Annotated in this window: 63 protein-coding genes, 1 tRNA gene and 2 pseudogenes (2 of these 66 cut by a window edge); 29 read left to right on the forward strand and 37 right to left on the reverse strand. The window is 68.3% G+C overall.

Features of this window, described 5'->3' with window-relative positions; genetic code table 11:
• The 11 genes from ACTWQA_RS33860 to ACTWQA_RS33910 all read right to left on the reverse strand — a co-directional run.
• Positions 1-258, reverse strand: partial view of a hypothetical protein gene (locus tag ACTWQA_RS33860; protein WP_443163062.1) — the 5' portion only. It extends 114 nt beyond the left edge of the window; only the first 258 of its 372 coding nucleotides appear in the window; it begins with the start codon at positions 256-258; the stop codon falls past the left edge of the window.
• A 107-nt stretch (positions 259-365) separates the two neighbouring features.
• Positions 366-767 (reverse strand): DUF5360 family protein, encoded by a 402-nt coding sequence (locus ACTWQA_RS33865; RefSeq protein WP_443163063.1) that lies wholly within the window; start codon positions 765-767, stop codon positions 366-368.
• Positions 751-1,302 carry a TetR/AcrR family transcriptional regulator gene (locus ACTWQA_RS33870; protein ID WP_443163064.1) on the reverse strand — a complete coding sequence of 184 codons (552 nt, stop codon included), beginning with the start codon at positions 1,300-1,302 and terminating at the stop codon, positions 751-753. Before ACTWQA_RS33870 ends, ACTWQA_RS33865 begins: the two co-directional genes overlap by 17 nt.
• Positions 1,303-1,403: 101 nt before the next feature.
• Positions 1,404-2,579, reverse strand: a complete 1,176-nt coding sequence (locus ACTWQA_RS33875; RefSeq protein ID WP_443163065.1) for an MFS transporter — start codon at positions 2,577-2,579, stop codon at positions 1,404-1,406.
• A gap of 247 nt (positions 2,580-2,826) precedes the next feature.
• Complete coding sequence (locus ACTWQA_RS33880; RefSeq protein WP_443163066.1) at positions 2,827-4,032, reverse strand: sensor histidine kinase; 1,206 nt, start codon at positions 4,030-4,032, stop codon at positions 2,827-2,829.
• Positions 4,033-4,102: 70 nt separating this feature from the next.
• The gene (locus ACTWQA_RS33885; protein WP_443163067.1) at positions 4,103-4,777 is read right to left on the reverse strand and encodes a response regulator; all 675 of its coding nucleotides are present in this window, start codon (positions 4,775-4,777) and stop codon (positions 4,103-4,105) included.
• A gap of 94 nt (positions 4,778-4,871) precedes the next feature.
• Positions 4,872-6,536, reverse strand: coding sequence for a carboxylesterase/lipase family protein (locus ACTWQA_RS33890; protein ID WP_443163068.1), 1,665 nt, complete (start codon positions 6,534-6,536; stop codon positions 4,872-4,874).
• Positions 6,537-6,820: 284 nt separating this feature from the next.
• On the reverse strand, positions 6,821-7,054 hold the full coding sequence (locus ACTWQA_RS33895; RefSeq protein ID WP_443163069.1) for a hypothetical protein: 234 nt from the start codon (positions 7,052-7,054) through the stop codon (positions 6,821-6,823).
• 169 nt (positions 7,055-7,223) lie between these two features.
• Positions 7,224-8,201, reverse strand: a complete 978-nt coding sequence (locus ACTWQA_RS33900) for a phosphotransferase family protein (protein WP_443163070.1) — start codon at positions 8,199-8,201, stop codon at positions 7,224-7,226.
• A gap of 123 nt (positions 8,202-8,324) precedes the next feature.
• Positions 8,325-9,224: a zinc-binding dehydrogenase gene (locus tag ACTWQA_RS33905; protein WP_443163071.1), complete on the reverse strand. Its 900-nt coding sequence runs from the start codon at positions 9,222-9,224 to the stop codon at positions 8,325-8,327.
• A gap of 69 nt (positions 9,225-9,293) precedes the next feature.
• Positions 9,294-12,389: a BTAD domain-containing putative transcriptional regulator gene (locus ACTWQA_RS33910; protein WP_443163072.1), complete on the reverse strand. Its 3,096-nt coding sequence runs from the start codon at positions 12,387-12,389 to the stop codon at positions 9,294-9,296.
• Positions 12,390-12,486: 97 nt separating this feature from the next.
• Between ACTWQA_RS33910 and ACTWQA_RS33915 the strand changes: the two genes are divergently transcribed.
• A complete protein-coding gene (locus tag ACTWQA_RS33915; protein ID WP_443163073.1) occupies positions 12,487-13,488 on the forward strand; it encodes an NADP-dependent oxidoreductase in 1,002 nt (333 codons plus the stop codon).
• 224 nt (positions 13,489-13,712) lie between these two features.
• On the opposite strand, the gene ACTWQA_RS33920 is transcribed toward ACTWQA_RS33915, so the two are convergent.
• Complete coding sequence (locus tag ACTWQA_RS33920) at positions 13,713-14,285, reverse strand: TetR/AcrR family transcriptional regulator (RefSeq protein ID WP_443163074.1); 573 nt, start codon at positions 14,283-14,285, stop codon at positions 13,713-13,715.
• A 72-nt stretch (positions 14,286-14,357) separates the two neighbouring features.
• Here ACTWQA_RS33920 and ACTWQA_RS33925 point away from each other — a divergent pair, with 72 nt between their 5' ends.
• The 4 genes from ACTWQA_RS33925 to ACTWQA_RS33940 all read left to right on the forward strand — a co-directional run bounded on the left by ACTWQA_RS33925 (position 14,358) and on the right by ACTWQA_RS33940 (position 16,946).
• The gene (locus ACTWQA_RS33925; RefSeq protein WP_443163075.1) at positions 14,358-14,930 is read left to right on the forward strand and encodes a dihydrofolate reductase family protein; all 573 of its coding nucleotides are present in this window, start codon (positions 14,358-14,360) and stop codon (positions 14,928-14,930) included.
• A gap of 16 nt (positions 14,931-14,946) precedes the next feature.
• On the forward strand, positions 14,947-15,105 hold the full coding sequence (locus tag ACTWQA_RS33930; protein ID WP_443163076.1) for a hypothetical protein: 159 nt from the start codon (positions 14,947-14,949) through the stop codon (positions 15,103-15,105).
• Between the two features lie 462 nt (positions 15,106-15,567).
• The gene (locus tag ACTWQA_RS33935) at positions 15,568-16,674 is read left to right on the forward strand and encodes a serine hydrolase domain-containing protein (RefSeq protein ID WP_443163077.1); all 1,107 of its coding nucleotides are present in this window, start codon (positions 15,568-15,570) and stop codon (positions 16,672-16,674) included.
• Positions 16,671-16,946, forward strand: coding sequence for a hypothetical protein (locus ACTWQA_RS33940; RefSeq protein ID WP_443163078.1), 276 nt, complete (start codon positions 16,671-16,673; stop codon positions 16,944-16,946). The genes ACTWQA_RS33935 and ACTWQA_RS33940 overlap by 4 nt, the downstream gene beginning before the upstream one ends.
• Positions 16,947-17,030: 84 nt before the next feature.
• Here ACTWQA_RS33940 and ACTWQA_RS33945 read toward each other — a convergent pair whose 3' ends face one another.
• The 9 genes from ACTWQA_RS33945 to ACTWQA_RS33985 form a co-directional block, all read right to left on the reverse strand.
• Complete coding sequence (locus ACTWQA_RS33945; protein WP_443163079.1) at positions 17,031-17,399, reverse strand: nuclear transport factor 2 family protein; 369 nt, start codon at positions 17,397-17,399, stop codon at positions 17,031-17,033.
• A gap of 276 nt (positions 17,400-17,675) precedes the next feature.
• Positions 17,676-18,305 carry a hypothetical protein gene (locus ACTWQA_RS33950; RefSeq protein ID WP_443163080.1) on the reverse strand — a complete coding sequence of 210 codons (630 nt, stop codon included), beginning with the start codon at positions 18,303-18,305 and terminating at the stop codon, positions 17,676-17,678.
• A gap of 51 nt (positions 18,306-18,356) precedes the next feature.
• On the reverse strand, positions 18,357-18,998 hold the full coding sequence (locus ACTWQA_RS33955) for a hypothetical protein (RefSeq protein ID WP_443163081.1): 642 nt from the start codon (positions 18,996-18,998) through the stop codon (positions 18,357-18,359).
• 182 nt (positions 18,999-19,180) lie between these two features.
• Positions 19,181-19,684, reverse strand: coding sequence for a hypothetical protein (locus ACTWQA_RS33960; RefSeq protein ID WP_443163082.1), 504 nt, complete (start codon positions 19,682-19,684; stop codon positions 19,181-19,183).
• A 59-nt stretch (positions 19,685-19,743) separates the two neighbouring features.
• Positions 19,744-20,253, reverse strand: coding sequence for a SigE family RNA polymerase sigma factor (locus tag ACTWQA_RS33965; protein WP_443163083.1), 510 nt, complete (start codon positions 20,251-20,253; stop codon positions 19,744-19,746).
• A 217-nt stretch (positions 20,254-20,470) separates the two neighbouring features.
• Positions 20,471-22,456 (reverse strand): AbfB domain-containing protein, encoded by a 1,986-nt coding sequence (locus ACTWQA_RS33970; protein ID WP_443163084.1) that lies wholly within the window; start codon positions 22,454-22,456, stop codon positions 20,471-20,473.
• A 680-nt stretch (positions 22,457-23,136) separates the two neighbouring features.
• Positions 23,137-23,652, reverse strand: coding sequence for a DinB family protein (locus tag ACTWQA_RS33975; protein ID WP_443163085.1), 516 nt, complete (start codon positions 23,650-23,652; stop codon positions 23,137-23,139).
• Between the two features lie 233 nt (positions 23,653-23,885).
• On the reverse strand, positions 23,886-24,752 hold the full coding sequence (locus ACTWQA_RS33980) for a hypothetical protein (protein ID WP_443163086.1): 867 nt from the start codon (positions 24,750-24,752) through the stop codon (positions 23,886-23,888).
• A gap of 1 nt (position 24,753) precedes the next feature.
• On the reverse strand, positions 24,754-25,254 hold the full coding sequence (locus ACTWQA_RS33985) for a SigE family RNA polymerase sigma factor (protein ID WP_443163087.1): 501 nt from the start codon (positions 25,252-25,254) through the stop codon (positions 24,754-24,756).
• A gap of 270 nt (positions 25,255-25,524) precedes the next feature.
• On the opposite strand from ACTWQA_RS33985, the pseudogene ACTWQA_RS33990 reads away from it, so the two are divergent.
• Positions 25,525-25,746, forward strand: a pseudogene (locus ACTWQA_RS33990) (IS30 family transposase); the annotation flags it as partial.
• An 83-nt stretch (positions 25,747-25,829) separates the two neighbouring features.
• Here ACTWQA_RS33990 and ACTWQA_RS33995 read toward each other — a convergent pair.
• The 3 genes from ACTWQA_RS33995 to ACTWQA_RS34005 form a co-directional block, all read right to left on the reverse strand.
• Entirely contained in the window at positions 25,830-26,729 is a 900-nt protein-coding gene (locus ACTWQA_RS33995; protein ID WP_443163088.1) for a hypothetical protein, read from the reverse strand.
• Complete coding sequence (locus ACTWQA_RS34000; protein WP_443163089.1) at positions 26,726-27,082, reverse strand: PadR family transcriptional regulator; 357 nt, start codon at positions 27,080-27,082, stop codon at positions 26,726-26,728. The genes ACTWQA_RS33995 and ACTWQA_RS34000 overlap by 4 nt, the downstream gene beginning before the upstream one ends.
• A 291-nt stretch (positions 27,083-27,373) precedes the next feature.
• Complete coding sequence (locus ACTWQA_RS34005; protein WP_443163090.1) at positions 27,374-27,763, reverse strand: hypothetical protein; 390 nt, start codon at positions 27,761-27,763, stop codon at positions 27,374-27,376.
• Positions 27,764-27,777: 14 nt separating this feature from the next.
• On the opposite strand from ACTWQA_RS34005, the gene ACTWQA_RS34010 reads away from it, so the two are divergent.
• From ACTWQA_RS34010 to ACTWQA_RS34035, 6 genes are all read left to right on the forward strand, one after another.
• Complete coding sequence (locus ACTWQA_RS34010; RefSeq protein WP_443163091.1) at positions 27,778-28,575, forward strand: thymidylate synthase; 798 nt, start codon at positions 27,778-27,780, stop codon at positions 28,573-28,575.
• On the forward strand, positions 28,572-29,075 hold the full coding sequence (locus ACTWQA_RS34015; protein ID WP_443163092.1) for a dihydrofolate reductase: 504 nt from the start codon (positions 28,572-28,574) through the stop codon (positions 29,073-29,075). The genes ACTWQA_RS34010 and ACTWQA_RS34015 overlap by 4 nt, the downstream gene beginning before the upstream one ends.
• A 508-nt stretch (positions 29,076-29,583) precedes the next feature.
• Positions 29,584-32,184, forward strand: coding sequence for a rifamycin-inactivating phosphotransferase (gene rph / locus ACTWQA_RS34020; RefSeq protein ID WP_443163093.1), 2,601 nt, complete (start codon positions 29,584-29,586; stop codon positions 32,182-32,184).
• Positions 32,185-32,325: 141 nt separating this feature from the next.
• A complete protein-coding gene (locus ACTWQA_RS34025) occupies positions 32,326-32,601 on the forward strand; it encodes a hypothetical protein (protein ID WP_443163094.1) in 276 nt (91 codons plus the stop codon).
• Positions 32,602-32,643: 42 nt separating this feature from the next.
• Complete coding sequence (locus tag ACTWQA_RS34030; protein WP_443163095.1) at positions 32,644-32,973, forward strand: MarR family winged helix-turn-helix transcriptional regulator; 330 nt, start codon at positions 32,644-32,646, stop codon at positions 32,971-32,973.
• Positions 32,970-33,314 carry an ester cyclase gene (locus ACTWQA_RS34035; protein WP_443163096.1) on the forward strand — a complete coding sequence of 115 codons (345 nt, stop codon included), beginning with the start codon at positions 32,970-32,972 and terminating at the stop codon, positions 33,312-33,314. The genes ACTWQA_RS34030 and ACTWQA_RS34035 overlap by 4 nt, the downstream gene beginning before the upstream one ends.
• Positions 33,315-33,372: 58 nt before the next feature.
• On the opposite strand, the gene ACTWQA_RS34040 is transcribed toward ACTWQA_RS34035, so the two are convergent.
• Entirely contained in the window at positions 33,373-33,651 is a 279-nt protein-coding gene (locus ACTWQA_RS34040; protein WP_443163097.1) for a hypothetical protein, read from the reverse strand.
• Positions 33,652-33,818: 167 nt separating this feature from the next.
• On the opposite strand from ACTWQA_RS34040, the gene ACTWQA_RS34045 reads away from it, so the two are divergent.
• Positions 33,819-34,346: a GNAT family N-acetyltransferase gene (locus tag ACTWQA_RS34045; RefSeq protein WP_443163098.1), complete on the forward strand. Its 528-nt coding sequence runs from the start codon at positions 33,819-33,821 to the stop codon at positions 34,344-34,346.
• Between the two features lie 378 nt (positions 34,347-34,724).
• Here ACTWQA_RS34045 and ACTWQA_RS34050 read toward each other — a convergent pair whose 3' ends face one another.
• Together ACTWQA_RS34050 and ACTWQA_RS34055 are read right to left on the reverse strand one after the other, a co-directional pair.
• Positions 34,725-36,065 (reverse strand): MATE family efflux transporter, encoded by a 1,341-nt coding sequence (locus tag ACTWQA_RS34050; protein ID WP_443163099.1) that lies wholly within the window; start codon positions 36,063-36,065, stop codon positions 34,725-34,727.
• Between the two features lie 87 nt (positions 36,066-36,152).
• On the reverse strand, positions 36,153-36,551 hold the full coding sequence (locus tag ACTWQA_RS34055) for a hypothetical protein (protein WP_443163100.1): 399 nt from the start codon (positions 36,549-36,551) through the stop codon (positions 36,153-36,155).
• 642 nt (positions 36,552-37,193) lie between these two features.
• Between ACTWQA_RS34055 and ACTWQA_RS34060 the strand changes: the two genes are divergently transcribed.
• From ACTWQA_RS34060 to ACTWQA_RS34070, 3 genes are read left to right on the forward strand one after another with little or no spacing between them, the layout of a single operon-like run.
• Positions 37,194-37,832, forward strand: a complete 639-nt coding sequence (locus ACTWQA_RS34060) for a TetR/AcrR family transcriptional regulator (protein ID WP_443163101.1) — start codon at positions 37,194-37,196, stop codon at positions 37,830-37,832.
• Between the two features lie 4 nt (positions 37,833-37,836).
• Entirely contained in the window at positions 37,837-38,133 is a 297-nt protein-coding gene (locus ACTWQA_RS34065; protein ID WP_443163102.1) for a DUF6204 family protein, read from the forward strand.
• Positions 38,130-38,324, forward strand: coding sequence for a hypothetical protein (locus ACTWQA_RS34070; RefSeq protein WP_443163103.1), 195 nt, complete (start codon positions 38,130-38,132; stop codon positions 38,322-38,324). The genes ACTWQA_RS34065 and ACTWQA_RS34070 overlap by 4 nt, the downstream gene beginning before the upstream one ends.
• A gap of 354 nt (positions 38,325-38,678) precedes the next feature.
• Here ACTWQA_RS34070 and ACTWQA_RS34075 read toward each other — a convergent pair whose 3' ends face one another.
• Entirely contained in the window at positions 38,679-39,632 is a 954-nt protein-coding gene (locus ACTWQA_RS34075; protein ID WP_443163104.1) for a LysR family transcriptional regulator, read from the reverse strand.
• Between the two features lie 88 nt (positions 39,633-39,720).
• On the opposite strand from ACTWQA_RS34075, the gene ACTWQA_RS34080 reads away from it, so the two are divergent.
• The 9 genes and pseudogenes from ACTWQA_RS34080 to ACTWQA_RS34120 all read left to right on the forward strand — a co-directional run bounded on the left by ACTWQA_RS34080 (position 39,721) and on the right by ACTWQA_RS34120 (position 46,274).
• The gene (locus ACTWQA_RS34080; RefSeq protein ID WP_443163105.1) at positions 39,721-40,644 is read left to right on the forward strand and encodes a zinc-binding dehydrogenase; all 924 of its coding nucleotides are present in this window, start codon (positions 39,721-39,723) and stop codon (positions 40,642-40,644) included.
• Positions 40,641-41,621: an alpha/beta hydrolase family protein gene (locus ACTWQA_RS34085; RefSeq protein WP_443163106.1), complete on the forward strand. Its 981-nt coding sequence runs from the start codon at positions 40,641-40,643 to the stop codon at positions 41,619-41,621. The genes ACTWQA_RS34080 and ACTWQA_RS34085 overlap by 4 nt, the downstream gene beginning before the upstream one ends.
• Positions 41,621-42,364, forward strand: a pseudogene (locus ACTWQA_RS34090) (SDR family NAD(P)-dependent oxidoreductase). Before ACTWQA_RS34085 ends, ACTWQA_RS34090 begins: the two are co-directional and overlap by 1 nt.
• A gap of 395 nt (positions 42,365-42,759) precedes the next feature.
• On the forward strand, positions 42,760-43,080 hold the full coding sequence (locus ACTWQA_RS34095) for an antibiotic biosynthesis monooxygenase family protein (RefSeq protein WP_206060813.1): 321 nt from the start codon (positions 42,760-42,762) through the stop codon (positions 43,078-43,080).
• Positions 43,081-43,245: 165 nt separating this feature from the next.
• The gene (locus ACTWQA_RS34100) at positions 43,246-43,635 is read left to right on the forward strand and encodes an SDR family NAD(P)-dependent oxidoreductase (protein ID WP_443163107.1); all 390 of its coding nucleotides are present in this window, start codon (positions 43,246-43,248) and stop codon (positions 43,633-43,635) included.
• Positions 43,632-43,796, forward strand: coding sequence for a hypothetical protein (locus ACTWQA_RS34105; RefSeq protein WP_443163108.1), 165 nt, complete (start codon positions 43,632-43,634; stop codon positions 43,794-43,796). The genes ACTWQA_RS34100 and ACTWQA_RS34105 overlap by 4 nt, the downstream gene beginning before the upstream one ends.
• A 338-nt stretch (positions 43,797-44,134) precedes the next feature.
• Positions 44,135-45,025 carry a phosphotransferase family protein gene (locus ACTWQA_RS34110; protein ID WP_443163109.1) on the forward strand — a complete coding sequence of 297 codons (891 nt, stop codon included), beginning with the start codon at positions 44,135-44,137 and terminating at the stop codon, positions 45,023-45,025.
• A gap of 163 nt (positions 45,026-45,188) precedes the next feature.
• Positions 45,189-45,596, forward strand: a complete 408-nt coding sequence (locus tag ACTWQA_RS34115; RefSeq protein ID WP_443163110.1) for an HIT family protein — start codon at positions 45,189-45,191, stop codon at positions 45,594-45,596.
• Positions 45,597-45,782: 186 nt separating this feature from the next.
• Positions 45,783-46,274: a hypothetical protein gene (locus ACTWQA_RS34120; RefSeq protein WP_443163111.1), complete on the forward strand. Its 492-nt coding sequence runs from the start codon at positions 45,783-45,785 to the stop codon at positions 46,272-46,274.
• Between the two features lie 250 nt (positions 46,275-46,524).
• Here the strand turns inward: ACTWQA_RS34120 and ACTWQA_RS34125 are convergent, their stop codons facing one another.
• Positions 46,525-46,839: a helix-turn-helix domain-containing protein gene (locus ACTWQA_RS34125; protein ID WP_443163112.1), complete on the reverse strand. Its 315-nt coding sequence runs from the start codon at positions 46,837-46,839 to the stop codon at positions 46,525-46,527.
• A gap of 72 nt (positions 46,840-46,911) precedes the next feature.
• On the opposite strand from ACTWQA_RS34125, the gene ACTWQA_RS34130 reads away from it, so the two are divergent.
• Together ACTWQA_RS34130 and ACTWQA_RS34135 are read left to right on the forward strand one after the other, a co-directional pair.
• Positions 46,912-47,835 (forward strand): hypothetical protein, encoded by a 924-nt coding sequence (locus tag ACTWQA_RS34130; protein WP_443163113.1) that lies wholly within the window; start codon positions 46,912-46,914, stop codon positions 47,833-47,835.
• On the forward strand, positions 47,832-49,367 hold the full coding sequence (locus ACTWQA_RS34135; protein WP_443163114.1) for a hypothetical protein: 1,536 nt from the start codon (positions 47,832-47,834) through the stop codon (positions 49,365-49,367). The genes ACTWQA_RS34130 and ACTWQA_RS34135 overlap by 4 nt, the downstream gene beginning before the upstream one ends.
• Here ACTWQA_RS34135 and ACTWQA_RS34140 read toward each other — a convergent pair.
• The 8 genes from ACTWQA_RS34140 to galU form a co-directional block, all read right to left on the reverse strand.
• Positions 49,307-49,831, reverse strand: coding sequence for a hypothetical protein (locus tag ACTWQA_RS34140; RefSeq protein ID WP_443163115.1), 525 nt, complete (start codon positions 49,829-49,831; stop codon positions 49,307-49,309). The genes ACTWQA_RS34135 and ACTWQA_RS34140 overlap by 61 nt on opposite strands.
• Positions 49,832-49,866: 35 nt before the next feature.
• Positions 49,867-49,940, reverse strand: a tRNA-Ala gene (locus ACTWQA_RS34145).
• Between the two features lie 49 nt (positions 49,941-49,989).
• Entirely contained in the window at positions 49,990-50,592 is a 603-nt protein-coding gene (gene sepX, locus ACTWQA_RS34150; protein ID WP_443163116.1) for a divisome protein SepX/GlpR, read from the reverse strand.
• A 129-nt stretch (positions 50,593-50,721) separates the two neighbouring features.
• The gene (locus ACTWQA_RS34155; RefSeq protein ID WP_305921239.1) at positions 50,722-51,375 is read right to left on the reverse strand and encodes a GNAT family N-acetyltransferase; all 654 of its coding nucleotides are present in this window, start codon (positions 51,373-51,375) and stop codon (positions 50,722-50,724) included.
• A gap of 47 nt (positions 51,376-51,422) precedes the next feature.
• On the reverse strand, positions 51,423-51,902 hold the full coding sequence (locus ACTWQA_RS34160; protein WP_443163117.1) for a MogA/MoaB family molybdenum cofactor biosynthesis protein: 480 nt from the start codon (positions 51,900-51,902) through the stop codon (positions 51,423-51,425).
• Complete coding sequence (moaC, locus tag ACTWQA_RS34165) at positions 51,902-52,381, reverse strand: cyclic pyranopterin monophosphate synthase MoaC (protein ID WP_305921188.1); 480 nt, start codon at positions 52,379-52,381, stop codon at positions 51,902-51,904. Before moaC ends, ACTWQA_RS34160 begins: the two co-directional genes overlap by 1 nt.
• A gap of 52 nt (positions 52,382-52,433) precedes the next feature.
• Complete coding sequence (gene glp, locus ACTWQA_RS34170) at positions 52,434-53,621, reverse strand: molybdotransferase-like divisome protein Glp (protein WP_443163118.1); 1,188 nt, start codon at positions 53,619-53,621, stop codon at positions 52,434-52,436.
• Positions 53,608-54,510 carry a UTP--glucose-1-phosphate uridylyltransferase GalU gene (gene galU / locus ACTWQA_RS34175; RefSeq protein WP_443163119.1) on the reverse strand — a complete coding sequence of 301 codons (903 nt, stop codon included), beginning with the start codon at positions 54,508-54,510 and terminating at the stop codon, positions 53,608-53,610. The genes glp and galU overlap by 14 nt, the downstream gene beginning before the upstream one ends.
• A gap of 24 nt (positions 54,511-54,534) precedes the next feature.
• Between galU and ACTWQA_RS34180 the strand changes: the two genes are divergently transcribed.
• Positions 54,535-55,104, forward strand: a complete 570-nt coding sequence (locus ACTWQA_RS34180; RefSeq protein ID WP_443163120.1) for a 5-formyltetrahydrofolate cyclo-ligase — start codon at positions 54,535-54,537, stop codon at positions 55,102-55,104.
• A gap of 23 nt (positions 55,105-55,127) precedes the next feature.
• Positions 55,128-55,515 carry the start of a potassium/proton antiporter gene (locus ACTWQA_RS34185; RefSeq protein ID WP_443163121.1) on the forward strand. The gene runs 1,118 nt beyond the window's last position, so 388 of the gene's 1,506 nt are visible here — the first part of the coding sequence; its start codon is at positions 55,128-55,130; the stop codon falls past the right edge of the window.

A 55,515-nucleotide genomic window follows, 5' to 3' on the forward strand; every position in this document is an offset into this window, starting at 1 on the left:
CTCGGCGACGAGCGCGCCTCCCACTCGCCGGGCAGCGCCGCGCTGCGCGAACACGGGCGCTGGCTCCGCGTCTTCCCACTCGCAGTCGGGGTCGTCGGGATCACCGAGCGGATAGGTTTCCACGTATCTGTCAGTGCCAATCGGCAGTCGCTCAGGTCGTGCCCCTTGTCCCACATGCCACCGCAGCTCGGCAAGCTCGTCGTCAGTAACGTCAGCACGAATGTCCACCGACAGCACGAGTTCGTAGATGTCTGCCATCGGCACACCGTACCGTCGCGACGCCCTGAGAGATCATTCTGTTAGAGCCTGACGATCCCTGTCCCTGCGCTCGCCTGCCAAACCTTTCGTCAGCAGACTCTTGAAGATCATGCGCGACTCCCGACGGGTTGGCTCGTCAGACAGATGATCCCGGGAACGGGAAAGAGCATGAGGTAGAGGTTCGGTATCCACCAGGCGAGTGAGAAGTCTCCCCGCAACGTCCAGAACGCGATCGCCATGAGCCCTGAGGCCATGGTCAGCACCAGCGAGACCAGCATCAGTGACGGACCGCTCGCCCTGCCGCGGCGCAGGAGCCACAGGCTGGTCAGCCCGGTGACGCTGGCCAGCAGGTCGATCCAGAGGAACGACCAGTTCCAGTCGACCATCAGCGGGTTGGCGTAGTCAGCGAACGCCCATTCCAGCGGGATCAGCCCGAGCCCGGTGACGGCGAAATAGACCACGAAGCCGACATCCGTGACGAGCATCAGGCCCTTAGTCGCGCGCAGCACGGTCGATAGCCTCCATCAGGTAGCGGCGGGTCCCGTCATGCAGGTCAGGTCCAGGAGGGCCGAGCCCAAGCAGCCTGGCCGCCCACCATCCGTCCACGGCCAGCCGTACGGCTGTCGCCGCTGCGGGGTCGATGCCGTCGTCGGCGAGCCTGGCCTGCCAGGCGGCGAACCGCTCACGCAACGGCTCGAGCTCCGCCGGGTCGACGAGCATCACGGCAAGCAGCGCAGCGGTGACGCGGTCGGCAGGCACCGTGTCGGTGGTGTGCCGCTCGGGGATGGTCGCCTCGACATAGGCGCGCAAGAAGTCGCCCGGGTGGGTGCCCGCCTGAGCGAGCGCGTCCTCGAAGGCCTTGGTCAGCCGGTCGACCATGGCGCCGACCAGGGCATGTTTTGTGGGGAAGTGGTAGAACAGTCCGCCCTTGGAGACCCCGGCCCGCTTGGCGACGGCTTCGAGGGTGAGCGACTCACCTCCCTGCGACAGCAGCACGTCAGCGGCGGCGTCGAGGAGACGGTCCTTCGAGCTTGGTCGTGGCATACCCAAAACTATACCGGTCGGCCGGTACAGTTTCCGAGCAAAGCTCTCCCGCTCCGGCTTGGTTGTGGCTCCTGTCGGCTGCGGGGATGCAAGGCGCCGGCTCAGCGGGATTGGGTCAGTGACCATAGGGATACCGCCATGAGGAAAGCGGTCAGCCCGCCGCAGATCATCACGGTGGAGACCGAGAAGGCGTCGACGACGCGTCCGCCGAGGAACGCGCCGAGCGCGAAGGTCGCCTGGAAGGAGGAGGTGAAGACGACCGTGGCGGCTTCGGGCGTGTGAGGGGCGGCGGTCATGAACCATGCCTGCGAACAGACGGGCACGCCTCCGTAGGCCAGGCCCCAGACGAGGAGCAACACCACGGCGCCGGCGGTTGTGCCGCCGATCGAGGGCAGCAGCAGGGTGGTGGCCGCGATCAGGCAGCCGCAGGTTGCGAAAGCGGCTCGCAGGCGTGTGGCGGTGGCCTTGCCGGCCAGGAAGTTGCCGGCGATTCCGGCGACGCCGTACGCCAGCAGGACGGCGCCGACGGCTGCGGGATGCAGGCCGGTGACGTCCTGGAGGAAGGGCGTGACGTAGGTATAGGTGCCGAAATGGGCCAAGACGATGAGGGAGGTGGCCAGCAGGGCGGTTTTGGCCCCCCGGGTACGCAGCAGGTCGAGCAGGACGCGAGTGCTGGTGACCTGGTGGGCGGGCAGTGGCGGCAGCAGCGTCAGCAGGGCGGCCAGGACCAGGATGGCCAGCGCGGCCAGGACCAGGAAGGCGGTTCGCCAGCCGGCGAGGTTGCCGATGAAGGTGCCGGCCGGTACGCCGAGCACGGAGCCCAGCGGCACGGCAGAGAAGATCACAGCGGTGGCGGTGCCGACGGCGTGCGGCGGCATCAGGCGGGCGGCCAGCCCTGACCCGATGGACCAGAAGCCGCCGATGGTGAGGCCGACGAGCACCCTGGAGATCAGCATGACCCAGTAAGAAGTGGCCAGTGCGGCCAGCACGTCGGCGGAGGCAAGCACCGCCATGAGGACGCACAGCATCACGCGGCGGTCCAGGCGCGCGGTGGTCAGTGTGACGGTGGGTGCGGCGACCGCCGCGACGATGCCGGGCAGTGTCATGGTCAGCCCTGTGGCGCCGTCGGAGATGCCGAAGTCGGCGCCGATGGCGGTCAGCAGGCCGATGGGCAGGATTTCGCTGGTGACGATGGAGAAGATGCCCAGCATGAGCGAGGAGACCGCGAGCCAGCTGATGAAGGGCGAGCGGGGCCGGGCGAGCGTGGTGGTAGACATCGTTCCCGTTCAGGCAGGTGCGAGTGGACTGCGAACACAGCCAAGCAGTGGTGAAGCAGCGGGCACTGGCACGTTTCGGACGCAACCGTCGCCGTGACGACGTCCGGTAGGCCCGCGAGGCTGCGCTCCCGCATCATGAACGGACCCGGACCTGCGGCCGTGCCGGGCGCACATCGGCCTGCTCGTGGCAAGAAGACTGCCGAAGGGATCCTTGGATCCCCGTGGATAGTGCCGGTGAATGTCAGGGTCAGGGGGCGCTAGCGTTCCTTCTGGCGGAGGTGGGGATGCTTGCGGTGACCGTGAAGCCTCCTTCGTCGTCTCTCGCGCTGAAGGTCCCGCCGAGCAGGGTGACCCTGCGCTTGAGTCCGGTCAGGCCCATTCCGGAGCCGGCGCTGGTCAGCATGGGGTCGGCGGCGCGCCGGGGCGGTGCGTTGCGCACCTCCACGTCGGCCCGGTCGCCGGGGTAAGCGATGGTGACGGAGACCGGCGCGCCGGGGGCGTGCTTGCGGGCGTTGGTCAGCGACTCTTGAACTACGCGGTAGACGGCACGGGCCACGACCGCGGGCACCGTACCGGGATCGCCCTGGACGTTCAGGGCCGCATCGTCGGCGGCCGCCAGCGCGGCCAGGTCGCCGCCGGTGTCGTCGTCGGGACGCTCGGCGGCCGCCGGCCTGACCCCCGTCGTGACCACGCGCATGAGGTCGCGCAGTTCGGTGAGGGTACGCGTACCGGCCTGCCGGATCTGCTCGGCCGCAGCGCGAGTGTCGTCATCGCGCGTGGTGACGCGCAGCGCGTCGGCGTGCAGGACGATCTCGGTGACGTGGTGGGTGACGATGTCGTGCATCTCGGCCGCCAGGCGCTGCCGTTCAGCGGTCTCCGCCCGCTCGGCGAGCAGGCGGCGCTCGGAGTCGGCCAGCTCGGCCCGCCTGCGCAACGCCCGGACCAGCTCGATCCTGGCCTTCAGATAGAGGGCGACCAGCGCGGGCAGTGCGGTGGCCGACAGCGCGACGTACAGCCTCTCCCATGTGGGAGACCAGATCGGGATCGCCGGCAGTGCCAGGACCGCGGCGAAAGCGAACGCCTGCCGCCAGGGCAGCAGGTAGACCAGGAACGACACGACAATCGCGGCCGCCAGCGGCGTCACGGTCGGGTCGACCCGCGGCGTCACCACGCCCGGCGCGAGGCTGACACCGAGAGCGGAGATCGTCGTGACGACGACGGCCAGCCCTCCCACCGTCCGCGGGAAGCGGACCGCCAGCGGCAAGGACGCGTCGAGCAGGAGGTTCAGGGCCAGCTCGGGGAGGGAACCGCCATCGCGAGTGTGCTCGGTGCCGAGGTACAGGACGATCTGGGCGACGGCGCACAGCGCGGCCGCGCCGGTGGCGGCCATGAGGAGCGTCCTTCGGTCGCGGACGCTCAGCTCCGGCCTGGACAGACGTGCTGGTGTACGCACAGCGGGCACCTCAGAAGGCCGCCGCGAGCGTCGGGAAGACGCGGGTGGCGGCCGGTTGTCGTGGGTCGTGCTAACTGGACTCGTCAAGCAGTCCAGCCTGGTGGGCAAGGAGGGCGGCCTGCGTGCGGTGGGTGAGGTCGAGCTTGACCAGGAGCCGGGAGACGTAGCTTCTGACGGTCGTCTCCGACAGGAACAACCGCCCCGCGATCTCGGGGTTGGTGAGCCCCTCACCGAGACAGACCAGCACCTCGCGTTCGCGCTCAGCCAGCTTCGCCACCTGTGCCCGCGCGAGGTCGCGCCGCTCGTCGCCTCTGGATGACTGGGCGACCAGACTTCGCGCCGCGCTCGGCGACATCACCACATGGCCATCGGCCGCCACTTTGACCAGGTTGAGCAGGTCCTCCGCCGGGGTGGTCTTCACCAGGAAACCCCCTGCTCCGGCCTCCAGCGCGCGGAGCACGTGCTCGTCGGAGTCGAAGGTCGTGAGCGCGATGACCGTGGGCGGCGCGGCCAGCGCCGCGATCTCCCTCGTCGCGGTGATGCCGTCCACGCCCGGCATCCGCAGATCCATCAGCACCACGTCGGGCCGGTTTCGCAGGACCTCTTCGACCGCTTCTGCCCCGTCTCGCGCCTCGCCGACGACCTCGACGTCCGTACTGGAGCCGAGGATCGTCCTCAGATGCCGGCGGACCATCGGGTCGTCGTCGGCGAGCAGAACCCTGATCACGCCTTCATAGTCTGTCACAGCGCCCGTCCACCATAGTGCGGCAGTGACGCCTGGCCCGCGCCGGGGCCAGGCATCAGAGCCTGATCAGCATGGGGTCATCAGGATGGCGTGATCAGTCGACGAGTCCGCTCCAGAAGCCGCAGCGGTGCTCGCCGCGGTAGTCGGCCGGGCCGATGCCGCCCTGTCCCGCGGGCTTCAGGCTGAGGACGGTCTGGCCGGACGGGGTGAACGCGGGCCAGGCGGGTGCGCCCGCGGCCCGAGGCCGTCCGGTGTGGGCGAAGGAGGTCCAATAGCCGATCATCTGGTCCGCCAGCCGCCACTGGTCTGGCGTGAGGCCGTGCCACGGCCGGCCGCCCAGGTCGAACAGGTAGGGCAGCTCGCTGGCGTGCTGGGCGCCCAGGGGGAAGTCGGAGGAGATGTTGCTGATGTTGGGCGCCTTGTCGTCGGCGAACTCGTAGGCGTACACCGTGGTGCGGGCGGCCATTGCCGTCTCTCCCTCCAGGGTCGGGCAGGCCCAGGCGCGGTCGTTGGCCACCGTCGCCCAGGCCAGGCCCGGGGATGCGAAGTCCTTCAGCGGATATTCCCGCATCACCGTGTCGGCGTGCTCGCCGAACGCGCCCTGCATCAGCTGCGGGTAGTTCTCGGCGGTCACCGGGTACCCGGCCTGGGCGGCGCCGGAGATGAAGCCGTTGCCCTCGTCCTTGGTACCGCCGGACATCATCGGGACCCGCAGGAACCTGCCCTTGCGCAGGGCCTGCGGCGGGTCGAGTGGCAGCAGTGGCGTGCCGTACGCGAGATTGCTGGCGAAGCTGTCGTTGACCTTCATCAGCTCGGAGACCGGCTTGGCCCGCAGGCACTCCAGCTCCTTGCCCGCCGCGCAGCCGAGCTTCTCTGCGGCGGCCAGGCCGGTGCCCTGGCTGGCCTTCAGTGAGCTGTACGGCGTGAACGACGGCATGCCCGGGATCGGGACATAAGTGCCGCTCACCCAATCGAGCATGCACGACCCCGACTGGATGACGGCCTTGTCGATCAGGCTGCGCGTGGCCGGAGAGGTCAGCAGCGCGCAGCTGCTCATCCCGCCGGCGGACTGGCCGAACAGCGTCACGTTGCCCGGGTCGCCGCCGAAGGCCGCGGCATTGCGCTGGACCCACTTCAGGGCTTCGAGCTGGTCAGCCAGCCCGAACGTGCCCGAGCCGGCCAGTCCTGGCAGTGCGAGGTAGCCGAACGCCCCGAGCCGGTAGTTGGGCGTCACCACCACCACCTCGCCCTGGTCGACCAGCCGCCGGGAGTCGTAGGAGGAACCGGCGCCAGTGGTGTAACCGCCGCCGTACAGCCACACCATCACCGGCAGCCGCTTGCGCGACGGCTTGGCCGGAGCGGTGACGTCGAGGTATAGGCAGTCCTCCCCGCCGATCTGCTTGCCCGCCTCCATCTGCGTGCACTGCCGGCCGGGCTTGGTGGCGTCGGCCACGCCCTTCCACGGTGTGACCCGCACCGGATCCTTCCACCGCAGCGCGCCCACGGGCGGCTGCGCGAAGGGAATCCCGGAGTAGGTCCTGACCGTGCCGTCATCAAGACCGCGGATCCGGCCCGAGTCCAGCTTCACGATCGACGGCTGCGGCTTCGGCGCCACCTGCGCCTGCGCCTGTGCCTGCGCCTGTGCCTGCGCCTGTGCCTGTGCCTGGGGCTGGGCGGCGGACTGCGTGGCGCACGCGGCACTAGTGAGACAGCCGGCGGCGATCAGTGCGAGCAGCCGCCGAAACGACACCCTCGTCATGACTCCTTCCCCCCGCCAGAGCTTGACGTGGCAAAAAGCGATCTCTTACTGAGCATGTGACCAGCTTCGTGTCGGCTCCGCGCGCGCCGCGACGTGTGAACGTTGCAACCTTGCGACCTGTTGTTGCAAACAGCCGGTTCAGGTCTCGGACCGCGCTGATCACGTGGGTGGAGTCGGTACGCTGCTTGCCCCCCGCCCCGATCAGGCCTTTGCCGGCGAGCTTGGCCAGCAGCAGGTCCAGAGCCTTCTCCTCCAGGCCGTGGGCGACCACCCGAGTCCGGAACTCACTCAACAACACTCGCGTCGAAGCCGGGATCATCCAACGCCAGCCGGCCCGGTGACCAGTCCGGTTTACCCTCGACTGCGAACGCAGCCGCGAACTCCGCGTCGGCGAACAACTCGCCCAGCTCATCCCGGACCCGGACGGGTAGCGGCGGCTGCCGCTTGCCGCGATACATCGACCGGATCGCCGCGATCACCGGGTCCGGTTCCGGCCAGGACCGGGGCTGCATCGACACCGACCACCCCATCCACGACCGGGAGGAGGGGAAACCCCCGGCCGCGCACCGCATGATCTCGGACGTCAAAGACTCAGGTCACGAACCTACAGCCGCGTGTCGCGAGTTAACCAGCAGGATCCGGACTGGTTCCGTGCAGCTGTTCCGGCCTCTCCCCAGAGCCGAGCCGTCAGACGGCGGCCAGCGCCTTGGTGATGTTCCACTCGGCTAGTTTCAGCATCCATTGCCGATCGGGGAAGTCGGTGTCCGCGATCCGTAGCGGGCCCTCGATCAGCGACAGCACCTGCGCGTACCGGTAGAGCTCCAACCTGTGGGGGTCGAGATCGACTGGACGCAGCACTGGATATGCCTCGCCGAAGCGCATCTGCAGCCAGGCGTGTTCCCACTCGACGTCAAAGTAGGTCAGGCCCTCGAAATCAATCATGACGGGTTCGCCCGCCGGCGTGATGAGCACGTGATCCGGTCCGAGTTCGCCGTGTACCAGCCCATACGCCTCGCGTGCCGTGACCGCGCCACGAAGATGACGCACATGTCCGGCGATCCGGTCATGCGCCTCCTCCACCCGGGCGTCGCGGGCCGCCACGGCGTCGAGGTGGCCGAGCGCCCGGTCCATGATGATGTCCTCGGTGCGTCGGGTCTGGGACGCCTCGCCGCGGTTGATAGCGGCGAGCTTGCCGTACTCCGGGCCGAGCGTGGTGTGCATGCGGCGCAAGGCGTCACCGAGCGTGGACAGCGGCATGGCAGCCGCGGCCGGGTCATGGTCCATCAACGCCTCGAGCTTCACCGCACCGACGTCCTCGACCAGTGCGACGTCGGCATCGAGGTAGCGGCTGTCGCGGTCGAGCATCAGCAGCCGCGGGGTTCGCACACCCGCGGCGGCCAGGGCCGCGTGGTTGATGGCGAACAGTTCCGCTCCAGACGCGTCGGTGAACGGGTCATCAGGGACGGCCGGCGACGGCGGCCAGTAGTTCTCCCCGGCCGCCCACACGTAGAGGATCACGGTCGTCTCGTCGTCCAGACCGAGACGGTAGACGCCCTTCTTACTGCCGCCGGTCAGTCGGTCCAGCGCAGTCAGTCGCCGACCAGCGCCGAACTGTTCCGCCACAAGGTCGCGCACATCGTCCGACTGCAGGAACGCTCGAGTCATGATCGCCTTTCGTCACGTCGACCGACCATGCTCCCTGAGCCGGCGGTACCTCGCAATCGAGTTAGCGGGTGGAGCCACCGGTTCGTGCCCGGCGACAGCACAGTACGCAGCACGGCTCGGTGGTCATACGTCGAGGACCGCTTTTCCGGCGACGCGGCGGGCTATCAGGGCATCGGCGGCCTCCATCGCCTTGTCCCACGGCCCGCGCCAGCCGACCTGCACGTCCAGCTCGCCGGCCGCCAGCAGCTCGACCAGGTGAGCAAGGTCGGGGCCGAACGGCGTGGTCACGTTGAAGTTCTCGATCCGCCCCCGCGCCGATCGCGTGCCCGCGAGCTCGAAGTCGATGACCGTGGCCTCGCGGGCCGCCCGTCCGATGGCCATCACCACGCCGTCGTCCTCCAGCCGATAGAACGCCTGCGCGAGCTGCCGCCCGCCTACGTTGTCCAGCACGCCGTACACGCGGCCTTTCAGGTTCTCCGGACCGATGACGATCTCCGCGGCGCCCAGTTCACGCAGGCCCCGCGCGCGGGCGGGGCTGCCGGCGGAGGCGACGACATGCGCTCCCGCACGGGCGGCGAGCTGTACGGCGAAGCGGCCGACGCCGCCGGACGCCCCGGTGACCAGGATGCGGCGGCCCGCCACCGGCCCGAGCCGGCGGACCGCCTGCAGCGCCGTGACTCCGGCGACCGGCAGGGCGCTGGCCGGCCCCAGGTCGACGGCGGCGGGAACGACGGCCAGCTCGGCGGTGTCCACGGCGCGCAGCTCCGCCCAGGCCCCCGACCAGCCGAAAGTGACCACGCGGGTGCCGGCGGCAGGGCCCGAACCGTCGGCGGCGGCCTGGACGACCACCCCGGCGGCATCCCAGCCCGGCACGTACCCGGGCCGGACGTTCGCGCTTGTGTAGGCGATCTCGCCGAAGTTGAGCGAGAACGCCGCAACCTGGACCAGCGCCTGGGAGGGCGTGGGCACCGGGTCGGGCACGACATCCAAGGAGAGGTCCGGCTTGAAGATCAGGGCTCGCATCGCGTTACTCCTCCATCAGTGGGGTGACGGGCACGACCCTGACGGAACGCGCGCACGATCGGCTGGGGGTCAGCGCACGGACGCCTCCCCGCGCAGAGCCGCGCGGACGGCGGCGGCGATCCGGTCGACGTCTCCGCGTTCCGCGGGCGGCAGGGGTGCGCCGACCGACTCCCTGAGCGCGGTGGCCTCACCCAGCAGGGCCGCGGCCTCCTCGTAGGCACCCTCGGCCGCCGCGACCCCGGCCAGCCCCTCCCGGGCCAGGGCGATGCCCCGCGGATCACCGACCTCCCGGGCCGTGGCGAGCCCCTCCAGGTGCAGCGACCTGGCCGTAGCAAGGTCGCCGCGCTGTTCGGCGATGAAACCGAGCTCGGCCAGCAGCAGCGTCATCCCGTAGAAGGGCACGCCGTAGTCGGCTTCCAGGCGGCGATTCCAGGCCAGCGACTGCTGGAAGAGCCGCTCCGCGGTGTCGAGGTCGCCGGCGCGGCGGGCCACGAGACCGAGGCCCACCCGGGCGAACTCCTCGGCGAAGCTGTTGGACTGCTCGGCCGCCAGGCGCATCCCCCGCTCGTGCAGCTCCCGGGATCCGTCCATGTCCCCGGTCAGCAGGGCGAGCCGGCCCAGGCCGGACAGCCGATAGGACGCGTCGGTCCACAGCCTCAGGTCCTCGGCGATGCGCAGGCCCTCGCGGTGCAGGCGGGCGGCCCGCTCATAGTCGCCGGTGATCTCGGCGAGGTAGCCGAGCATGTCGGATGCCTGCAGCCGTCCCCAGCCATCGCCCAGCTCAGCGAAGATCGCCAGGCTCTGGGTGCCGGACAGCTCGGCGAGGGCGTGGTCGCCCTGGAACATCGCCTGCTTGGCGCGGCCCGCCAGCGCCGCCGCCTCGCCCCAGCGGTCGCCGACGGCGCGGAATCCGGCCAGCGCCTCCGTCAGCAGGCCCTCGGCGGTGGCGGCGTCCCCGAAGCTCAGATGCGCGAAGGCCAGGAACCAGCGTGATCGTGCGTCGCGGGCGTCCAGCGCCTGCGCCGCGGCACGGCTGCGCAGCAGCAGGTCGGTGCCGTCGCCGGTCAGCATCGCGAACCCGGCCTCCCACGCCGCCGTCCTGGAGCACTCCGCGCCGGGCAGCGCCATGGCCGTGGCGATGGAGGCGCGGCCCTCGCGGTGTCTGCCGCGCAGGTACCAGTACCACGCCAGGGCGTCGACCAGGCGCAGTGCCAGCACGTGGTCGGTGGTGTGCTCGAGGGTGGCCCGCAGGTTGGGCGCCTCGGTGTCCAGACGGTCCAGCCATGGGCGCTGGGCGGGGCCATAGAGGTGGGGCCTCGCCCGCTCGGCCAGCTCGGTGTAGTAGAGGTCGCGGCGCTGGAAGACGGGGTCGCCGTCGGCGAGCCGTTCGAGACAGTAGGCGGAGATCGACTCCAGCAGCCGGTAGCGGTTCCCGTCGGAGGACTCGACCATCGACCTGGCCACCAGCTGGTCCAGCAGGTCTGCGACGTCCATGCCAGGGTCCAGTCCGGGGCCGGCGCACACCGCCTCGGCTGCCTCCAGCGTGCAGCCTCCCGGGTGAACGGCAAGCCGTAGCAGGATCAGCCGCTGTTGCTCGGTGAGCTGCTCCCAGCTCCAGTCGATCACCGCGCGCAGGGTCTGCTGGCGGGCAGGCCGTCCCCGGCCCGAGACGGTGAGCAGGTGGAAGCGGTCGTCCAGCCGGTCGGCAACGCCGCGCACGCCCAGCGCGCGTACCCGGGCGGCGGCCAGTTCCAGCGCCAGCGGCAGGCCGTCCAGCCTCCTGCAGATCGCCGTCACTGAGGGCGCGCTCACCTCGTCCAGCACGAACCCGGGCGCGGCGGCCGCAGCACGGGCCACGAACAGCTGCACCGAGGCGGCCCGCGCCGGATCCGCTCCGGGCGCCGGAAGCTCGAGCGGCGGTACCGCGTACAGCGTCTCCCCGGGGAGCGCCAGCGGCTCCTGGCTCGTGGTCAGCACGCGCAGGTCGGGGGCGGCCCGCAGGAGAAGGTCCACCAGCTCGGCGACCGGTTCGACCACGTGCTCGCAGTTGTCCAGCACGAGCAGCAGCCGCCGGCCGCGCAAGGCGTCGGCGAGCCGGTGCGCCAGGCCGGCCGGGCGCACGCCGGGACGCGAACCGGTCGCCGTGTCGTCGCGGACGTCCAGCTCAGCGGCCACCACCTCGGCCACGGTCGCTGTCTCGCCCGAGGTGCCCGCCAGCTCGACCAGCCACACCCCGTCGGGAAAAGCGTCGATGGCGAGGTCGGCGACCGCCAGGGCGAGTCTGGTCTTGCCGACACCGCCCGGACCGGTCAGTGTGACCAGACGCGCCGAGCCGAGCAGGGCACCGACCTCGGCCACGGGCAGCTCGCGGCCGATCAGTCCGGTCAGGGGAGCGGGAAGGTTCGTGCGCGGGCGCGGGGGCGCGAGCGACGGGTCCTGGCGCAGGATCGCCTGGTGGAGCGCGGCCAGTTCGGGTCCGGGGTCGAGGCCCAGTTCGTCGGCCAGCCGGTGCCGCAGGTCGTCGTACCCTGCCAGCGCCTCCGCCTGACGTCCCGACCGGTAGAGCGCGCGCAGGTGGGCGGCGCGCAGGCGTTCACGCAGCGGGTGCGCGGCCACCAGCTCGCCCAGCTCGTCGGTCACCAGGCTGTGCTCGCCCAGCTCCAGCCGTACCTCCGCCCACTCCTCCAGTGCGGTCAGGCGCTGCTCCTCCAGACGGGTGGCGGCGGTACGGGCGAACTCCTCGTCGCCGAAGTCGGCGTAGGCGGGACCGCGCCACAGGGCCAGCGCATCCGCCAGCAGCTCCGCCTTCGCCCGCAGATCGGTGGCGAAGCGGGCGCGGTCGAGCCGCGCGACGAAACGGGCGGCGTCCACGTCGGCGGCGCGCAGGACGTAGCCCCGTGCCTGGAAGGCCACCAGCTCGCGACCTCCCGGCTCCGCCTGCTCCAGGGCGCGGCGCAGCTGGGACACCTTGGTCTGCAGCGTGTTGACGGGGTTGCCCGGAGGGTTGTCCCCCCACAGGTCCTCGGCCAAGCGGTCCGCCGACACCGGGCGTCCCTCGTGGGCCAGTAGGTCGGCGAGCAGTGCCCGGACCTTCGCCTCGGGGACCCGCACATGCCGCCCGTCGTCTGTCCATACGCCTAGGGGGCCAAGCACACCGAATCGCACCCGGTCACGGTACCCGCAGCGAACCCCCAGCCGATCGTGCGCGCCCCCGTCCAGAGTGGGGCCCGAAACAGAGGCACCACGAGTGAGGAGCACTCCCATGACCGTGAACCGTGAGATCCGCCTGGCCGCCCGCCCCTTCGGCGAGCCCGGCACAGAGAACTTCGAGCTGGTCACCACCGCGCTGCCCGAGCTGGCCGAAGGCCAGGTCCTGGTTCGCAACACCTGGATGTCGGTCGATCCCTACATGCGCGAGCGGATGCACGACGCCGATTCCTACCTGCCGCCGTTCCAGCTCGGCGAACCTCTGGACGGCTCGGCGATCGGCGAGGTCGTGGCCTCACGCTCGGCTGACATCCCAGTGGGCGCGACCGTCGTGCACTTCCTGGGCTGGCGCGAGTACGCCGCGGTGGACGCCGCGGCCGTCACCGTCGCCGACCTCGCCCTGGCCCCCGCCGAGGCGTGGCTCGGCGCGCTGGGGACCACCGGGCTGACCGCCTACGCGGCCCTGACCCAGGTGGCCCCCGTGCGGGAGGGCGACGTGGTCCTCGTCTCGGCGGCGGCCGGGGCGGTGGGCAGCATCGCCGGGCAGCTCGCCCGCAAGCTCGGCGCCTCCCGCGTGATCGGTTCCGCAGGCGGGACGCTGAAGGCCAAGAAGCTTGTGCAGGACTTCGGCTACGACGCCGCGATCGACTACCGCGCCGGTTCGGTCGCCGAGCAACTCGCCGAGGCCGCCCCCGACGGCATCGACGTCTACATCGACCACGTCGGCGGCGACCACCTGGTGGCGGCCATCGACGCACTGCGTCACGGCGGCAGGATCGCGATGGTGGGCGCGATCAGCTCCTACAACGCCACCGAGCCGGTGCCCGGCCCGAGCAACCTCTTCATCCTGGCCGCCAAGGACGCCACTCTGCGCGGCATGCTGATCAATTCCTACTTCCACCTGTTCCCGGAATGGATCGCGAAGGCGGCCGGTTGGCTGGCCGACGGCTCCCTGTACACCGAGGTGACCGTGGCCGAGGGCATCGAGCGGGCGCCCTCTGCCTTTATGGACATGATGCGCGGCGGCAACGTCGGCAAGATGCTGGTGAGGCTCTGAGTCCTCACCTTCGCCACGAGCCGCCGACAGCGTCAAGATGGCGCTCACCCGCGAAGCGGGTCACCGTGCGGGTCCGTCCCGAACGCTGGCGAACGTATGACTTCGGCCGGGAATTCAGCGGATAGCGTCTGAGCCCGGAGCCGGCGCCGGCATGCCCAGCGACGAGAACGGGGAGCCCCACCAGCGGCCTGACCTCACCCGGGCCCTTCGGGTGGCCTTACACGTCAGGTATTCAGCGATCTTTGCACGGCGGCGTCCACCAGCTCGTGGATCTCCTGCTCAGTGAAGATGTCAGGCAGCGTCAGCCGCTCCACGATGAGCCAGTTCAGAGCGAGGTAGAGGAGAACCACCGACGTCGAGTCCCCGGGCAGACCCGAGGCGGCGTGGTGGCCGATGTTGGCGTCGATGTCCTCGCGGATGCGCTTGGTCAGCACGGCGCGCAGCTCGGGGCGCCGAGTGGACTCCAGCCGGAGCTCGAGCAGGGCCAGGTAGCCGGAGTTGAAGGCGGAGACCCGATCCACCAGTTCGTGCATGAGCTCGGCATAGCGGGTTTGGTCCTGCACGCCCTCCCGGCTGCGGGCGATCGTGGCCTCGTCGGGCAGCAACCGCTCATAGATGCGTCCGCCGACCTGGGTGAACAGGTCGTCGCGGTTGGCGAAGTAGTTCGAAGCCGTGCCCGGGGGCACAGCCGCCTCCGCATCGACGGCCCGGAAGGTCAGCCCCCGCGCTCCCTCCCTGGCCAGCACCTCGATGGACGCGTCGATCAGTGCCTGCCGCCGCTCGGGATTTCTCCGCACTTGACACCACTCCATATGTAGTACTACGTTCAAACCACTCCACTCAGAGTACTACATCGGGAGTTGATCGAGATGCGGAAGCTGGTCTACTACATCGCCGTCTCGCTCGACGGCTACATCGCGGGTCCCAACGCCGAGTTCGACTTCTACCCCCTGTCGGACCAGATGGCCGCCTGGATCAACACCCGCTACCCCGAGACACTCCCCACCCACGTCCGCAAGCTTGTCGGCCTCGAGGGCGTGCCCAACAAGGTCTTCGACACGCTGGTGATGGGCCGCGGCACCTACGAGCCGGCCCTGGACGTCCCCACCACCAGCCCGTACTCCCACCTGCGCCAGTACGTCGTCTCCAGCACGCTGACGATCGACGACCCCACGGTGCAGGTGGAGACAGGCGACCCGATCGAGCTCATCCGGCGGCTGAAGGCCGAGGACACCGGCATGGAGATCTACCTGTGCGGCGGCGGCAAGCTCGCCGCCTCCCTGCTCCCGGAGATCGACGAGATCATCCTCAAGAGCTACCCCGTGGTGGCGGGCACGGGCATCCCCATGTTCTCCGGACAGTTCCGCCCCACCCTGTTCACCCCCACCCGGCGCGAATCCTTCGACAACGGCGCCCAGGTCACCTGGCTCACCAGGGCTTAGCACCACAGGAGGAAGCATGCATATCAAACTCCCCGCCTCGATCACCCAGGCCAAGACCGACCACCAGGCCCGGTCGTCGCACCCGAACGAGCACCCGGCGCGCGACCTCAAGCCCACGGGCCGGACCAATCTCTCCCGTCGTCCGACCGCGGCCCCCCGCCGCAGCGGGTACTGAGCGGGCCGGGGCGCCATCACGCCCCGAGAGGCTTGCCAGCCGGCCGAGACGCAGGTTGAGGACGCCGGTCAGGACCCGAGCACCACGGCACCGATGATCACGTAGCTGGCCGGCCTGACAAAGCCGGCCGCTGCAGCCGATTGTCAGCAGCGCCTCCTACGACATGATCCAGCAGGCGGCCCAGGCCCGGCCGAGGAGTGCCGGGCGGCCGACGGACGGAGGTTCCCCATGGCCCTGGGCCCCGCCGCACGCGGCCCCGTCTCTCGGCACCAGCCGCCCCTCCTTGCTGTAGATTCGAATCTTTGCATTCAACCAACTCATTGCAACTATATTTGCATTCATTATCATGGCCATTGCAACACCACCTTGTATCGGCGAATGTGACGTCGACTATTTGCGAATGCAATCCAGCGTTTCGGTAGAGGGAAATGATCAAAGGCGACTGGAGGAGACGCCATGGCAATGACACGCGACACCGGAACCAACCACGAGGCGGTGCAGCGCGTACTAGAGGACGCAGTGTCTTCGGGCACGACGCCGGGCATCGTGACCGAGATCTGGAAGGGCGACTCCCACTGGTTCGCGTCTGCGGGCAAAGCCGACATCAGCACCGGCCGCGAGCGCACTCGGGAGGAGTTGTTCCGTATCGGCAGTGCCGCTAAGGCATTCACCGCCACCACCGTGCTGAAATTGGTCGGTGAAGGCGTGCTCAGCCTCGACGATACGGTGGAGAAGTGGCTGCCCGGCTTGCTCGATGACAGTCACTATGACGCCGACAAGATCACGTTGCGGCGGTTGCTGAACCAGACCAGCGGCATCTTCAACTTCTCCATGGATCCGGAGTTCTACGCCAGTGGCCAAGGCGAGGCATGGTACGAACGCCGGTTCAAGGTCTTCACGCCCGAAGAACTGGTGAGGATCGCCCTACGGCACCCGCCCTACAACGCGCCCGGCGAGGCATTCCGGTACTCCAACACGCAGTACTACCTGGCCGCGATGATGGTGGAGAAGGCCACCGGCGAATCGTACGGCGATGTGCTTGATCGGCTCGTTCTGCGGCCGCTCGACCTGACCGGGACATCGCTGCCCACCACGCAGACGGTTATCCAAGGACCGCATCCGGTGCACTACTCCAGGCTGGAATTGCACGACCCAGCGGCACCGCTGCGCGACGCGACCGAGTCGAATGAGACAACCGCCTGGAGTGCGGGCGGGATGATCTCCTCGACCGGAGACCTGCTCACGTTCTTCTCGGCGCTGCTCTCAGGTCGGATCCTCAAGCCGGCGCAGATGGAGGAGATGTTCACGACCGTGTCGACCGACGGCTCCGGGTGGCTGCCCAACACCCGCTACGGGCTCGGTGTGTGGGTCGAGCAGAAGCTCGAGAGCGGCGTGCACGTGTGGGGCAACGGCGGCGCTGACTACGGCACGTTCGCCCTCGTCATGGGCAGCCGCGACGGCACGCACCTGGTCGCCAGCCACGTGAACACCGACTGGTCCCCACAAGCCTATGCGGCGTTCTTGGCCATCCTCGACATCGAGTTCGGCAGTGACGGGGACGCCGATTGACCGCGGCGCCCGACAGCGAGACGACGCGCGCTCCCCGGCAGCTACGCCGGTTCGCGGCCGCGTACCTGGCCGGTCACGATCCCGGCGACCCGCTGGCCGGCGACGCCCACCGGCTCACCGAAAGGGCCCGGTCGTACGGCGTCGACGCGCGGCTCGAGCTCTATCCCGTGTCCGCCCACGTTTTCCACTACTTCTGGTCGTTCCTGCCGGAGGCCGCAGACGCGCTGGAACGCGCGGGCGCTTTCATCCGCCCGCGTAGCCGCCTGAGGTAGTCCCAACGACTTTCACGCGACCTTGACGTGCTGCGACCTGTGGGTGAGGTGAGAAGGGGGCCGCCCGTAATCGAGCTCCTCCGGTCAGCGGTAGTCGTTCTCCTTCAGCTCGATGACCCAGGCACGACGCTCGGCGATCTTGCCATCGCGCATGACGAACACCTCCGCCATGGACATGCGCATCTCACCGCCCCCGACTCGCTTCACCGTCCCGGTGAGTTCCGCCATGACGACATCGCCCTGCTCGACCATGCGCACGACCTCCAGGTGGGGAGGGTCGATGAGTTCGGGCGGGCCGTCGATGGCCCCGTCGTAGGCGTCTTTGCCGGTCAGGTGGAAGGCGCCGAAGACGGTCCACTCGATGTCGTCGGTCAGGCAGGACAGGATCTGCTCATGATCGTTCTTACGGAAACCGTCGAGGTAGGTGTTGACGGTCTCGATGTTCCGTGACATGTCTGCTCCTTCGAATCGGGTGTCGTCCACGAGGCGCCACCGTGTGAGCCGGCGGTTCCCTCGGTAGGAAGGTCGGAGCGGCCAGAGCCTTCTCGACATCACTTCGGGGAGTAGTTGAGCACCGACGATGATGCCCCTGGCGAAGATCGTTTCCCAGCCGAGCGGTCGGGGGTTCACCGTGCTGCGTTGGACATGCGGACCGTTATGTACGGGTGTGGTTGCTCCAGCCACTCGCTGGTCAGCCTTGCTCCTGTGGTCTGGTCACGGGATGCGCAGTCAGTACCAGCGGCTGAATGCGGTGGCGCCGGATCCGGTCTCCGCGGCGAACTGAAGAACCCGCAGCGGCGCGTCAATGAGCTCCGCCGCATCGAAGTCGGGTGCGTCGCCCATCGCGGTCATCCAGGCGGTGATCCGGCTGAGGACCTCGCTTCGCTGTGTGGTGGAGAAGAAGAGGGCTTCCTCAGCTCGAGGCAAGGCGGTCCGAACTTCCTCAGCGGACAGGAGGAAGTCGCCAAACCAGCCAGGGAACATCGTTGATCGTTCTGCGCCGAGGCCGTAGCACAGGGCTGCCGCCGGGTTCGCCTTGCGGGCAGTCGCGACGAACAGACCGGCGCCCTCCGCCTTGGGCATGAGCGTCATGCTCGCGTCCCGCATGGCTTCCGTCGCCTCGGTAGGCGCGTTGGCGTCGTCGATGAAGTCCGCGAATCGCCGGGCGGTCGGCGTGGGTATCAAGAGGCCGGGAGGCTCCGCGGGGTGCTCGAAGAAGGGCTCTTGGTCGCCGCCGTTCGACCACCACGCAAGCGTCTCGGGAAAATCCGGCGGCCTGTCCCGGTCGCCTGGCTGTAGGAGATGGATGTAGCGATCCGGTAGTGTCCGGGCCTCTTCATCAGGGATGGCACCGACCACCCACAACCCTGTTGAGCCCACGATTCACACCTCTCAATCTGCTCGGCGACTCTATCCCCCGGCGTCAGTCCCGAAGCAGGATCTTCTTCCTGATTCTCTGAACTTGTCGTCGATCATGGAGTGGCATCGGTCGATCTGGGCGATGAGGTCCTGCCCCCGCGGCATCGTTACGCAGCGGCCGGGTAGATCCCCATGAACCGCTTGCGAGGCGAGATTGACCGGGCGGCGAGCGCGCACCAGCGGCTCCAGCAGGTTCAGGGCCAGCGGGCATGCCTGGATGGGCAGTTCCTCCCATGCGACACGGTCACCGATGGACCAGGGGTCGTCGCGGAGGTCCAAAAATTCAGGACGGGGCAGGCTCGCGATGGCTGTGTGAAAGGCGGTGCCAGCGCGCAGCACGTCATCCTGACGCCCGACATCCGGGACGCCCTCGATGAGCCGAGACGCCTCCCAACCGTCGATCACCCATGCCCCGTCCAAGGTCCGAACGGGGCGGGCAATTCTGAATTCGGCCGAGTCGGGCAGGGCGGCAAGCACCTCCGCTCGCCAGAGCGTCTCCGCCAAGAACTCCACAGGCTTAAGGACCACCTGATCAGCTCGCCAGGTGCCGCCCTTGCCGCCTGGTAATACCACTGGATCAGCGCGGATGCCGAATGCTGTAAGTACCGCTTCTGGGGAACGCGAAGGTGTCACGCTCAAGATCGTAGAGTCGTTTGGATGACGGGTTCGTGGCGCAATGGCGGCAAGCATTCCTTTTGGCACTGGGCTCGCGTCGTGAAGGCCTCACGACCGCGGGCTGGAACGGCCGATGTGTCGGCGAAGCTCTGTCATCGTCGCCGATGGCGCCGACTGATGCCCCGCCGCGCTAGCGACGATCATCGGGGAGTGTCGTAGACGCCGATCCACCACGGGGCGCCCTCCCGGGGGCCGATCTGGTTCGCCAGCAGCTCCGGCGCGAGCGTCAGCGTCTCGTGGTCGAACGGCGCGTTGCAGGCACCCTTCTTCCTGGCCTCGATGTCGCAGCCGGCGCTGGAGCCGATCGGCGCGTCGGCGGGGAAGACCCAGATCTCCACGCTCTGCGGCCGCTCCAGCCACCCGGGCGGGACGGACTGCGCATCATTCTGGCTGTCGAGACTGTTCCCCTTCCGCTCGCCGCACCGCCCGAAATCGGTCCACTGGCCCGGGTCGTGTACCGATCGCACCAGCACCCACGCCTGCGGGTCCGCGCAGCGGATAGAGAAGCCGGTGTAGATGCTGGTCGGCGTGAAGGTGACCAGCTCGCCCTTCGCCAGTGACTGATGTGTCTCCTCCTGGATCAGCGACACCTGCCGCCCGTGGAGCCCTTCCAGGGTCTGCGGCAGTTCGAGCCCGCTCGTCACCTGCGCCGACGACGTTGGGTCGGCTGCGTTCCCGTACAGGACGGGCAGGATGGCGACACCTACGGTGAGCGCGCCCGCAGCCAGCGTGGCGGCCGTGGCCGTCCGCCTGCGGCGGCGTGCCCGGCCGCCCAGCCGTGTGATCTCTGTGACGTCCGGGGGGAGTCCGTGTTCCCGAGCACCCCGGCCACCTGCTCCGGCGTCATGTCGTCGAAGTACCGCAGGACGAGGGCCGCGCGCTGCCGTCTCGGCAAGGCGCCGATGGCCTCCCACAGGGCGTCCCGCTCGTTGACCGCCGTCACGAAGTCGCGCCCGGTGGGACCTTCCGGCATCACCTCGGTCGGGACCTCGTCCCGCCAGCGCCGCCGCCACCAGGAGGCGTGTGTGTTGACGATGATGCGGTACACGTACCGGTCGGGGTCGTCGCCGATCTTCGGCCAGGCCGTCCACGCCTTGACGAGCGAATGCGGAACCACGTCCTCGGCCATGGCCCAGTCCCGGGTCAGCAGGTACGCGGTGCGGCACAACCGCTCGTGCCGCTGTCCGACGTAGTTGGCGAAACCATCCGCCATCCTCAACCTCCGCCCGTTGAAATCCTCACGATGTACTACTGAGTGAGAGACCGATTTGGGTGACCGGCGGGCCGAGCCTGATTTTCGACGCCCCTCTTCAGCGATCAGTTGCCGAAGCGGCCGGACCGCTCCGGCGCCAGGTCAGGGCAGCCGCGGCGGCGAAGGCCAGGGCCGCGCGCTGCGGATCGTGCCGTGGGTGACGGCCGGACGCCGTGGGTCATCCGAGAGGCAGGACCGGCTGGAAGGAGCTTGCGGTCCGGAAGGCGGCGGTCCCTTGCCGGGCAGCGAGCCATAGCTGACGGTCGCGGTGGAGGATGACCCGGCCCGGGTAGTTCAGCGACTCCAGCGTCACTGATCCGGTGATCGAGCCCGGACGGGCGTAAAAGGTCGCGTCCTTCTTGAACAAGGAACTGCCGTCGCTGCGGTCGAAACGCAGCCGGAAGTGCTTGTGCCGCAGGTAACGGCCGTCGGGGCTGATGAAGGAGTATCCCTTGGGATCGGCAAGGCCCGGCACGATGCGCAAGCCGGCGCCCTGCCGGGATGCGGCCGGGTCGGTGTCGCGGATGGTGACAAGCCGGGCTTGGCCGCGCAGGTCCTGGATGAACGCACCAGGAGTGCCGACCGACCGGAAGGACCGCGTCACGCCCGTGGGCAGTCCGGCGGCCGCCGACGGCGCGTACGTCGGTGATGGCGACGCCGCGGTTGTTCGACTGGGCGTGGAGGTGGGGGATGGCGACGCCGCGGTTGTTCGACTGGGCGTGGAGGTGGGGGATGGCACAGGGGTGGCGGAGGGCGCCGCGTCCGCGATCCGCTTGACCAGCTTGATCGTGGGATTTCCCGCGGGCACGAAGCTCGCCCAGGCGGAGGTGTGGCCGGTGTAGTAGATGATCAGCTTGGCCGGGTCGGTTCCGGCGAACGCGGCCTGGTCCTGGACCGGTGGCTTCTGGCCGAGGTACAGCGCCCGCAATTGGGGATCACGCGCGAAGACGCGCGGACCGAGCTTGCTCAGGCTCGGCGCATAGACCGAGGTGAGGCTCGCGTTGTCGGAGATCGAGTCATGCAAGGCGGTGGTCAGCGCGGGCGCGTACAGCTCCTTGAGCGAGGCGAGGCGGACGATGGCGTTCTTGTCCAGCGTCTGCACGCTCGGCAGCCGCAGCACCTTGATCCCTGTCCCGGCGGCGGCGTCACCGTTGAGATCGAAGCAGTTGATGCCCATGTAGCGGAGCTTGGGAAGGTTGACCGCTTCCAGCACGTGGCTGTCGTTCAACCCGTTCCTGCCGATCGACTCCAGCTCGGGGGCGTTGAAGTAGCGCAGGCGGGAAGCGTCGTCGAACGCGAAGTCGTCAATGGTCCGCACCCGCGGGAGGTTGACCTTCGTCAGGTACTGGTTGCGGCGGAACGCGTTCGCGCCGATCTCCGTGGCGCTCGGCAGGTAGAGCACACTGAGCTTGGCGTACGGCCCGTGCCCGAACGCCATCGCGCCGACGGTGCGGGCCGCCTTGAAGCTGACCGAGGCGAAGTTGTGGTTGCTGAAGGAGCCGGGTTTGATGTCCTGCAGATCGTCCAGCACCAGGTGCCTGACCCACGACCCCCACCAGCCGTTGTGCCACAGGTACGGCGAGCGCCCGCCACGTGCGATCTTCCCGGCGCAGGCCAGGCCGGAGTCGGGGGTGCACTCGGTCCCGCCCTGGAGGGATCGCAGGTTGTAGATGTGCAGCCGGTTCAGCTTGGTCAGCCCGAGCCCGCCCGCGCTCTCGGCGTTGCCCACGGACTGCACCGCCGTCAGGTCGGCGTCGTTCAGCGCGGTCCCGCCGATGAGGTAGAGCGCGATGCCGGTGCTGCGCGCGAGCTCCGCCCGCGCTTTGACGAGCTGCGCCTTCAGGGGACGCTGTGCGGCTTGGGAGACGTCGTAGCGCAGTGTGAACGTGTCCGGTGGCAAGGCGTGGTCGCCCGGCTCGGAGGGCCGGTAGGTGTAGGTCTCCTTCCTGTTCAGTTCTCCGTCTGAGGAGAAGACCGGATCGACTCCCGGATCCTTGGCCGGATCGGCTGCCAGGCCGGTGCCGCCGTGCAGCGCAGCCGAGGTGCCGGTGCGCACGGCTGCGGCGGCCGCCGGCCCTTGCGCGCCGTAGACGGCGGCCGCCGTCACGAGCGCGACGAGGGCCAGGTGGCGGGCTGGGGGTTTTCTGAAACCCTTGTCGCTCATTGCTGCCTTACTGCCGCCGCCTCCCGTGTGGAGGCTCTCGTGAGAGGTGACGAAACAGGTGGGCGCGGATAACAGAAAAATACTCGTGAGCCGCGCCACGCTGTCTCGGGCACGGTCCTGGCTCGCCAGGTGGGTCTCCTCGCCGATGACGGCGACGAGCTCGGCCTCCCGGTCCCCCTTACGTGTGGCGGCGAGGTGTCGGGAGGCGGGCTCGATTTCTGGACGTGGACGTTTAGGAGCCGCCCGGGGGTGCGGCCGAGGGCGTCCGTCAGGTCTGCTGGGTTGGCGCCTTCGACGGGGCCGACGCACAGCTCGACCTGGCTGCGGAAGCGTTCCACGGCGGCGCGATCGGACATGGAGCGGGAGAAGGCGTCGGGGGTCGGTGTTGGTGTAGTCGGCCAGGGGCTTGAGTCCGATCGGGGGTGCGACGTCCTTGCGCACCCCCGACCAGGTCCAGGTGGCGACGGCGGACTTCTGGGCGGCCTGCGAGGTGGTCCAGCTCAGGAAGAGCTTGGCGGTGGCGTTGTGGGCTGCCGCGTTGGACGGTGACGGCGTTGTCCGTCCAGCCGGATGCGGCGCTGTGACGTTCGGCGGATGCAGGCCGGTCCAGGGCATGATGCCCTCATCACGGGATGATCATATCGACTGGTCGCCGGTTGAGGCGCACCATGCTCAGGCGGTCAGTAGTAGCCCTTCTCGCCGTCGATCACTTCCCTGATGATGTCCAGATGGCCGGCGTGCCGGCCGGTCTCTTCGACCATGTGGATCAACATCCAGCGCAGGCTCGCCGCGGCCGAGCGGTAGTCGGGGTGCTTGCCCACGTCGTCCAGCGAGTGCGCGGCGACGATCTCGTTCGAGATCTGGCACTGGCGCTCGTACTCGTCGAGAAGCTGCGCCAGAGGGACGTCCTCCACCCGCATGTCGGCGTCCTCCACGCTCTCGTCGAACTGCGGGTTGCCGTCGGCGGGGTGGCCCAAGAAGAGCACCTCGAACCAGCAATGCTCGGTCCAGCGCAGGTGCGATACCAGGCCCGCCATGGTCATGAGCGGCGAGGCGGGCAGCACCGGCCGGTAGGCGTCCTCGTCCGACAACCCTTCGCACTTCCACTGGACGATCGCACGCTGCATGTCGAGCCAGCCGACCAGCTGGGTGCGCTCATCGGTGACGAAGGGCGGCCGTATGCGAGGAATGCTCATGAGGGCCGATGCTACGGCATCGATCGATCATGGCGTCGCACGATATCCCGTGCTCACACAGGTCGCGGCCAGTGCGGCTACTGCGGGCGGCTCCTGCCAGTGCTCCGCCATGAGACGGTCGATCGTGACCACCGCCCCGGACACAGCGTGAGAACGGGTGTGGCGTTGCCGGTGCCGACCACTGCGGTCTTTTGCGGTCACCGCCCCAGGCTGTCACAGAACTCGGCACCAGGTCAGTAGCCGCTTCCCCGGCCCAACGGGCCGAAAGCCACGCTCTTTTCCTGCTTCAGGACCTGACCCTGTTGTCCGTAGGCGGTCACCGTGACCGGTGGGGAATCCAAGATCGTAGGCGGCTCGTCGTCGCTATCCTGGCGATCCCTGACCAACTTCCCCAGCACCCGGGCGATGAAGAAACCGTCGGCCACACGCGCATCGGTACGCCGCCCGTCCGCCCAGTCGATTTCGACCCGCCGCACACCGGCACCGACCCGGCCGACGACGACCCGGTAGATGTCGTTCTTCTGAATTCGCTCCGGCCCCACCGCGTACGAATGCATGTGCGAGGTGTAGGCGTCCACCTGGAGATCACCTGAGAAGCCCGTGAGATTTCCCGGAGACTTGAACCCCCAGTAAGTGAAGACCGCTCGCTCCGCGAAATCCGTCTGCTCGGTCGGCGTGCACAGCACGAAGCCGGACTGGCTGCCGACCAGGGCGGTCGTCCCGCCCTTGTCCTGGTAGTCCACCAGCAGCCGGAAGTCCTTGACCGTCCCATGCTCCGGGATGCCCCGATTGCCGTCCATGTTGTGGACGGGACCTCCTTGAGGCATGCATTCGCGTACGAGTCGCAACTGCTCAGGGGTGTTGTCCGGCAGTCTCATCACCCTCGCCGCGGTGTCCGGGCCGGAGCCGCCGGGGGGAACCGCGATCACCGTCGCGATGACCGAAGCGGCCGCCGCGAGCCCGGCCAGCGACCAGGACAGACGCCGGCGTCGCAGGGAGACGGTCCGCGCCCGGCTGACGTAGCCGAGCACGTCAACGGGCCTGGCCTCGTCCGCCATCAGCCGCAGTTCCTCGGCGATCTGCTGTTCGTCGATCGTCATCTCATGCCTCCAGGGTGACGGTCTCGCCAATGAGCTCGCGTAGCCGGGTGACGGCTTGGTGGGTCTGGCTGCGCACGGTCCCTATCGAGCAGCCCATGATCTTGGCGACTTCGGACTCCGCGAGGTCCTCGTAGTAACGCAGCACCAAGACCGCTCTTTTCCGGGCCGGCAGGATCCGCAGCGCCTGGGCCAGGGTGATGCGGGTCTCGACCTCGTGGGTCCGGTCATCCGCGGCCCGGTCAGGGGGTGCTGGGACCACGCTCTCGCGATCCCAGCGCCGGCTTCGCCAGCGGCCGACCTGTTCGTGGTACATGATCCGGCGCACGTACGCCTCCGGATTGTCACGGATCCGCCGCCAGTGTCTGGCCGTCTTGGCCAGCGCCGTCTGCAGCAGGTCCTCGGCGGCGTGCTGGTCGTTGGTCAGCACGTAAGCGAGCCTGATCAGGCTGTCGGAGCGGCCGACGACGAACTCGGTGAAATCTCGCTGCTGGTCGGGGTTCAAGGGCTCTCCTCGGTCTCACCCTTATAGATGGAGGCGGGCCCGCGAATCTATGGTGTGTTGCCCTAACCTGCCGATCCCGGCGATCCCGGCGATGAGCCACGCCGGGCCGGGGTGCCCGGAAATCGCGCGAGAGCTTGGCCGCGCGCGGCCCAGGCCCGCGCCGACGTGAATGCATGTGGGCCACGAGACCATCTACCAGGCCCCCTACGTCCGAGGCCGCGGCGAGCTGCGCCGCGATGACCCGGGCGCTACGCACCGGCTGCGCCGCCCATCGCCGCCGACATGCCCGTCTACTACGGCGTCCCGGCGAGCCCGTGGCGGCGCGGCTCCAACAAGAACACCAACGGCCTGCTGCGCCAGCGCTTCCCAAGGGCACCACACCCGCATTGAGCTCGACGCGTCGCTGCTGAATTGAACTTAAGACCGAGAAAGACGCTCGGCCGGGAAACCCCGGCCGAGCGTCTCCCCATGCAGCTCGCAGCCAACAATTAATCGTTCGTCGCCCCGGAAGGTGTGGATGTGCAGGTGAGTCTGCGGGGGTGGCGGTGGTGGGTGGCTGGTGCCGGTAGCGAGCGTCAGGCGGGTTCCCCGGTGCGGGCCAGCCACGCCGTGAGGCCCAGCAGCGCCACCGTCGCGACGGCGACCGCCGTCAGACTCGCCAGATCGGTGAACCACGACGGCATGACATCGACGACGAGGAACGGCGTCAGGATGGCAGCCGTCCGGCGGCCCACAGGGGAGCGCAGTGCCAGCACCGCCACCGTACCGATGGCGGCCAGCATCAGGACGGCCCCGAAGACCTCGGGCAGCAGGGCGCCCACGACGCACGCGCCCAGCACCCCGCCCGCCCAGGCCAGCAGCCGCCGGGACCCAACAGGGCCGGGACCGGGCGACGGCGCGAGGGTCAGCATCGCCGCGCAGACGCACGCCGGGAGGGCCGCCAGCAGCATGTTGGCAGCGATCAACGGCCGCCCCGAGACGAGAAGCACGTCGCCCATCACTCTGGTCCCTTCGGGCAGGGACAGCAGCCGGGCCATCATCGTGGCCGCGTGCAACGCCGCCATGGCCCACGCGCAGGCGATCGCTGCCCATCGCCGCCCCAGCCACGCCAGCAGCACGACCAGCCCGGACGGCAGCGCATAGACGAGCACCGGGAGGGCCTGGTCGAAGGCTAACCGGCCAGCAAGCGTGGCAGCGCGGGACAGGCCGCCGCCGAACAGTGTGAGAGGGGCGAGGAGGGCGGCCAGGTCGACGGCGGCCCGCCAGTGCCGCCGCGACCCGGGCGGTGCAACCCGGCGCAGCCGGATCGCCAGGCCGCCGCGCACCAGATCGAACGCGTCCCGCCCGGACGGGCGACTTTGGCCCGGAGCCGAGGCCGCCAGCAGCACGGCGAGCATCTCCTCCTCGTGCCGCGCCCGGTGGTCCTTCGGGTACCAGGTCAGCAACCGGCGGTAGCGCCGTTCCAGCGCGGTCACGAGGCGCCGCCGAGGGACGGCTGCGCAGCGGCCGGGCTGCGGAGCAGCCGCGCGGTGGCGGTGTCGGCGTTCCGGCGCAGCCGTTCGGCCTCGGCCGACAGCCGGGCCGCGCCCTCAATGGTGAGCCGGTAGTAACGCCGGGCCCGGCCGTCCACGACCTCCTCGCGGTCGGTCTCAATCAACTGCTCGCCCTGGAGCCGGTCGAGCGCGGCGTACAAGGTGCCAGCGCGCAGCCGCACCCGCTCACCGGAGATCTTCAGGACATCGGTGATGATGCCGTAGCCGTGCTGCGGCCCGGCCGCCAGGGCCGTGAGGATCAGGAACGTCGGTTCCTGCATCGACCTGTTCTTCATGTGATCGATATATACCGACAATCTTCCTATAGTGCAACGCCCGGACGTAGTGTTCGACGGACACCTGCTCCGCGGCTCCCAAACCCAGGACGAACCGAACCCGATTCGAAACTCCTGAAACGACAAGATCCCGCACCCTCATCTGCCGGCGACGCCTCACCTCATTGCGCAAGCAGCTCTAAGCCACCTTCGACGAGGGCGCCACCCATGTGTTGCAGTCGCAGGAACTGCTCCTGATGCTCGGCCTTGCTGCCGGCCCTGAGGTCTTCGCCGGCGTCGTAAAGGCCGGTCTCAGCTTCTGCACGTGGTAGCCGTACGGTCCCAGTCGCAATACCACACCTCGGAATCCCGGCTGCCCTCCTCGTCGGAACCGCAGTAGTTCTTGGGCAGGCGCTTCACGTACCGAACCTTGACCGGCTCATACGGCAGGCCGGCCTTTTTCAGATACGGCCCCCACGTGTTCTCCAGACAGCGGATGACCTCGTCAATATAGGCGCGGGCCTGCCCGGAGTCGTGCGGCTCAATCGGCAGTTCGTCGCATGTCGTCGGCGGCAGCGGGCCCGCCTCGTACAGCGCGTTCTTGGTGAGGACGGGGTTGCTCACATTGCGGAGGTCGATCGGCTTCGCACGCTGAGCGCGACGGACGTGGATGTCGGCGCATGCCCGCTTGTGGATGGCCACTAGACTCGACGGCCGTGGTGGACACTCAGTATGAAGATCTGTTGCGGCTGGTACTCACCTCTGGGACGGCCAAAGCCGATCGGACAGGCACCGGCACCCGAAGTGTCTTCGGGCACCAACTACGCTACGACCTCTCACAGGGGTTCCCGCTGGTCACCACCAAAAAGGTGCACCTCAGGTCCATCGTGTACGAGCTGCTGTGGTTCCTGCGCGGCGACTCGAACGTCGGCTGGCTGCATGAACACGGCGTCACCATCTGGGACGAATGGGCCGACGCGAACGGCGACCTCGGCCCGGTCTACGGGGTGCAGTGGCGCGCCTGGCCCACCCCGGACGGCAGGCACATCGACCAGATCAGCGACGTTCTCGACACTCTGCGCCGCGACCCGGACTCCCGCCGGATGATCGTCTCCGCCTGGAACGTCGGCGAGCTGACCAAGATGGCACTCGCGCCATGTCACGCCTTCTTCCAGTTCTACGTCGCCGACGGCAAGCTCTCCTGCCAGTTGTACCAGCGCAGCGCGGACCTGTTCCTCGGGGTGCCGTTCAACATCGCCAGCTACGCCCTGCTCACGCACATGGTGGCGCAGCAGGCCGACCTCGAGCCGGGCGACTTCATCTGGACCGGCGGCGACTGCCACATCTACGACAACCACGTCAAGCAGGTGACCGAGCAGCTCTCGCGTACGCCGTTCGAGTTCCCCGAGCTGCGTCTGCGCCGAGCCGACTCGCTTTTCGCCTACGCCTACTCCGATGTGGAAGTGCTCGGCTACCAGCACCACCCGGCCATCAAAGCCCCGGTCGCGGTGTGAACGTCGGGCTGATCTGGGCGCAGACCCTCGATGGCGTGATCGGCGCGGATAACGCGATTCCGTGGCGACTGCCTGAGGACATGGCGCATTTCAAGGCGACCACCCTCGGCCATCCAGTGGTGATGGGACGCAAAACGTGGGATTCACTGCCTTCGCGATTCCGCCCGCTATCCGGCAGGCGCAACATCGTGGTGACTCGCGATCCGCATTGGGCGGCCGAAGGCGCCGAACGTGCCGGGTCCATCGCCAGGGCCCTGGAACTCGCAACCGAGCCGTCGGAGCCGGCCCCCTCTGCTGCGGCATGGGTGATCGGCGGCGGAGAAATTTACCGTGCGGCCCTGCCATATGCCACAACGCTCTGGGTGACTGAAGTCGACACGACGATAAACGGCGACACCTATGCCCCGATACCGGACCGGACGTGGAAAGTCGCCGAGGACAGAGGCTGGCAGACCTCGACGTCCGGGCTGCGCTACCGCATCCGCAGATACACACGGTAAGGGTCAACCACACCCCTGATCAATTTCTCAGCTGCGCTCGCCGCCTGACCGAAGACCTGCATTGTCCCTGGGAGAAACCGTCTCGTCCGGTCAGCTCACCCTCGCAGCGCCTCAACGATGCAGGCCAGCGACATCATGGGCCCGTTCAGCCCGGACGACGTCGCCCCCGCGCCACACGAAGACCCTGTTGTGGAGCGTGTGGTCGCGGACGCTCTTGGGCCAACGACGTGTACCCCCGTACGCGGCGCGCCGCCGCTTCACGAGAAGGGCGTCAGTCCGCAGCGGACGGCCCGCAAGGCAAGGCAAGAAGATCTCACTCCTTGCCATTCTTACCGTATAGCGGACTGGGGGGCTTGCCGCAAGACCCGGGTCGTGCTGCAGAATCGTCGGCCGGACCAACAACGGACGAAGACATGGGGGCACGACGTGCGTGTGTTGTTCTCGAGACGCCGGTGATTCGACCGGCCGGTGCAGGGCAACGGAGCGCGGCTGCCTCGGAGGTATCGCGATGATCGAGCCGTACGTGTTGGGTCTTCAAGAGGTTGACGAAACGCAGGTCGCGGTCGTCGGAGGCAAGGGCGCGCACCTGGGCGGGCTGTCGCGGATCGACGGCATCCGCGTGCCGGCCGGCTTTTGCGTGACGACGAACGCCTTCCGGCGGATCATGGCGGAAGCGCCGTCGATCGACGATCGGCTCGATCAGTTGTCGCGCCTGAACCCGGACGACCGGGAGGCGATCCGCACGCTCAGCGCGGAGATCCGCCGGACCCTCGAAGGGGTCGCCATCCCGGGCGATCTCGCGGCGGCGATCATCCGCGCTCTCGCCCAGCTCGGCGAGCAAGCCGCCTACGCCGTCCGATCCAGCGCGACGGCAGAGGACTTGCCGACGGCCTCCTTCGCCGGCCAGCAGGACACGTACCTGAACGTCGTGGGTCCGGCCGAGATCCTCCAGCACGTCAGCCGATGCTGGGCCTCGCTGTTCACCGAACGGGCCGTGACCTACCGCCAGCGGAACGGCATCGACCACCGTACGGTCCACATGGCCGTGGTCGTGCAGCAGATGGTCTTCCCGCAGGCGGCCGGCATCCTGTTCACAGCCGACCCCGTCACGTCCAACCGAAGGGTCGCCTCCATAGAGGCCGGCTTCGGCCTCGGCGAGGCCCTGGTCTCCGGCCTGGTGAACGCGGACGTCTACAAGGTGCGCGACGGCGAGGTCGTCGCCAAGGCGGTCGGCGCCAAGCAGCTCGCCATCCACGCCTCGCCGGCGGGCGGGACGCAGGAACAGGCGATCGACCCGGAGCGGCAGGAGCAGCCGGCGCTGACGGATTCGCAGGTCGTGCGGCTCGCGCAGCTCGGCCGGCGGATCGAAGCGCACTTCGGCCGCCCCCAGGACATCGAATGGTGCCTGGTCGACGACGGCTTCCAGATCGTCCAGAGCCGGCCGATCACCACGCTGTTCCCCATCCCCGAGTCCGGTGACCGGGAGAACCACGTCTATATCTCCGTCGGCCATCAGCAGATGATGACCGACGCCATGAAGCCCCTGGGGCTCTCCTTCTGGCAGATGACGACCCCCGCGCCCATGGCCGAGGCAGGCGGCCGCCTGTTCGTCGACGTCACCCAAAGGCTGGCCTCGCCGACAAGCCGCGCCGGCTTCCTGGAGCTCGCGGGGAGATCCGATCCGCTGATCGCGGACGCGCTGCAGACCGTTCTCGAGCGTGACGGCTTCATCCGGCCGCTCCCTGACGAGGGTCCCCCCGGGCCACTGGTTGGCGGCGCGCCAGCCGCCCCTATCGAGACCGATCCGGCCATCGTCACCGAGCTGATCGGGCGCAGCGAGGCATCCATCGCCGCGTCGGAGCGCGACATCCGGACGAAGTCCGGAGACGCGCTGCTCGACTTCATTCGGGCGGACATTCAGGAGCTGAGGCGGATCTTGTTCGATCCGCGGAGCCATCAGGTGTTCATGTCGGCGATGGAGGCCACGTGGTGGCTCAACGAGCAGCTGGAGGCGTGGCTGGGCGAGAAGAACGCGGCGGACACGCTCACGCAGTCCGTGCCCCACAACGTCACCTCAGAAATGGGGCTGGCGCTCCTGGGCGTCGCTGACGTGATCCGACCGTATCCGGACGTGGTGGCGTTTCTGCAGCACATCGAGGACGAGGGTTTCCTGGACGAGCTGCCCAAGCTCGCGGGCGGGCGGGAAGCGCGAGACGCCATCGAGACCTGGCTCGACAAGTACGGCATGCGCTGCGTCGGCGAGATCGACATCACGCGGCCGCGTTGGAGTGAACGCCCCTCCACGCTCGTGCCCATGATCCTCGGCAACATCAAGAACTTCGAGCCGGGAGCCGGCGAGCGGCGCTTCGAGCAAGGGCGGCAGGAGGCATGGAAGAAGGAGCAGGAGCTGCTGGAGCGCTTGCGTGCCCTGCCGGACGGGCAGCGCAAGGCTGAAGAGACGAAGCGGATGATCGACCGGGTCCGGACCTTCATCGGGTACCGGGAGTATCCGAAGTACGGCATGGTCAGCCGCTACTTCGTGTACAAGCAGGCCTTGTTGGAAGAAGCCGAGCGCCTCGTGCAGGCCCACGTACTTCGTGAGAAGGAAGACATCTTCTACCTCACGTTCCAGGAGCTCCACGACGTCGTGCGCACGAACCGCGTGGATGACCAGCTCATCGGCCGGCGCAAGGAGGCGTTCAGGTCGTATCAAGCACTCACGCCGCCCCGGGTGCTCACGTCCGATGGCGAGGCCATCTCTGGGACGTACCGACGCGACGATATGCCGGCCGGCGCGCTGATCGGCCTACCGGTCTCCGCCGGGACCGTCGAAGGCCGGGCCCGCGTCATCCTGGACATGGCACGGGCCGACCTCGAACCGGGCGACATCCTCGTCACGGCCCACACGGACCCCAGCTGGACGCCCGTCTTCGTCGCCATCGCAGGCTTAGTGACGGAGGTCGGAGGATTGATGACTCACGGCGCAGTGATCGCACGCGAGTACGGATTGCCGGCCGTCGTCGGTGTGGTCGACGCCACCCGACTGATCCCCGACGGGAAGCGGATCCGCGTACACGGAACCGACGGGTACGTCGAGATTCTGCCTTGACTGATCACACGGAGAACGCCCATCCGTAGCTTCCGGCCAAAACAACGCCAAGTAGTTGATCTTTCTGGGGAAGCGGTCGACGGTGAGCCGGACAGTGGCGGCGTCGAGGTCGTCGTCGGCCCCGCAGCGCTGACGCCACGCGTGGCCACCGTCGCGGTCGACCTGCTGCGCAACGAGTACGCGCTCAACGGCGTGACCACCGTCCCGGACAGCATCCTGGCCGAGATCGTCGACCAGGTGTTCCTTCCCCTGGTACGAGCACACGGCTCGGCTGATTCACCGCGCCCGGCACCGGCACGACGCCGACCTCATCACCTCACAAAGCCATGCAGTTCACGACGCCCGCAGCGTCTGATCGACGTCGGCGATCAAGCCAGCCTGGCGCCACTTCTTGATCATCCCCAGTCCTGCGCCTGAGCACGCAAGGCAATCTCTTGATGGCATCAAGAGTTGTCGCGAGTGCAGCTGCTCGTCCGGCTGCGGCGTGACGGCGAGACCAGCCACAGCGACCTGCGTCAGGCGCTGGGCATCGACGGTGCGAGCGTCACCCGGCTGGTAAAGGAATTCGAGGCCGAAGGACTGCTCGGCCGTCGCCTGGACCCGGCGGACAACCGCTACACCCTGGCTGCGCTGACCCCTGCCGGCGAGCGGGTCGCTGCCGATCTGGAGCGAGCACATCAGGCATATCAGGAGCGGCTTCTCGACGGCATCACACCACAACAGCAGGAGATCGTGCTGGGCGTTCTACTCCACGTCCGCGCAAACATGATCGAACAGGAGAGCCAGTGACCGAAGACGTGCGGGCCGCTGCCCGACGCATGTACGTGGCGTTCAACGCCCACGATCACGCCGCCACGGCGGAGATCTTCACAGCGGACTTCTATAGCCACTCCCTGGGCACGACCGGCCCCGAGAGCATCACCCGGGCGTGGCAAAGATTCCACGAGGCGTTCCCGGAGGCGCAGGTCGTCGTCGAGGACGTGATCGTCGAAGGGGACACAGCCGCCGTCCGCACGAGCGTGCACGGCATTCCCGGCCAGCAATCACCGACCATGCTGGAAATCTTCCGGGTGCGCGACGGACGCATCGCCGAGCTGTGGGGGCTATCGTCGCTGCGACGCGGCTTCTGAGGTGTTGGTTCGCCTCACGTGGCTCCCAACTTGGCCCCCTTTTTCGGCTCTCAGCCAATCACGGCCAAAGGATGTCCAGCGCCAGAAGCAGCGCGCCGAGGCCGATCGCCACCGTCCCCAGCACCAGTCCCGCCACTGACATGCTGCGGTTGGACACCGTGGAGATCGTGGCTTTCCTTCGCACCCCAGGCCATGCCAGAGCTGCCGCAATGATCCCGAGAGCCAGCGTCGTCCAGTTCGGCGCCCCCCACTTCGCTCTCAGCGGGCCGCCGGCGAACATGGCGAGGCAGGCGACGATCAGGGAAAAGAGACCCAAACGATCGAATAATCGCGTCATAGCGAGCGAGTGTAGATCACTCACCTGCCATTCCATCGATCAAGCGAGAGACGCAGAGCCGGGCTCTTTGCGCTACGGCAAGGCGTCAAGGTGTCGTTGACATGGTGTGCGGGCGGGCTGAACTCCGGCGGTAGCGAGGCAGCCCCGCTTTGATCAGAATGTGACTCATGAACGATGTGCGCACGCTTGATGGTTCAGGTCCGGTTGAGGTTGCAATCGGAGATGAGGCTGATCTTGTCGGAATTGTCGCTCTCCTCAACGACGTGTCGGCGACCTCGATCGCGTCTTTCGACTCCCGGCCGATCACAGTGGATGAGCGGCGCGCCTGGTTCGAACGGTTCTCCTCCACAGGCCCTTACCGGCTGCTCGTGGCTCGACGAGATGGTCAGGTGGTGGGCTATGCCTGCAGTCAGCGTTACCGGGATCACGATGCCTTCCGGGAGACGGTTGAGCTCAGCGTCGCGATCGATGCCAGTTGCCGGGGCTTGGGGGTGGGAACGTCGCTGTATCGGGCGCTGTTTGAAAGCATTGCCGATGAGCCGATCCATGTGGCGGTCGTAGGCATCGCCATGCCCAACGATGCATCGGTCGCGTTGCATCGGAAGTTCGGCTTCACAGAGGTCGGGACGTTCCACGAGTACGCCGTCAAGAACGGTCAGTACATCAGTTCGCTGTGGATGGAGCGTCTTCTTTAACGACCGCCTGCCCCGAGATCCCAGCAGAGCGCCTCGACCGCACGCCGCTCACGGGCCGGGGAAGGCCACCACCCGTCCCATAACGCGCACTTCAGATCACCTTGTCGTAACACCCAGCCCGGAGCCGGCATCGCCATGCCCAGCGACGCGAACTTCGACCCACTAGCGCTCTGACGCCACCCGGGCCTGCCCGGACACCTGCTCCGCGGCTCCCGAACCAGGACGAACCCAATTCGAAAACCCCTGAAACGACAAGTTCCCGCCCGATCTCGACGATCAGACGGGATCCCGTCAACTTCCTCCAGGCCATGCCGATGAGCTGGTCGCAGCCCCCGGTCACGGCGACACAGCAATCGCTGGGGGTTCCCGGCCCGGGCATCATCCCCGAGAGGTTTCCAGAGCCGAGCCCACCCGTGCGCTGTACCGCACGAAGCCGACGATCTGTGCTCCAAGGATGAGCACGCTGCTCGCTGTCAACGCAATCCACAGGCCTGTCAGCTCCCATGCCGCCGCTGCAGGAGTCATCATCAAAGCGAGCATGCCATACCCCGCGATGGCTGAGCCGAGGGTCCAGGTCGAGCGCCTGAGCCCCATCAGGCTCCAAGACATCACGATCCCGCAGTTGTTGGCGAGGGCGTAGACCGTCAGCAGCGGCAGTAGGACGAGGGTCAGGGCGAGCACCGTGGCATCCGAGGTGAACAGCTCAAGTACGACTTCGCCGAGGAAGAGCAACACGAGCGCGCCAGACAGCAGTCCGGAAGCCGCGATCGCCACGGCCACCCGGTTGAGTCGGCGGGCATCACCGGGCGAGGCTGCTCTGGCGATCTCCGGAGTAGCGGCCTGGGCAACAGCGAAAGCGACCAGGCCGAGGAATCCCTCCAGCGATGCGAGGATCGCGTGGGCAGCAGCCCCTTGAGTTCCTGTCCGCGTGGCGGCGGCGTAGGTCACGCCGCCCATGACCGTGAACTTGATGACCAGCGTGGCGGACATCGGGATACCCACCTTTGCCATGCGTACGATCTCCCGTGGCCGCGGACGTCCAGGCCACAGAGACTGCCCAGCCAATTCAGGTACGCGCAGCAAGAGCACGTTCGACACGGTGACGGCCAGGGCGGTGGATACCAGGAGCGCGATACCGGTGCCTTGGATGCCCATCACGGGCACCAGAGTGAGGAGCAAGATGACCTCCACGGCTGTGCTCGACAGGCTCGACCAGAGCACCAGCCGACTGCGTCCCAGCGCAATCAGCATCCCGTTGGCGCCGCTGCCTGCGGAAAACAGCAACACTTGGAAGGCCATGAGCAAGGGCAACGTGCCGAACTCAGCTGCCACCTCATGGGGTATCCTGCTGATCCGCGCGATCAGCGGAACACCGAGCATGACGCTTGCGCCAACCGTTCCGAGCCCGATGGTGAGCCAGCGCGCGTCTTTCAGGATGGGCAGCGCCTCAGTGGGGCGGTCACGGCAGGCGGCGACGAACGGGGCCATGCCGCGCAGACCGCCCGACACCGCAGCCGTGACCGGGGCGAGTACTGCAGTTGCGAGCGCGAAGGCCGCCAGTTGGGTTGTCGCCTGCTGTCCAAGGAGAGAAGTGCTGATGAGCTGGGCGACGACCCCGGCACTCATGGACAAGAAGAGGGGAACTGCTGCGTTCAGGATCGTGCGATGAGGAGAAGGCATAAAAGCAAAATCCCGGGCGGTCGCTCGCTCGGGATGCACGATAATTATACGGCACGGCCTCAACCATCAAGCAGGCCCGGCTCCAACTCGCTCCAGCCAGATAGCATGCCCGGCAATGAGGAGGCGTCAGGAACGGCCGACTGGTTGTTCCAGACCGGGTTCTCTGCCCCGCTCCATCCTCCAGCGGGCCCGGATTCCCGCGATCAGTAGAACGGCCGCGCTGCTGTAGCCAAGCACAGGCACAAGATGCCACAGCAGCCACGGGAGTCTTCCGTCCCAGCCCGCGCAGTTGAGCGTCCTGACGTACCGGAGCCCGAGGAACAGCCAGTCAAGCGCGACCACCAGCATGGCCGAAACGGCCAACGCTCCCACCGCCGTGCTGAGCCGACGCCCTGCCCAGGCGGCGACCGCGCCTGACAGGAGAGCGCTTATAGAGGGCAGGGCGTACAGGACCAGAACCTGCTCTGTCGTGGACGTCACGGGATCGCGCAGACGCTCCCACGTCCGCTCGAGACCGGACTGCATCTCGGACGGGCTGACCGAAAGCGGGCCTCCACATAACACGCTCGCATCGCCCGGGATGAACATCGGCAGCCACGGGGACAGGAAACTCAGGACGCACGCCGCCAGTGCGGCTAACCACCATCGCAGATAGCGCCACCGAAGCATGGGCCGCCTTCCCCCACACATGATCGACAGCGGACATTGTCCACCACGGCGCCCAGGGCCGCGACAGACTGATCGCTCCAGCCTCTTACGCCGAGTACCAGAGTCCGCGATCGTCACGGGTCCAGCGCTTGGATACGGGGCCATTCAGGGGCATTAGCGGGAACACAGCGCTTCCAACGCTCTGGAAGCGGCCTTTGACCTGGGTGGGGTGTTCACGAGTGCGGTTGGCCTGCAACAACACGGGCTCCATAAGATCGCTTCCCGCTCGCGAGCTGATCGTGTCCCGCGGCTCAAACCGACTGCGCTGGTCGCTGCGATCAACGAGCGGATGTGACCACGGACCCGGTCAGAACGACGGCTGGTCCTGCAAATCCCGGGAGCGAGCCCCCCTCCTTATCCCCTCGCAGTGTGTAAGGCGCGCCTCGAGGGCCGGGCCGCCAAGACCGTCCGAAGGGCATATAAATGCAATCGACTCCAAATTTGGAGTAGACTCCACGTATGTCTGAGGGGCTGCGCGAGCGCAAGAAGCGACAGACCCGGCAACGCATCTCCGGTGTGGCCAGCGGCCTGTTCGTCGCGCGCGGCTTCGACAACGTCACGATCGCCGAGGTCGCCGCGGCTGCGGAGGTGTCGGTCAACACCGTCTACAACTACTTCCAGGCCAAAGAGGACCTCGTTCTGCCGCCGGAGGAGGCCTCCCCGCAGCGGCTGGCCGACATCGTGCGTGGGCGCCGAGCCGGTCAGTCGGCGGCCGATGCGGTCCTGGCGCGGCTGCGTCAGGAGGTGCGCGGGCGTGAGCGCAGGCTCGGGTTGAGCGAAGGATTCGGCCGTGTACTGGAGATGATGCGGGCCGCGCCCACGCTGACCGCCCGGCTTGAGCGGCTCGCCCACCAGATGACCGCCGAGCTGGCCGACCAACTGGTCCTGGAGACCGGCGCCGCACCCGGCGACCCGCTGCCGCGGGCTGTCGCCTGGCAGCTTGGGAGCCTGCACAGCATGGTCCTGTCGGAGATCGGCAGGCGGACCGCTGCCGGCGAGCGGCCGGGCGTCATCGCCGCGAAAGTGCTGGAGCTGATCGACGCCGCGGAGGAGCTCATGGGGAAGCGCCTACTCGGCTACGCCGTACGAGAGGAATGAGCAGTTGTTCAGGGTAACGATCAGAGGAAAGTTCACCGGGCTCGACGACGCCGGGCGGGCCGCCGTCCTTGCCGCAGGCGGCACCGCCTACACCGAGGCCGGGACGTTCACCCACGATCAGAGCGTGACGGCTTTCACCTTCCGCTGCCAGGTGCCGGCAGGTCCGGACGACGGCCAAGACGAGGCGGCGCTTGGCGCGATGGCCGCGCTGGAGGCGCACGGGCATCCGTATGCGATCTTGCAGCTCGCGGTGACCGACATGCGCCACATCAAGATCCGCCCCAAGGGGCGCCGGATGTGACCGACGAGCGCGACCATCACCGTCGCCGCCTGTTCCCGTACTTGATCCGGCCGGACGTCGTCTACCTGCCGGTCCGTGACATGGACGCCCTCCCGTACGCCCTGGTCTGGCGTGCCGAGACGGAAAACGCCCTGATCCATGCCCTCGCGCACACCACCCGCGACCTGGGTCCCCAACGGTTGCACCGCTGACAGGCCCCCGCTCGGCGATCGCGCCCGACCAGCTACGTCGGCCGACCACGATGGGGCGATCTTGAGGGCGGTATGAGTGCGGCGCCGTGGCCGATCCTTGAACGCGGACAACTAAGGGCCGGGCCTTCCTCGATCATCTGACGCCAACGACCATGGCCGGGCTTGCGCCGGATCGGCTTGGTGAATCGAGTAGGGCTGGCCTGGGGCACGAGAGGGGTTGAGAAGATCGCTTCCCGAAGGGAGAATGATCGTTTCCCGCACATGCCGCGCGAGCCCTGTCCGGAAGGAGATCCAGTAACACCCCGCCCTCCAACCGCAACGTGGTCTGGTCAGTCGACGTCGGATCCCTGAGGCTCAAAAGCCTGGGTCGGGACGATTCCGCCGCGGTGAGGGATGATGCTCGGGAAGCCAATCGCGGATGGGATCGTATTCCAACCAGCGGTTGCGCTTCGCCTGCGCCGTGAAGGCGCTCGTCAAGGCTTCCAGCAGTGGATGGCCGCCGTTGTCACGCCACAGCAATGACCAGGCGTACAGGGGTGTCGGGTCCACCAGCGGGACCGAGCGGATCGCAGGGCCGGATGGGAGCGGCACGTCCGCAGGCAGCAGGCAGAAGCGGCGCGGATCGGCTGCCAGATCTGCCAGGAAGTGGTCCAGCCCCAGATTGGTGCCCTCCGCCTGATCGCGGATGCCGAAGTGCTCGGCGAAGCGGTGGAGGAAGTCCAGCCGCTGGAGCGGCCCCGGGGTCCAGAGCACGCCGTCGTGCAGTTGCTCGGGGCGGATGGCCGGAGCGTGCGCCAGTGGATGGTCGGCGCTGAGGATCGCATCCACCGGCTCCAGCCGCACCAGGCGATGCGTCAACCCTGCGGGCAAAGGCGCGTGAACGCGGCCGAAGGCGGCGTCGATCGCGCCGTGAAGCAGCGCGGCTGCCACCGCAGGAAGGTCACGGCCATGCCCGAGTTCCAGCCGTGGCTCGTGGGACGCCACTTGCGCCAGCGTTCGCATGGGCGCATACAGGTGGCCCCACACGTCGATCCGCAACGGACGGTACGCATCCAGCACCGTCGCCATGGCCAGGTCGGCGGCGGCCAAGGCCTGTCGGGCAGGCTCCAGGAAACGTTGCCCGGCCTCGGTGAGCCGTACCCCGTGGCCACCACGTTCGAATAGGCGCCTGCCGAGCATGGACTCCAGGCGGGCAATCCGCTTGGACAGCGCCTGCTGGGAGATCGACAGTTCCTCGGCCGCGTGACCGAAGTGCAACTCCTCGGCGGCCAGGACGAACGCGCGCACCTGCGCCAGGTCGAGGTCCACGTCTTTCACCTTAGGCGACAACCGATGGTTGTCGGCCTGTCCCGTACGTTGTTGGATCCCGCGGCTCGTACGCCGGTTTCATGGCTGCATGCGAAGATTGATCCCCACGAGAGATCCAGTGCGTCCGGTGGAGTTCGCCCAGGACGTTCAGCCCGTACCCACCGCAGGGGAAGCGCTGATCAAGGTTGAGGCCTTCTCCCCGAACCGAGGTGAGACATTCCTTCTGGAAGAGCCGAAACCCGGCCTGCTGCCCGGCAAGGACGTCGCCGGCCTGGTCGTGCAGGCCGCCGCCGACGGCTCCGGACCGTCGGCCGGCACCCGCGTGGTCGGCCATCCGCCGCTGGGAGGCTGGGCCGAGTACGTGGCCGTGCCCACTCACTCGCTGGCCGTGCTGCCCGACGAGATCAGCGCCGTCCAGGCGGCCGCGCTGCCGCTGGCCGGGATCACCGCGCTTCGATTGATCCGTACGGTCGGCGCCCTGGCGGGCAGGCGGGTGCTGGTCACCGGCGCCTCTGGCGGGGTGGGCCACTACTTCACCGAGATGGCGGCCGCGGCCGGAGCGGAGGTGAGTGCCGTCACCGCCACCGTGGAACGTGGTGCACGCCTGCGCGAGCTGGGTGCCGCGGCGATCGTGCATGACGTGACCGACGCGGGCGGCCCGTTCGACGTGGCGCTGGAGTCCACCGGCGGAAGCGCTCTCGCGACCGCGCTGGCCAGGCTGGTCCCCGGCGGCACGCTGATCTGGTTCGGCCAGGCCAGCCGTACCCCGGCGACGATGAACTTCTTCGACCTGCTCGCCGGGCCGGAGAACGCCGTGATCCGGCACTTCCACTATGCGGGCGCGCCATACGGTCCCGATCTGGCCACCTTGGTACGTCTGATGTCCGGCGGGCGGCTTCACCCGGAGATCGGCTGTACCGCCGATTGGAGCCAGACCGCCGATGTGCTCGTCAACCTGCGGGAACGCCGGATCCGCGGCAACGCCGTCCTGACGATCGGAGCACCACGATGAACGCTGCCGACTTCGCCGCCGCCAACCTGACGCGGGCCACCGGAGCCGGGCTGGACCCGCACGAATACCAGCGGGTCACCGGTGAGCTGGCCGACCTGGGCCAATGGGGCGAGGTCTTGATGCGCGCCGCACACGGACACCTCGCGCGCGCCGAGCAGGCGGGCACGGCAATTTCCGCGGGCGAGCACTGTCAGGTCGCAGCGCGCTGGTTCCACTTCGCCACCCTGGGGCCGAATCCTGAACACGCACTCGCCGCCGCGAAAGCCGACGCCGCCATGGGTCGCGCCCTGCAACTGCTGGAGCCTCGCGCGCGCCGGATCGAGGGATCGGGCTTCGCCGGCTGGCTGCGCGGCCCGGCCGGCGCGGCGGCCACGGCTGTGGTGGTGCCTGGGCTGGACTCCAGCAAGGAGGAGTTCCACGACGTGACCACCGCCTTGCTGCGCCGGGGTCTGGCCGTATTCACCATGGACGGGCCGGGCCAGGGCGCGCTCGCGGCCACCTCCACGGTCACTGCGGACTACCACCAGGTGATCGGCCGGGTCATCGACGCACTCGGCGTCGAGAGCGTGGGACTGGTCGGGCTCAGCCTCGGCGGCTATTACGTCGCCAAAAGCGCCGCCCATGAACCGCGCGTCGCGGCCGTGGTCACCGTCAGCGGCCCCTTCCGCCTGGATTGGGACACCCTACCGCCCCCTGTACAGGAGATTCTCATCCAGCGCGCCGGAGGAGAGGAAGCCGCCCGCCACTTCGCCCGCCAGGTGGACCTGTCCACCCTCGCTCCGCGCATCACCTGCCCTCTCATGGTGGTGGACGGCGGCCAGGACCTCATCCCCGGCGTTACCAACGGCGAACCCCTCGCCCGCCTGGCGCCACGCGGACAGTACCTGCACATCCCTCACGGCGACCATCTGCTCGGCAACGCCCGCCCCGACTGGCTGCCAGCGACCGCCGACCGACTTTCCGGAGCACTCGCATGATGCGCTTCATCGACAAGACCGCGTTGATCACCGGCGGCACGAGCGGCATGGGACTGGCCACCGCACACCGCCTCGTCGCCGAAGGCGCCCACCTGATCGTCACCGGCCGCACCCAGCGGCGTGTGGACCAGGCCGCCGCCATGCTCGGCTCGCACGCCCTCGGCGTGGTGGCGGACGCGGCCGACCTCAACGATCTGGTGACCTCATGGGCATGATCAAGACTCGGTACGGCCGGCTGGACGTCGTCTTCGCCAACGCCGGCGTGGGCACGTTCGCGCCCTTCGCCGACATCACCGAAGCCGACTTCGATCAGACCATCGGCGCTGAACGTCAAAGGCGTGTTCTTCACGATCCAGAAGGCGCTGCCGCTGTTGGCCGATGGCGGCTCCGTCGTCATCAACGCCTCCTGGACCCTGCATCGCGGCAACGGCATTCTCACGCTCTATTCGGCCACCAAGGCGACGCGGACAACCTGGCCCGTACCTTGGCGGCGGGAACTCGCGCCGCGCGGAATCCGCGCCAACTCCGTCAGCCCGGGGTACATCGACACACCGATGTACCCGGCCGCGGCGTTGAGCGAAACTGAGTCGACGGCCATCATTGGCCGGGTGGCGGCCGGCCGATTCGGCCGGGCGGAGGAGGTCGCCGCGGCGGTGACGTTCCTGGCCTCCTCAGAGGCGTCCTACATCAACGGCCAAGACCTCATCATCGATGGCGGCCTGGTGACTGCGATCCCCGCCTGACCATGCCTGCCCATGCACGACAGATGGGCACCGCAGCCCAGCGGCCGATCTCTCACGTCTCCCAGCGGCCCGACACCACGAGCGTCCTCCGCCCTGGGTGGGTGTTCACGAATAGGCGTGACCTGCACCGAGTCGGGTATGGTGATGATCGCTTCCCGCAGCACAACTGATCGTTTCCCAGCTGTTCGGCAGGCGAATAGCGCCACAAGAACCAGGCCAGATAACGGGGTATGGCGCACTTGACGGGGATGATCACGGTCGCTGATCGCAAGGCTCAGTTAAGCAGTGCCAGTGACCCCAGTCGGCGGCGCCCTGGTCATCTCGACTGAACGCAAAGCGTGCCGGGAGCGAGTGCGACGCGATCGCCGGGAGGGAACCGTCAGTAGCATATGGGCATGACGCCTATTACACCCCCCTACTATGCGGTAATCATCACTCAGAAGCTGAAGGACACGGGCCTAGAGGGATATGACGAGATGGCGGCCCGGATGGTCGAGCTCGGCACCAAGTGGCCGGGCTACCTGGGCCGCGAGTCCGTCGCCAGAGCCGATGGCCATGAACTGACGGTGATCTACTACGCCGACGCCGAGTCGATCGCCAGTTGGAAGGCCGACGTCGAGCATCTGGAGGCGCAACGGCTCGGACGCGAGCGCTGGTACGAGTACTACGACATTCGGATCGCCCACGTCGAGCGCGCCTACAGTTTCAGAGCCTGAACCTGGCGGCCCCGTCCGGGGAACTCACCGCGTTGATTGCCCCGCGGCAGCCGTACTTCCTGCAGTCGATGCGCGGCCAGCGGCAGCATGCCGCCAACGGCTACCGGCACGGCCCGCCCTACTACGGCTACATCGCCGTCGTAGACGAGGACGCTCTTCCTGCTGGTGCATTGCGCGGGAATCTCTCCCGTCGAAGCCGTCGCCGAGGCCGGCCCTGAGACGTGGCGGCGGACGCTGGCGGTGAACGTGGCCTCCGCCGCCGAGCTGGTGCGGCTGACGTTGCCCGCGTTGCGGCGGTCCAGGGGGCATGTGATCTTTGTCAACGCCTCGCCCAGGATGACCGGTGTGCCCCCCTGGTCGGCGTTCGTCGGCAGCAAGGCGGCGCTGCGTGAGTTGGCCGATTCTCTGCGTGAGGAGGAGGCCGCCCATGGGATACGTGTCACCACGGTCTATCCCGCAGCGACGGCGACCGACCTTCTGGGGAGGTCAGGAGCGCCTTCGGGCGCCCGTACGATCCCGAGCTCTGCATCCGGCCGAAGCCGCTGGCGGCGATGATCGTCTGGGTGCTGAGCGCGCCGGCTGACTCCTACGCCTGCGAGTTGTCCGTCCTGCCGTCGCCGCGCTGTGAAGCGGTCTACCGGCACCAGCTCAGACCAGTGATCACCAAGGGTGCCCACACCATGAACACCATCTTCGGCGACAGCCGACACGGGTAGAGAATCCGAGTGAGATGGCTCCCCGATTGGCTCCCATCGACTCCCAGACAAGGGAAAAGGGGCTCCGGATGAACTCCGAAACCCCTTTTAACCTGCAATTTCCTGGTGGGGTGTTCACGAGTGGGTGTGACCTGGTCGGTTTAGGCAGGGCGAAAGATCGTTTCCCGGCGCCTGCATGATCGTTTCCCAGCGTTGGGCGTAGTCTCGATCGTGTTCGTGATCTGTACGCGCACCTGAAATGGGCAGAGATGACCGCTACCGGATGGGCGGAAGGTCGTGATGGGATGCGCATGGAGATGCCACATGCCACCGGAGGGCGGAGGTTGGCGTGGGCGGCCTTGCCCGCCGAGGTGGTCGTGGGTGTTGAGCGGCTACTCGGGGCCGGGGTGGTCGCCGCGGTTAGTCAGCCGGGCGGCTTTTCGGAGGGGCTGGCGGCTCGGGTCCGGCTGGCCAACGGCAGGGGCGCGTTCGTTAAGGCCGCACAGTCGGGTCGGGCGCCCGCGGTGGCTGGGTTTCATCGTCGTGAGGCGGTGATCTCGGAGCGGCTTTCAGGGCGGGCGCCGGTGCCGCGCTTGCTGGGCGTGTATGACGACGGAGACTGGGTCGCTCTGGCGTTTGAGGAGATCGAGGGCCGTCTTCCCGCGCAGCCATGGCGTGTTGAAGAGCTGCGGCGGGTTTTGGAAACGGTCGGCGAGTTGGTGTCGCTGCTCACGCCGTCCCCGGTTGATGAGCGGTTCCTGGCCGCCCGGCCCCGGCTGGGCGGGTGGCGGGCGCTGACGTCTCGTCGTGAGCGCGATGCACTGGCGGTGCTGGCGCCGTGGGCGGTGGAGCGCCTTGATGACCTGGTTGGGATGGAGGCGGCGGCGGTGTCGCCGTTCGCTGGGGAAACGCTTTTGCACGGAGATCTGTATCCGTTCAACGTCTTGGTGAGCCCTGATCGTGTGGTGGTGATCGATTGGCCGCATGCGTGGGTGGGCGCCCCGTACTGCGACGTGGTCACACTGTTGTCGAGCGCACGCCTGAGCGGTGTGGACCCTCAACCGCTCGCCGACGCCCATCGGCTCACCCGCCATCTCGCTCCCGGGCAGATCGACGACCTGCTGGTGCTGCACGCCGGGTTCTTGCTCAAGACGGCCGTGACGGCGGGACCGTCGGCGGATCGCTATCTGCTGGACATGGTGGTCGCTCTTGCCGTCGCGTCGCTGCGTTGGCTGCACGAGCGGTGGTGAGGGGGGTGTTCACGAGTGGGCCTGACCTGGCCGAAGCTGGAGTCCTGAAGATCGCTTCCCGGATCTGAGTTGATCGTTTCCTAGGGTTACTGTCTGCGGTGGCAGTGATCATCATCTGAAACGCCTTTGCGTGCTGACCGAGCGCGCTGTGATCATGCCGCTCATGGACTGCACCTTCTGTCGCATCGTCGCCGGCACCGAGCCCTCGCAGACCGTCCACGAGGACGAGCACACCATCGCCTTCCTCAACATCGCCCAGGCGACCAGGGGTCATGCGCTGGTCGTGCCGAGAGTGCACTACCGAGATTTGGGGGAGATTCCGGTGGAGACGGCGGCGCAGGTCATGCGGGCCGCGGTCGAGGTGTCCCGGCGGCTCGCCAGCGCGCTCGGGGCCGCTGGGGTGAATCTCTGGCATGCCAGCGGCGAGACGGCCTGGCAGAGCGTCTTCCACTTCCACCTCCACGTGGTCCCCCGCTTCGAGCCCACCGACCTCACGCCGCCGTGGACCGAGGTCGAGCATCCAGTGGAGTCCCTCGCGGGGCTGGCCGAGGAGATAAAGGCCTGGCACTGAAGGCCGGCACTGCCTCGGCGCCGAATCTGAGGTGGAGATGTGCCCATCGGTACTGACAGCCGCCAAGCATCAACGATCTTCAGCCTGGTAGTGACTGCCAGTGCTTAGCCGTTTACAGTGTGGAGTTGTTGGGCTGCATGGCGTGAATGCGGCAGGCGGGTACGGCTGCTTCTCTTGGGGGAGGCGATGGTGACGTCACTGTTGGAACGCGTGGCCCAGGCCGAGACGGCTGCGCTACGGCAGGCCGAGGACTTGCGGGCACAACTGGCCGCGGTCGAGGAACGACTGCAGCGCCTGGCCATCACGCGCGAGACGCTGACAGAGTTCACCGGCGACCACCTCAGCCACGCCGACATGGATGAAGGTGACGGCGTGGTCGTCGAGGAGGAACCGCACGCCCCGGCTCGCCTCGACCCTGAAGTCAAGCACGCACAGCTACCGCCGCTGCGGGGGTTCCGGCAGCAGGTGGTGACGCTGCTGGCTACGGCCGATGAGCCGATGCGGGCACGGGAGATCGTTCAGGCGATCGGCAAGCCGGACACCCGCTCCCAGGTCGAGGGGATGCGTTCGCGATTGCAGCGACTGGTGACTGATGGGTGGCTTTGCCGAGAAGCCGATGGGCTTTACGCGATCGCCGCCGGTATCAACGGCTACGCACCGACCGGGGAGGCCGATTGACCATCCGTTCCTGATCACGGCCATGCCGTGCATGAGCAGGGTGCCGCCGAGGTTGCGTCTCGGCGGCACCCGAGGTTGCGTGAGCGACCAGCAGGTCTAACCGACAGTGGCTCCCGCATTCCCGAGAGTAACCCGGATGGGTTCTCTTGGGGAGACGTCGAGCCCGGATTTCGCCTGCCCTGCCACCGACAGGACGAGGCGGGAAGGATCGACGATGCCCTCACCAGGGCCAAGACACGTTCGCCGCGGGTCAGCTTCCATCGGACCCGCCGGGCGAGACCGGCCACAGCCGGATGCCCAGACCGGCCTCCAACTGGGCGATCGTGGCCACGTCGGGCCAGCAGCGCCCGGCGGCCAGGTCGTTGATGGTCTGCCGGTTGACGCCGGACATGGCCGCCAGGCGTCGGAAGCTCAGTCCTCGTTCGGCGATCACTTTCTGCAGGGTGGCGGCGATGGCCTGGACGACGGCGGCGGCCATATGGCCGGACAGATCCGCGTGGGGCCAGTTCTGCGGGTCCTCGGCCAGGTCCCGGGGAGAGCGGGACCGCGCGCGTCCTCCGACCATGACAAAGCGCTCCTTTCGGTGGATGTCGTCGCCCTGCGTAACGGCAGGTTGTCTTGCCGCTATGGATGGGGTGTGACCCTCGACGCGGAAACTTCGGCCACGATCACCGGCTACCGGCCGCAGAACCCCCAGCCGGAATGGGACCTTGTCGCCGGGCACGTGCGGATGCTGGTCGCCGCCAGCGCCGACCGCTCCCCCTACCGGGTGCAACGGCTGCTCACCGACACCACCCGGCTGGCCGTGTGGTGTCACCGCTCCGGCCTGCCTGATGACCCGGAAGTGTGGCTGCGGCACGAGACGATCGACGCGTTCATCCTGACCGGCTGCACCGACCTGGCCCCGAGTTCGGCGCAGACCTACCGCAGCTGGCTGCGGCACATGCGCGCCACGCTGGCCTGGCTGGAACGCGGCGAACAAGCGCCGCCGCCGATGAAAGCCCCCAAGACGGTCAGCCTGCCCTACTCGCCGGCTCAGCTCGGCCGTCTTCGCGGTTGGGCCGAACGCCTGCCCGGCCAGGCCAGAGGCGACGCGCTGGCGTTGATGGCGCTCGCCTTCGGTTGCGGTCTGACCTCTGGGGAGGTGGCCGCCGTCCGCACCGGGCATCTGCGCCGCCTGGACTCCGGCGCGATCGTGGTGACCGTCCCTGGCACCCAACGGTTGATCGTCTGCCGCGCCGCCTGGGAGGACGTCCTGGCCCACGCCGCCGACCGGCCCGGTGACGCCTTCATCTTCCGGCCCGGGCGCGCCGCCCGGCACGCCAAGAACCTGTTCAGCTCCTGGACAGCCCGCCACACCCCGACCGGCGGCCTGCCCGCCTTGTCGGTGCGCCGGCTGCGCTCCTCGTGGATCGTCGAACTGCTGAGCGCCCGCATCGACCTGGGAGTGGTGGCCGCCGCGGCCGGGATGAGCACCTCCGCACTGGCCCGCTACCAACACTTCGTCCCCGCCCTGGACGAACAGACCGCGGTCGCGCTGCTGCGCGGCCGCACCATGTGAGTACGGCGAAGCCACGCGCCTGGCCGCCGCGCACCACCCGAGCCCGAGCCACCCGGCCTCGGCCTCCTGCCAAGCAGACGGCACAGATCCCCGACGCCGTCGTCAGTCACTACGCCCGGCTGCTGGACGACTCCGGCATCATGCCGCTGATCGACGCAGAACTCGGCTCGAGGCCCGGCCCGCCCGGGCTGCCCATCGCCGCGGTGCTGACCTGCCTGCTGCTGTCCATCAACCACACCGGCAAGGCCACTCTCATCGAGGCCTGGCGGATCGCCGCGTTCTGTCTGACCGCCGCCGCACGCCACCGGCTCGGCCTGCCCGACATCAACCCCGAAGATATCCACCAGGTGCTCGCCTCCTCCCGCCGCTTCTACCGGGCCTTCAACCGGCTGACCACAGTGCTGGATCCAGCCCGCCACGATCGGCGCGCCCGCCTGCCCCAGCACCAGGCCGACACGCTGGCCGCCGCATGGGAGGATGACGACCCAGCACACTCGCGCAAGCGGGAACTGCTGCAGGACATCGCCACCGCACTGGTGCTCACCCCGGTGCGCTGGGCCAAAGGCCGGGGCTACCTCCGTCACTTCCGCGGCGACGTCGGCATCGACACCACCGCCACCCCGGTCTTCGCCCGCCCACCCCACGTCCGCCGCTCCACCGGCGAACTGATCGCCGCCACCGAGATCACCGCAGGCTGGCACCACTCGGCCGGAAACGGCCCACCCGAGTACGGCTACAGCGCCACCCTCACCGTCGCCGCCCGCACCCGCCCGGTTTCCGGGTCTTTCCCGCAACTGGCGCTCGGCCTGGTCCTCGACACCCCGCACAAACGCATCGGCGAAAACGCCATCACCACCCTCAAGCCCCTGGCCACCCTCGGCTTGCCCGCAGCGTTCGCCGTCGTCGACCGCGCATACACCGACCAGCAGCCCGGCCACTTCGCCCAACCCGCACGCGAACTCGGCTACCGACTTGCACTCGACTACAAAGTGGATCAACGAGGGGTGCAGGGCAGCGCCCACGGCGCCCTGCTCATCGACGGCTCCCTGGCCTGCCCGCTGATGCCCGACAGGCTCGCTCAGGCCACCACCGGTCTGGACGACGCCGCCATCCGCACCCCATCGGAAGAACTCACCGCGCTCATCAGCGCGCGAGAGCCGTACTTGCTGCGCCTCAAGCAGAGCCCGAACACCGACGGCACCGTCCGCTTCCAGTGCCCGGCAGCAGGCACCTCCCCATCGCTGACCTGCCCCCGCTTCGACCGCCTCCACCAGCGCGGCCCCAGCCGGCCCACCGCGGTCGACCTCACCGACACCCGGCAACGAGCCGCCCACCCCGCGGCCAAACCTCGCATTCTTCCCCCACAGCCCGACCACAAGACCGGCGAACTGCCGAGGATCTGCCAACAGCACACCATCACCGTCCGCAAGGACGACCTCGGCCACCTCGACAAGTTCCGCCAGGATCTGCCCTACCTCAGCCCCTCGTGGCGAGGGACGTACTCCGCTGCCAGGGCGATGACTGAAGGCTGAACGGCCGTCTCAAAGGCCACGACCTCGACCTGGCTGATCCGAAGAACCGGCTCGCCCACGGCCGCGTCGCCCAGACCATCCTGGTCGCGTTGCTCGTCACCGTCGCCAACGACCACGTCCTCGACCAGTGGCGCCACACCCACCAGCCCCCAGACGAGCCCGACACACCCGCCGACATCCTCCAGATCCCAGCAGAGCACATCGACCGCACACCGCTCACGGGCCGAAGCAGGCCACCACCCGCCCCATAACCCGCACTTCAGATCACCTTGTCGCAACACCCAGCCCGGAGCCGGCATCGCCATGCCCAGCGACGCGAACTCCGACCTCCACCAGCGCCCTGAAACCACCCGGGCCTCCCCAGGCACCTGCTCCACGGGCCCAAACCAGGACGAACCCGATTCGGAAACCCCTGAAACGACAAGATCCCGCCCGATCGCGATGATCAGACGGGATCCCGTCAACTTCAGTCCAGCCGTCTCAAGAACGGCCCCCTGGGTGGAGATGAGGGGATTCGAACCCCTGACCCCTTCGATGCGAACGAAGTGCGCTACCGGACTGCGCTACATCCCCAAGGACTCGACCAGATTAGCAAACCTTTGAGGGTCCTCGCGCCACCGTTTCAGTCCCCTACCGCCCGCCTGGGCGGCTCGGCGTACTGGTCGAACAGCACGTCCTGGTGCAGCGACGTAAGATCGATCACCTCGGCCGGCGGCTCTTCGACGACCTGGCGGCGCTCGCGGGCCCGCCGCAGTCGCTCAGCGCGCGCCTGGCGGGCCCGTACCCGGCGTTCACTGTCCACCTGTACGGCGACCCGCAGGAACCCCATGTACGCCAGCATGATGACCACGGACGGCGCAACCCCCCACCACGGGATCATCTGGACCGCGGCCGTGACGACCGAGGCCAGCACCAGCAGTGTGGTGAAGAACAGCAGCCGGCGCCGGCGGGCGACGATGATGGCGCGGCGCCGCAGCCGGAACCGGCGGACGTCGACCTTCTCGGCCTCCGACGACGGCGGCGGCGGCGCGCCCTCGTCCTCATCGGAGCCCTCCATGGACGGGGGCTCCAGGTTGTCGAGGTCGGGCAGCTGGTGCTCGCCGGTGTAGTACTCCTCGAGCTCGGCCAGCTCGGCGAGGTTCGTCTTGTCCTTGCGCAGCCACATCGGGATGAGGACGCACAGCCACATGACGACAATGGCGAGGTAGAGGAGGACGCTGCTCACGGCCACCTCCGTATGAGGGCAGCACGAAGACGCATGTGGGTTCGTTGCGTCTTCAATGTGCTCACGTCACGCACCGTAAGACCGCGTGTTCTGATTGACGAGCATTCGGTGCGGTGTGTCGCGAGATCGTCAAACCTCTTCGACAGGAGACCCCCCGCGAGCGGCCGACTCGCGGGCGCGACGCCACTGCACGAGCAGCCCGCCGGGCACGTCCTCGACGGTCAACGCGTAGCAAATATGGTCGCGCCAGGCTCCGTCAATGTGGAGTTGGCGACGCCGAATGCCTTCTTCCCTGAATCCGAGCTTCTCAACCACCCTACGGCTGGCTTGGTTCTCGGGGCGGATGTTCGCCTCTAGCCGATGCAATCCGGTGGTGAAGAAGCAATGGTCGACGGCCATGGCGAGGGCGGTGGGGGTGATCCCCCGGCCGGCCAGGGCGCCGTCGATCCAGTATCCGACCTGGGCAGATCGGGCGGATCCCCACACGATCGCGCCCACGGTCAGCTGGCCCGCGAAGCGTCCCTCGTACGTGACCACCCACGGAAGCGCCAGCCCTTGCCTGGCCTCGCGCCGCAGGGTGCCGACCATGGAGATGTAGGGGCCGAGCCCGGTCCTGAACAGGGGTGTCTCAGGATTGCTCGGCTCCCAGGGACGCAGCCAGTCCGCATTGCGCAGCCTGGTCTCGCGCCACACGCGTACGTCGCTCAGCCGCAGCGGCCGGAGGCCTACCGGGCCTTCGTTGAGGGCCGCCGGCCAGCCACGAAGTCGATCCACATCTCTCATCATCCCCCCATCGGGCATGATGTCGCCACGTGCGCACCGAATCACGGTCAGCGCGGGTGATCGCCGCCCCCGATCTGGTCGACCGCGTGCCGCAGGATCGGGGCGAGTACGGCCACGCCATCGCGTACGCCACCGGACGATCCGGGCAAGTTCACGATCAAGGTGTTGCCTGCCTGACCGGCCAGCCCACGGGACAGGACGGAGGTCGGGACCTTGTCGCGGTTCGCCATCCTGATCGCCTCGGCGATGCCGGGAATTTCCCGGGAAATCACCCGGGCGGTGATCTCCGGCGTCAGATCCATCGGCGTCAGCCCGGTCCCCCCGGTGGTCACGATGACGTCGTAGCCGCCCGCCAGCCCCTTGCGCAGCGCCGCCTCGACGGGGTCACCGTCCGGCACCACCAGCGGGCCGTCGACGACCTCGCACCCGGCGTCGTCGCGGAGCAGCTCGACCAGCAATGGTCCTGATTTATCGGCATAAATCCCGGCGGACGCCCGGTTCGACACGGTGATCACCAGTGCCCGCATCAGCCCTCCGGCTCCCTCGTCCAGCGGCCGGTCTTCCCGCCCAGCTTCTCCTCCACCCGCACGTCGGTGATCACCGCGCCCGGATCCACTGCCTTGACCATGTCGATCAGGGCCAGCGCCGCGACCGAGACGGCCGTCAGCGCCTCCATCTCCACGCCGGTGCGGTCGGCCGTCTTCACCCGGCACGTGATCGCCACGCCCCAGTCCTCGACGTCCAGCGTGACCTTCACCCCATGCAACGCGATCGGATGACAGAGCGGAATGAGATCAGGAGTCCGCTTCGCCCCCATGATCCCCGCGATCCGCGCCACCCCCAGCGCGTCTCCCTTGGGCACCTCCCCCGACCGCAGCAACGCGACCACCTCGGCCGACAGCAGCACCCGGCCGGTGGCCACGGCACTACGCGCTGACACGTCCTTGGCGGACACGTCCACCATGCGCGCGGCGCCCGTTTCGTCGATGTGCGTCAGCTCGCTCATAGACCCCTCCTCGCCGGTCCGGTGAGCATGCCGCTGTGCCGGCTTCGCCCTCTCACAGCCGGATCACCTCCACCTCGGTGCCACCGGGCACCTCGGTCACGTCCTCGGGCACCACGATCAGCGCGTTCGCCGAAGCCAAGGCGGCCAGCTGATGCGAGCCCTGCCCGTGCACCGGCGACACGGTGCCGTCGGAGGCGAGCACGCCCCGCAGGTAGGACCGCCGCCCCGCGGGCGAGCGCAGCGGGCCGGTGACGTAGGCGGTCACCGCTTCCGGCGGGCCGCCGGGCAGCCCGCGCATCTTGGCGAGCGCAGGACGTACGAACAGCATGAAAGAGACATAAGACGACACGGGATTGCCGGGCAGGGCGAAGATCGGCACCTCGTCCTCACCCAGGACGCCGAACCCCTGCGGCATCCCCGGCTGCATGGCGACCTTCTCGAAACGTACGGTGCCCAGCGGCGACAGAGCCTCCTTGACCGGCTCGTAGGCCCCCATCGACACCCCGCCGCTGGTGATGATCGCATCGGCCCGCACCAGGTGGGTGTCGAGCCGGTCGAGCAGCACGGCGGGATCGTCCCCGACGGAGCCCGCGCGGAACCCCTCCGCGCCCGCCTCCCGTACCGCGGCCGTCAACGTGAAGCTGTTGGAATCCCAGATCTGCCCGGGCGCCAGCTGCCCGCCCGGCTCCACCAGCTCGGCGCCGGTGGAGATGACGACGACCCGAGGCCGCGGCCGCGCCAGCACCCGACGCCGCCCCACCCCGGCGATGATCCCCAGCTGCGCCGCCCCGATCACCGTGCCGGTCTTGAGCACGACCTCGCCGGCCTGCACGTCCTCCCCCGCCCGGCGGATCGCGTTGCCTTCCTGCACGGGGCGGTCGATCGTCACCGAGACCGTCCCCCCGTCCGTCCACTCCACCGGCACCACGGCATCGGCGCCGGCCGGGACGGGGGCCCCGGTCATGATGCGTACGGCGTGCCCCGGCCCCACGGCCCTCAGCTCATGAGACCCGGCCGCCACGTCGTCGATCACCGGCAACCTCACCGGAAGGTCGGTGATATCCGCCGATCGCACGGCATAGCCATCCATGGCCGAGTTGTCGAACGGCGGCAGTGGCACCGGCGACGACACCTCCTCGGCCAGCGTCGCCCCCAGCGCCTGCTCCAGCTCGAGCTCCAGCGGCGCCAGAGGACGCACGGTGGCCAGGATCTCGGCCAGATGCGCGTCAACCGATTTCATCGAGGAACTCCCGCAACCACGGCACGAACTCGGGGGCCAGATCCTCCCGATCCGCCGCGAACTTCACCACGGTCCGCAAATAATCCAGCTTGTCCCCGGTGTCGTACCGCCGCCCCCTGAACAGCACCCCGTGCACCGGGCCACCCTCATGGGAGCCACGCGCCGCGAGCGTGCGCAGCGCGTCGGTGAGCTGGATCTCGCCCCCGCGCCCCGGCGGAGTGTCCTCCAGCACCTCGAACACCGCGGGATCGATCACATAACGCCCGATGATGGCCCAGTTGGACGGCGCCTCGTCGACCGGCGGCTTCTCCACCAGATCGGTCACCCGCACGACGTCGTCCTCGGCGGTGGCCTCGATGGTCGCGACGCCGTACAGCGAGACCTGCTCCTTGGGCACCTCCATCAGCGCGATCACGCTGCCGCCGAACGTGTCGCGCACCTCTATCATGCGTTTGAGCAGCGGGTCGCGATAGTCGATCAAGTCGTCGCCGAGCAGGCAGGCGAACGGGTGGTCACCGACGTGCTGCTTGGCGCACAACACCGCGTGGCCGAGCCCCTTCGGCTCGCCCTGCCGCACATAGTGGAGCGTCGCCAGCGAGGCGGGCTCACGGACCTGGGACAGCCGATGCTCGTCGCCTTTCGCCTCCAGGGCCCCCTCGAGCTCGAACGCGCGGTCGAAGTGGTCCTCGATGGAGCGCTTGTTCTTGCCGGTGACCATGAGCACATCGAGCAGCCCGGCGGAGGCGGCCTCCTCGACGACATACTGGATCGCGGGCTTGTCGACGATGGGCAACATCTCCTTGGGTGTCGCCTTGGTCGCCGGGAGGAACCGGGTGCCCAGACCCGCGGCGGGCACGACGGCTTTCGTCACAGGGTCGAAGTCAGCCATGAGTAGACCCTAGTGGAGGGACCTGTGGACAAGTCGAACCTGCGCCGCGAGCTGATCGCGGCGCGTAACTCACTCTCCCCCGAGCAGTTGCGAGCAAACGCCATCAAGGTCCGCGAAACGCTGCTCGAGCAGCCGTGGGTCCAGATGGCCGGCCTGGTGGCCTGCTACTGGTCAACAGGGGTGGAGCCGGATACGCACGGGCTCGTGTTCGCTCTGTGGAAACACGGCGCCACGGTGATCCTTCCCGTCCTGCGTGACGACTATGACCTGGATTGGGCAGTGTACGACGGGCCGGACACACTGGCGCCGGGACGCTTCGGGATCATGGAGCCGGTCGACGCACGCCGCGGCGTCGACGCCATCCGCACGGCCGCGCTGGTGATCGTGCCCGCGCTGGCGGTCGACCGGCGTACGGGGGTGCGCCTCGGCCGCGGCGGCGGCTCGTACGATCGTGCCCTGGCCAGGGTCGGCCCGAACGTGCCAACGGTGGCTTTGCTGCACGATGGCGAGCTGATCGACGGCATCCCCGCGGAGCCGCACGATCGACGAGTCCGCTATGCCATGACACCAGCGGGACTCACTAGTCTTATGTGAACGAAAGTACGAGAGGGGGCCAGATGACGCTTGAGATCTGGCTCCTTCTTGGTGCTGTCATCGTCATCGCGGCCATTGCGTCCGTACGTGTCGCGCATCGCATGGGTCTGCCCAGTCTGCTCGTGTACCTGGGCTTCGGTCTGCTCCTGGGGGAATCCGGGTTCGGGATCCTTTTCGACAACCCGCACGTGGCGCAGCAAATCGGCCTGACCGCGCTGGCCGTGATCCTGGCCGAGGGCGGACTCACCACAAACTGGTCCCACGTACGGCGTTCGGTCCCCTTGGCCCTGGTGCTGGCGACCGTGGGCGTGACGGTCAGCATCGTCGTGGTGGCGCTGGCCGCACAGGGACTGCTCGGCCTCGGCCCGAACGCGGCGCTGATCCTCGGCGCGGTGCTGGCCTCCACGGACG

This window comes from Nonomuraea sp. 10N515B (genome assembly GCF_052245915.1).
Lineage (GTDB): Bacteria > Actinomycetota > Actinomycetes > Streptosporangiales > Streptosporangiaceae > Nonomuraea.

Bases quoted from the DNA above. Each gene is read 5' to 3' on its own strand.
- ACTWQA_RS33870 (WP_443163064.1), bottom strand. From the start codon at position 1,302: ATGCCACGACCAAGCTCGAAGGACCGTCTCCTCGACGCCGCCGCTGAC.
- ACTWQA_RS33875 (WP_443163065.1), bottom strand. From the start codon at position 2,579: ATGTCTACCACCACGCTCGCCCGGCCCCGCTCGCCCTTCATCAGCTGG.
- ACTWQA_RS33890 (WP_443163068.1), bottom strand. From the start codon at position 6,536: ATGACGAGGGTGTCGTTTCGGCGGCTGCTCGCACTGATCGCCGCCGGC.
- ACTWQA_RS33900 (WP_443163070.1), bottom strand. From the start codon at position 8,201: ATGACTCGAGCGTTCCTGCAGTCGGACGATGTGCGCGACCTTGTGGCG.
- ACTWQA_RS33905 (WP_443163071.1), bottom strand. From the start codon at position 9,224: ATGCGAGCCCTGATCTTCAAGCCGGACCTCTCCTTGGATGTCGTGCCC.
- ACTWQA_RS33915 (WP_443163073.1), top strand. From the start codon at position 12,487: ATGACCGTGAACCGTGAGATCCGCCTGGCCGCCCGCCCCTTCGGCGAG.
- ACTWQA_RS33925 (WP_443163075.1), top strand. From the start codon at position 14,358: ATGCGGAAGCTGGTCTACTACATCGCCGTCTCGCTCGACGGCTACATC.
- ACTWQA_RS33930 (WP_443163076.1), top strand. From the start codon at position 14,947: ATGCATATCAAACTCCCCGCCTCGATCACCCAGGCCAAGACCGACCAC.
- ACTWQA_RS33935 (WP_443163077.1), top strand. From the start codon at position 15,568: ATGACACGCGACACCGGAACCAACCACGAGGCGGTGCAGCGCGTACTA.
- ACTWQA_RS33945 (WP_443163079.1), bottom strand. From the start codon at position 17,399: ATGTCACGGAACATCGAGACCGTCAACACCTACCTCGACGGTTTCCGT.
- ACTWQA_RS33965 (WP_443163083.1), bottom strand. From the start codon at position 20,253: ATGGCGGATGGTTTCGCCAACTACGTCGGACAGCGGCACGAGCGGTTG.
- ACTWQA_RS33970 (WP_443163084.1), bottom strand. From the start codon at position 22,456: ATGAGCGACAAGGGTTTCAGAAAACCCCCAGCCCGCCACCTGGCCCTC.
- ACTWQA_RS33975 (WP_443163085.1), bottom strand. From the start codon at position 23,652: ATGAGCATTCCTCGCATACGGCCGCCCTTCGTCACCGATGAGCGCACC.
- ACTWQA_RS33980 (WP_443163086.1), bottom strand. From the start codon at position 24,752: ATGACGATCGACGAACAGCAGATCGCCGAGGAACTGCGGCTGATGGCG.
- ACTWQA_RS34000 (WP_443163089.1), bottom strand. From the start codon at position 27,082: ATGAAGAACAGGTCGATGCAGGAACCGACGTTCCTGATCCTCACGGCC.
- rph (WP_443163093.1), top strand. From the start codon at position 29,584: ATGATCGAGCCGTACGTGTTGGGTCTTCAAGAGGTTGACGAAACGCAG.
- ACTWQA_RS34040 (WP_443163097.1), bottom strand. From the start codon at position 33,651: ATGACGCGATTATTCGATCGTTTGGGTCTCTTTTCCCTGATCGTCGCC.
- ACTWQA_RS34045 (WP_443163098.1), top strand. From the start codon at position 33,819: ATGAACGATGTGCGCACGCTTGATGGTTCAGGTCCGGTTGAGGTTGCA.
- ACTWQA_RS34055 (WP_443163100.1), bottom strand. From the start codon at position 36,551: ATGCAGTCCGGTCTCGAGCGGACGTGGGAGCGTCTGCGCGATCCCGTG.
- ACTWQA_RS34060 (WP_443163101.1), top strand. From the start codon at position 37,194: ATGTCTGAGGGGCTGCGCGAGCGCAAGAAGCGACAGACCCGGCAACGC.
- ACTWQA_RS34080 (WP_443163105.1), top strand. From the start codon at position 39,721: ATGCGAAGATTGATCCCCACGAGAGATCCAGTGCGTCCGGTGGAGTTC.
- ACTWQA_RS34085 (WP_443163106.1), top strand. From the start codon at position 40,641: ATGAACGCTGCCGACTTCGCCGCCGCCAACCTGACGCGGGCCACCGGA.
- ACTWQA_RS34095 (WP_206060813.1), top strand. From the start codon at position 42,760: ATGACGCCTATTACACCCCCCTACTATGCGGTAATCATCACTCAGAAG.
- ACTWQA_RS34105 (WP_443163108.1), top strand. From the start codon at position 43,632: ATGATCGTCTGGGTGCTGAGCGCGCCGGCTGACTCCTACGCCTGCGAG.
- ACTWQA_RS34115 (WP_443163110.1), top strand. From the start codon at position 45,189: ATGGACTGCACCTTCTGTCGCATCGTCGCCGGCACCGAGCCCTCGCAG.
- ACTWQA_RS34120 (WP_443163111.1), top strand. From the start codon at position 45,783: ATGGTGACGTCACTGTTGGAACGCGTGGCCCAGGCCGAGACGGCTGCG.
- ACTWQA_RS34125 (WP_443163112.1), bottom strand. From the start codon at position 46,839: ATGGTCGGAGGACGCGCGCGGTCCCGCTCTCCCCGGGACCTGGCCGAG.
- ACTWQA_RS34155 (WP_305921239.1), bottom strand. From the start codon at position 51,375: ATGAGAGATGTGGATCGACTTCGTGGCTGGCCGGCGGCCCTCAACGAA.
- ACTWQA_RS34160 (WP_443163117.1), bottom strand. From the start codon at position 51,902: ATGCGGGCACTGGTGATCACCGTGTCGAACCGGGCGTCCGCCGGGATT.
- moaC (WP_305921188.1), bottom strand. From the start codon at position 52,381: ATGAGCGAGCTGACGCACATCGACGAAACGGGCGCCGCGCGCATGGTG.
- glp (WP_443163118.1), bottom strand. From the start codon at position 53,621: ATGAAATCGGTTGACGCGCATCTGGCCGAGATCCTGGCCACCGTGCGT.
- galU (WP_443163119.1), bottom strand. From the start codon at position 54,510: ATGGCTGACTTCGACCCTGTGACGAAAGCCGTCGTGCCCGCCGCGGGT.